Here is a 56,490-nt window from a genome sequence, read left to right on the forward strand (position 1 = left end):
CTGTTATAAACAAATCGCTCTCTAATATCTTGCGTAAATACTGGAATATGCCGGTTTTTCGCCTTACATATGTATGCTCTTTTTTTACGTTAAGCACGACCTCACATAATCAACCGGCAAATCCATACGAGTTGCCGTGCTCCTCTATAGATACCTTTTCTTCCTAACATTATGAGCACTCAATAGAAAAGCTATTCCATAATCCAATAAATATAGGCATTATAAATTCAGATAATTAAGGAAGGGAGCACTTCTTCAATCAGCCATTTCATTGCTGGATTTATTTCTTCGATTACACCGATACGTTTAAGTACCAATGTCACGCCGAGTGTAGGTATTTTCACGATCCTAGGAGGATTTTCAGAATAAATGCGGAAGTATTAAAGCTTATTCATCTGGATATACCCTATTATAAAAATATCATATTCCGTCAAACAAATTGAGGATTGGGGATATTTAATTGCTGAATCGACTGATGAAGGCTTTAAGTGGAAAATCTCAAAGTCGGGGAATTGTTTATGCTGTTTTGTCTTATCTGTTATGGGGAATTCTCCCTTTATATTGGAAAGCCTTAAAGCAAATTAATGCGGACGAAATACTTGCTTCTCGAATTACCTGGTCCTTTGTATTTCTCCTGCTCATTATGATAATTATTGGAGGCTTAAAGGACCTTAAACAGGTTATTTCAACTCCGAAAACCTTAATTGGGGTTTTTTTGGGCTCGCTCTTAATCAGTGCTAACTGGTTTATCTATATCTGGGCGGTGAATTGTAATCATGTCATTGAAACAAGTTTAGGTTATTATATTAATCCGCTGTTTACGGTGCTATTAGGGGTTACCGTCTTACATGAGAGAATTGACCGCTGGCAGATTACCTCATTAGGATTAGCCTTGTTAGGTGTGCTGATCATCACGTTTCAATATGGACAAATCCCTTGGATTGCTCTGTCCCTGGCAATTTCTTTTGGCCTCTATGGATTAGTTAAGAAGCTGTCGAACCTCTCCTCCATCATTGGCCTTACCATGGAAACAATGATGATTACGCCCTTAGCTTTAGGGTACATGGTTTATAAACAAGTCGAAGGCACAAGTTCTTTAAGCGCTCTGCCGCTGAATATCTGGATCTTAGTGGTTATGACCGGAGTTATCACAGCCACACCTCTTTTATTATTTGCTCAGGCTGCCAAATGTGTCCCCTTATCAACCCTGGGATTCATCCAATATCTGTCTCCCAGCATTGGCCTTTTACTGGGGATTTTCTTGTTTAAAGAATCCTTCACGAGGGTGGACCTTATAAGCTTTGGTTTAATTTGGCTGGCTTTAGGGACATACTCTTTTTCTAGGAAGGAATTTATAAACTCCCTGCATAAGAAGCGTTTAATTAGGTTTTCATGAATGTCTTCTATGCGCCTTATGAACCGGGTTATGAATAAATAGCGTTAAATTGTGTTGTATAACTGTATTTTAAATCATTATTCTGATATTGACACCGGCTAAGATCCTTGGTATACTGACCAAACAAAAGCAAATTGCAATGCGATGATTAGGAGAAGTACATACTCCCGATATTTAAGAGAGAAGATGGTTGGTGCGAATCTTCATGGAGGAAGTATGGAAGTAGCCTTTGAGCAGTGAACCGAACGAGAGAAATCTTTAGTAGACTTCAACGGAGTTTCCGCCGTTACAAGGAAAGCGGTATCGATTACAGTAGTCGTGCTGATTTTATTCAGAACCATACATGTTTTCCGTACTGACAGAGTGCAGAGGTTTTTCCTCTGAATTTAGGTGGTAACACGGAAGTAGATTCGCCCTAAGCTAAAGTAAAATTTAGCTTAGGGTTTTTTATTTCCTTTTATAAATTTTTAAGGAGGAGACAAGACTATGGAACAAATCAGAGGCACCAGTTTATTGGTAAAAGCGTTACAGGAAGAAGGAGTAGATACAATCTTTGGTTATCCGGGCGGGCTGGTAACGGATATTTTCGACGAACTTTATCACCAGGACGATATTAAAGTTGTCTTGCCGCGCCATGAGCAGGCCCTGGTTCATGAGGCAGACGGTTATGCACGTTCGACAGGTAAAGTGGGAGTCTGCCTGGTGACCGGCGGTCCCGGCGCGGCAAATATGGTCACCGGAATTGCAACCGCTTACTATGACAGTGTGCCGCTGGTTTGCTTATCAGGGCAGGTTGCCTCCAGCCTGATTGGAGACGATGCCTTTCAGGAGGCCGATATCGTCGGGATCACCAGAAATATTTGTAAACATGGAGTTATTGTTAACGATCGCAAGAATCTAGGCAGAATACTCAAAGAAGCTTTCTATATTGCCAGAACCGGGAAACCCGGTCCGGTCTTAGTTGATTTGCCTAAGAATGTTATGGTGGAGCTAGGCAGTGATGAATATCCGGACAAGGTGAATATCCGGGGGTACAAGCCAAGTACAAAAGTCCACATCGGACAGCTTAAAAAGGCGATAGATTTATTAAATACTTCCAAAAAACCGATTTTCCTGATTGGCGGAGGCGTCAATATCGCCGGAGCCCAGGCTGAACTGACCAAGCTGGTGGAACTGACCAAGATTCCTGTGGTCACCACCATGATGGGCAAAGGCAGTATTGATACGAAACATCCCTACTATCTCGGCAACGTAGGCATGCATGGCAGTTATGCCGCCAATATGGCCGTTACGGAATGTGATCTGCTCTTTTCCATCGGAACAAGATTCAGTGATCGGGTTACGAGTAAAATCAGTGAATTTGCCCGCAAGGCTAAAATCGTGCATATCGATATTGATTCAGCTGCCATCTCCAAGAATATCAAGGTGGATATACCCATTGTCGCCGACGCCAAAGAAGCCATTACAGCTATGCTTAACTATGTAAACGAGCATGAGACAGCGGAATGGCTGCAGCAGCTTTTAAGCTGGCAAGCGGCACACCCCCTTACTATGCAGAGTAACAACGGGCTGACAGCTAAAAAAGTCATTGACCATATCAATGAAACCTGCCAAGACGCCATCGTCGTGACGGACGTGGGCCAACACCAAATGTGGACCATTCAGTTTTTAGAGTTAAATAGGAATATGCAGCTCTTAACTTCAGGGGGTATGGGAACAATGGGCTATGGTTTCCCTGCTGCCCTAGGTGCCAAACTGGGTAATGAGGATAAAACGGTGATTTGCATTTCCGGTGACGGGGGAATGCAGATGAACATTCAAGAGCTGGCTACTGCTGTGGCTGAGGAGCTTCCTGTGATTATCTGCCTGTTTAACAACAGTTCTTTAGGCATGGTAAGACAGGTGCAAACCCTCTTTTTCGAGAAGAATTATTCAAGTATCTGTACCAGACGGAGGAAATCATGCCCCAGAAAATGCAGCGGTACAAGTGATCAATGTCCTCCCTATTCACCGGATTTTGTAGCCTTGGCTAAAGCTTACGGAGCGGAAGGTATCCGGGTGACCACAGAAGAGGAAATTGCGTCTGCCTTCCAACAGGCCTTAGAAAACACCCATGGTCCTACGATCATCGAATTTATCATTGACAAAGACGATCTTGTTCTGCCTATGGTCCAAGGCGGCAAACCATTGTATGAGATGATTTTAGAACATTAAGTATTAGAGTACTAAGGAGGAAAAAAACATGGAAAAGCGCTGGCTTTCACTTTTTGTGGAAAATGATATCGGAGTATTGGCCAAGATTTCAGGCCTGTTTTCCGGCAAAGCCTATAATTTAGAAAGTCTGACGGTGGGCATGACAGAGGATGAAACTGTTTCCAGAATGACCATAAGATTAATCAGTGACGATGAGACCTTTGAACAAATTAAGAAGCAATTAAATCGCTGTGTAGAAGTCATCAAGGTCGTCGATTTTACTGATACTCCCATTCATATGAAGGAATTACTCTTTGTTAAAGTCAGAAAATGCTCTAAAGGGGATCTGGATGAATTGTTCAGAATTGCCGAGGTCTTTGGGGTTTCAATCACAGATTATGATAAAGAAAGTGTTTTAATGGAATGCGTGCAAACGGAAAGCAAGAACAACGCTCTGATTTCACTCTTGAGCAGTGATTTCCAAAGCATTGAAGTGGTTAGAGGCGGAAGTGTGGCCATAGAATCTATTACTATCACTGAGCGGTGATTAGAGGGTTGTTCATTCTCGTAAAAAGGCAGATGCATAATTTATTGTATGAGAAGTGGGTTGGGATATCTGACAAGGCCTAGAAAACAAGGGTTAGCCGCCTCATAACACGAGGCGGCCTGCTTTGTTCCTCACCCCAACATTACCAAGTCCTCACCTGCAGCCACCTAAACTTCTTCCAAAAATTTCACCTGGATCTTACCCTCCAAAAGTTCTTCAAACTTTTGGGCTGCCGCCTGAAAATAAGCTGAACGCCCATGGACTTTGAAGGCCTCCTTATCCTTGTATTTTTCAAAGAAAACAATTTCAGTCGGGTCATTTTTTACCACATGAGGTATGTACATCAAACAGTCCTTTTCCTTAGCCAGAACTTCTTTGGCCAATTGCGCACAAATTTCGGCCACTTCAGCCTCTTTGCCGGTTTTTACCTTCAAGGTTGCCATTAAGGTCAACAATTCCATCACTCCTTTGTTTTTCACTCGGAACGCAGTAACTATATTCAACATTCAGGCAATTTCCCCCTGCAAAGTAGCGCTGCACTTTGCTTACTCCACTTTAAACAAAAGTATCCAATGGAACTTCCGTCAAGACTCTCAATTAATTTCTGATCCTAGCCACATGCGACTAGGATATTATAAAAAGCCTATTGGTCATAAACCATAGGCAAATTATTCTTATCTCGAGTTAATATGCTTGATCCGAATTCGGTTCAATATTCTTAAAGATCTCTCCCACAGAAAATACTGGAACTGGAAGTTATTATAGTAGTTGATGGATCGTTAATTAGTGGAGATGGAAGCCTTGCTGCTTCAAAGTGCATACCTAGTGGAACATCCGTGAGAAAACCGTTAGTGGAACTTGCAGCAGAGACATTCACTGCATCTCCTGCAGTTAATTGGAGGATTGCAGAAACACTTGTCACATTTCGAAACGTGATTTCACCAAAAAAATCGTTATCAACAACGACAGGATTTCCATTTATCTGGATACTTATTAACACTCTATGATTAACTTGAATAATATCCGGATAAAAATCCACACTGGCAATAACTGAATAAATTCCATCTTGTTTTGGAGTAAAGGTCGAGCTAACAGGGTCATATTCATTGTTTAAATCAAATATTTGATTTGGATACATCACTGGGACGACGGGAGTGTCTGCAGCAACACTTTGTTGAGTAGAGTTATTGACAGCCCTGAAAGCGGATGGTCTAAGCCACTTTATTCTCTTATGACAACAGGTTGAATTTAGGTTCAAATTCTGAAATCGTTTTATAATATTACGCAGTGTATCATGTTTCTCTGTAAACATAATAACGTACTCCTTTCATCATTTGCATCAGTATATGCCGGACATGATGAGTTGGACCATTCTATGGTTACAGATTACGGAAGGGCATTAGCGAAAAAAACTTGCAAATGTTCACCATGAAGAGTTAGTTAAATCTTAACGCTTAATCCTACTTATTCACTGAATGATATCTTTCATCAGGTTCTTGCCATTTATGATTTACATATTCAACAGTTACACATCCAGTACCCTTGCCTTTTATCTGGAAATTCGCAATAACCATGGGTACATTATCTCCATTCATTTGGCTCTCATTCTGTGGAACAAATAGAGCAGATTTAGTTGAATAATATATGTTATCTACATTCTCATAATTCTTATTAATATAAGTTTTTAGTTTATCTTCAAGACTTTTATGCCCCTCGACTCCTCCAAAAACATATATTTCTTCATAAGTTTGGTAGCCAGTTATGATACCATTATAGGCTAAATTAAATAATACCCAGGATAAAGTAAAGAAAACTACAATTCTGCCTTTATGTACGGCCTTCTTTATCTTTAAGTGAAAGTAAATATTCCCTACCGGTACTATTATTCCCCAGATAATTATTAATGGGAATATAAAAATACTCACAAGCAAAATTCCACAGGCTGCCTCAGCAATTCTTGTTACTCCCCCAAGTAAAAGGATTATTAGATACACCCAAACAAAGATTGATGAACCTATAAATAATTTAAATTCCCTTAAAAGCATATTCATTTAATTTACCTCTTACCTGATTTATATATTAACTTCCATTCCACATCTTACTCATTATTACTCCAGCTATGGTAAAGTATCATGATCACGTCCATCATTTCCATATTGTTCCATTTAGCCTCCGTATTACATATTATGTATTATCTTATAACAAAGGAGGAATACCAATGGCATTTGGTGGAGCCGGTGTTGATGGTGGATGTGGTCCTAATTTTTTACCTGGTATAGCAGTAGTAGTAGTAATTATTCTTCTCTTAATTGCAATGGGAATCGTATTCTAAATTCAAAGGAGGAAAATTGATGTACGGAATGGGTTATGGTGGTTTTGCTGGCACAGGTTTCGGTATGGGTGGAGCATGTGGCGGTGCAGGCTACGGTGGAGGAAATTACGTCGGTGCAGGAATTATTGCAATCGCAATTTTAATTCTTATCGCATTAGGTGTTATTTTCTAAAAAACTCACAATAACTGGCTATTGTCTAAAAAAGATAGTAGCCAGTTATTATTAATTATGCTTAAGGATAAATATAGTCCTCCGTGAGTTTATCAATAGATTTACTATTATGAAGTCCACCTGTCACAAAGACGGCCGTATGTTTTGGTAAAATATTTATATAATTATTTCATTGATTTTTAATAACCCTAGGAAAACGCACAAAGAATGTTGTCCCGTTGGCACTACTCTCAATGTCGATCCTAGCATTATGTCGATCTGCAATGTTATAACAAGTACTTAACCCAAGTCCTGTGCCACTCTCCTTTGTCGTAAAAAACGGTGTTCCGAGCTTATCCAAGTACTCTGAATGGATCCCGCCTCCTTCATCCGCAACTGAGAATACCACATGTGCATCCTCAACATATGTTCGAATCGTTATAGTTCCACCTACCTCCATTGCCTCTACGCCGTTACGGCATAAATTTAGAATTAATTGTGATATCTCTTCTGGATTTATTAGAATATCAGGAATTTCACCTTCTTCAAACACAATTTTTTTATTTTGAGAATACGTGTCTGCCTCAAGCAAAGGATACAAGTGTCGCATAACTTGATTAATATTTTGGTTATAGCGCTCTCCAGTTGAATTCTTCGCAATTGATAGGAAATCTGTAATAATCATATTTGCCCGATCAAGTTCTTCAATCATGAGTTCAAACGTACTTCTCTGTTCTTGGTACTCCAGTCTGTTCCCCAATAACTGGAGATATCCTCGTACAGTTGTCATTGGATTTCTGATTTCATGTGCAATCCCAGCAGCCATTTGTCCGACTAAGTTTAGACGTTCTAGATGTGTCATTTTAATTTGTAGTCGTGATACTTCTTGCTCAGCCTTTTTTCGCTCTGTGATATCATAAAGTGTTTTTATTACAAGCCTCGATCCATCAATATCATTAAACGGTTGAAATTTCACCTCATAGATTTTGTTGTTCTGAAATATTTCCTCATTTTTAATAGGTAGGCCGTTTAAGAATATCTCTTCAATCCTACAGTTTTCACAGGGCCTCTCTTTCCCAAACATATCGAAACAATACTTGCCTTCGCGCTCTCCGAATTCTGCAATATAATTAGTGTTCGCAAATCGCACATTATAATTTTCTCCCACTACTATCACAATTCCAGGAAGACTATTAAACAATTCGTGCAAGCGCTTATGTTCCGCTACTATAACTTGTTCTCTTTTCCGCTGCGCGGTAAATATCTTATTTAGGAGATTACCTATAACCCACCCGGTGATCATAAAGGAAATGATAACAATTGACCAAGGGTATATTAATGGGTAGTTAAGAGAATCCAGCAATACGTCAAACCTGTATAGGGACAACCCAAGGATAAAACCGATGACTACGTATACAATTCCCAAGTGTTTTCTTTCTTTCACAATTTGTCCTACCAATCATATTCACTTCTCATAAAGAGGGTTTGATGAGATATTATCAAACATACCCGTTTTCTTCAATCATATTTCATCATTACTTCGAACTCCTACACTATGTTCATTGGTAACACCTCAATCTTATTAATAAGAAATTTTCTTACCAACAACTATATTCCACTTTGCCGGCGAAACATGCCGAAAAAGTGAATAATAGACAAGAATACCCCTACATTCAATATAATGTAGATTGACGTTTTTAACAGGTAGCTTAACAAATAACCCGAAGCAGTGTACCTCATCTAAAAATCACCTTCAAAGGCCCGGCCACATATTCTATCCATATATGGATAAAGGATGGAAAACCGAGATGAATAATGTGGTCAACGAACGTACGCCCCTTGTGATTGCTGCTGAGATTAACATGCTTAAAGATCACACCCATAAAACCGTGCTTATCAACTCCGTCGAGATCGGCCGGCGTCTGACAGAAGCCAAGGCAATGCTTAAGCATGGGGAATGGGGCCAGTGGCTGAAAGAATCAGTCAGTTACTCCCAAAGCACCGCCACCAGACTCATGCAAATCTATAAGGAGTACGGCCCCAAACTCCTCGACGTTTCCGAAGGAAACAACAGCTCAAATTATGCAACGCTGCACAATTTGACTTACACCCAAGCCCTTATCCTCTTAGGTCTCCCGGAAGAAGAGCGGGAGAAATTCGTTGAAGACAATGCAATTGATAATATGTCCACCCGGGAGCTGCAGCAAACAGTCAACGAAAAGAACCAGGCGATTGAGGACAGAGATCAGGCCCAAGCAGAAAAAGCTCAGGCCATTGAGGAGAAAGAAAGCCTTAAAAAAGAGCTGGACGGCAAAGACAGGGAAATTGCCCGCTTAAGCAACCAGACCCAAGATCTGGCGAAACAGGTGGATGGCTTTAAACTAAAGTATCAAAAGGAGCTTGATAAAGTCGCTGAAAAGCAGCCGGAACTGAAGGAAGTTACAGAAGCGGCTCCCTCAGCCGAGAAAATCAGCGAGCTGGAAGAACAGCTCAAAACGGCACAGGCCAAAAACTCCAGCATACCCTACGACGCCCAATTTTCCATTCACCGCGAAAACATCCGTAAGACCTTTGAAGAGCTGCTGAGAAGTCTTACCGCCTTAGCCAAAATGGACCCGAAACAAAAAGAAATAAACCGGGCGGCTGCCCAGGAAATGCTGCAAAACATGGCTAATATGCTAAAAGAATGGCCTCCCGCTATCAAGACAAATTTACGGATTAATAATTAAGATCTTGCAATGTTCAGGGTAAGACCTTCACCGTCATCTTCAGCACAAACCCCAGGAGCGGCTCCCTCATTTTCCACACAATACTGATGGGGGCCGATTCCACCATTATAGAAGCGAACTTATCCAGATCACTCAGCCCCTTGCCCCGTAAGAAAGGCTGTCAAAAAGAACTGATTTCATTTTTCTCTCTTCATTGTTACCCTGTGACCCGGTTGCATATTTTACAGTCCGTGGGTATAATATTATAAAAGGACTGACGTGTTGCAATCACGCCAGCCCGGCAGCTTGTCTAACCGTACGGTTAGCCTGAATTAGGGGTTATAAGAAATAACCGCCGTCCTTAGCTAGGGGCGGTTATTTCTTCTTCATGATCATAACAACGAGTGTAGCAAATGCAATCATTAAATACATCGCCTCAACCATTGAGATCATCCTACCACCCCCTTTCTAAAAGGGTGTGGCTAACCGTCCCTCGACAACCTGCTGCAACAATTATAGCATAATCTTCCAGACGAAATAATGAAACTTATCCCTGGCTATTCACAGGGTTCAGGCCGCCTCATAACAAGAGGCGGCTTATTGTTCTTCTAAGACCCGCCACAAAAATCCATTGATTACCTTCTTTTCTCCAACAACGTTTGACTTCTTGATATCGATGGAAAGTGTCTAATAAATCCAGGCCAATCTCCTCTTGCCCTAATTTCCGGTAAGTGATTGACTTCATCATCCCTCTACTTTCTCCTTTTTTGACGTTCTATCATCATGCTATAGTTTAAATCCATCTCTCTCAGCTTATTACGGATGAAGGCTCTCTTATCCGGGTTATTGCTGCCGGCCAACTGTTCTCGTAATTCAGCTATGTCCTTTAACATGTACACTTCTTCCGGAGCATAGCCTGCATTCTGTAACAACATATATCCGGCCCGTATATCCTGGGGAAAGGGAATAAGTCTACAAAAAGTCGATGAATCCTATACAACACAAACGTGTCCCGTTTGTGGGAACGAACACACTGTGTTCGCCGAAGGCAGAAAGAAACCATCCTCTAGGATTTACAATTGTACTTGCGGTTATCAGGAACATCGGGATATCCACGGAGCGAAGAACATCTTGAGTAACTACAAATATGGGAAGTTCCGGGAAATATTATTGGATCAACAAAAGTATCTACGGATCGCCTAAAGCGGGAAGTAGTAGATGCCATGAACCTGTACCGTATGCAAGAATTGCATATAGTTGCCGGCCTTACCGAATGTACTCGCTGCCTCGGGTGAGGTATCTCTAAGCGAGATGCCATTGAGACATGCATTTTGGGCTTGCCGGAAGCCCCTACCTCTAATGTAGTGTAGGTGGGGAGGTTCACTAACGGGATTAGTGTACTCGATAATGACCCCTTGGGGATTTTTTAAGTTCCATTGGCTTACTGTAAAATGGATTGCTACGGGTCGTACTAATGTTGTTTGGAACCTTTTTTCTAGGACCATGGCTTAATGGGATGGCGCAAATTTCTGCGAACGAGCATGCACTAGCTTTGATAAACCCACATTATTTATACGACGAAAAAATGCAATTGACCTGGGGAAGTATTCCGTTGGGGATAAATATTTTTTTAGTAAGCATCTCTGTTTTGAAACCTTGGAAACGACAAAAACTCAAAAAGAATAACCTAGAATAACAGCTATGGTTGCTTTTTCCATTTAGTTTTCCCTAAAACCCTTTATCCGTTAAAAGAACTCAAGAGCACAAAAAGCACCGCTCAAAACGATGCTAATCCCCCCAGCAAGCCGAAAAGCCCAGCATTGCTGGACTTTAATATGTGTTTTAATCGTTTAAAATGTTGAGTTATGTTTTGGTGGAAGCGAGGAGATTTGCACTCCTGTATCGAAGAACTGACACAAAAGCGTCTACGCGTGTATCCTTTAATTTAAAGTTCGCCGGTTGTGACTCCTAAAGGCAAGGAATCAGTTCAGGCTAGCTCGATGATCTTAGCTAATGTCTCCGAGCATTGACATTAGAGCATCCTACTAAATTGACACTCCGACCCTTCATCGTAGGTTCTGAAGGCAGAATGCTAGCGGCACTTAGGCAGCTAGAGCGTAATTATTTTCGTTAACTATTTTTGTCCACCGTTTAACGAGACCAGGTGGAATCTCGACGCGCAACTTTTGTCACCGTTTCCCCGAGCGAATCTAAAACGCCCCCGTTAAATATTACTTTCACAGTATAACATATCTAAGTTTAAAACCAAGTAAATCTATATGGTTTTGCTACATTATTATGGTAAATCATTTTGCTGTCAAAATCTCATACTTCTATCTATGTAGTTCCATAAACATACCTTCAACCAATTATCCAGCTCCACTCTTGAAGGATAGTCTACGATCATTACTGGTGCCTCCTTTAGCTTCCCTCCCAGATCATTAGCCCCGATTTCCGGCATAGCATCCCAAGTCTTCCCCAACAATAATCGAACCATTTTTCTTCTTGTTTATCCCACCCCATTGTTTGAAATAAAAGCTAACGCCTTGATAGTCGCAGTCATTCTTGATGGATAACACCCACTCAGGATTCATCCTTCAAGACTTAACCCCACTTTCTCCGCCAACAGTTGCCCAGTTGATACCTGCTAAATCAAAGATTCTTAACCTCATCGATAAGCGGTTCAAAGGAAATAAAACGGACCTTCGTATTTCAAGTTACCTATTCCTTTATACTCTGTCTCACGTTTCTCTAGCAAGTAGGTACAACTACTATTCATGTGTAAGGTACACCTTCTTGGTTGGTCTATTAACGTTCATCCAAACCATAAATAAGTTCCCCCTTCTCCCGTCGACTGTGTTAAGTCTAAGTTCACCATGAAGAGTTAGTTAAATCTTACCGCTTAATTCTGAACGCCTTTTGCGCATTAGACAAACCCAGGCTCTAGGCGGGCTTGGGTGGTTAGAATCAAAACGGCCTGAAACCAGGGAAAGGATCTCGAAGTAGGGCTCAACAGTGTTGACAATATCTCTGGCTGTACGCTGCGGTGGACCTGGAAAATCACGTTTTTCATCAGCGTTGCCAACTAGACTAAGCCACAGACCATCATCTTCTAAAAGAGAAGCAACTTTTTCAGTAAAAATCTTCCGTTCCTCATCCGAATTAAATGAATGAAAACAGCCCCTGTCAAAAGCAAAGTCAAATGGAGCCCCATCGATCTTGTTTGAAAGGATATCATTTACAATAAAGGTACATTTGACATTATCAATTGAAGCCTTCTCTACGGCCTTCTGTATTGCAATCTCTGAAGTATCAATACCTATAACATCAAAGTTGTTTTTGGAAAGCCATATGGAGTTATTACCAGTACCGCAGCCGATTTCCAGTGTTTTACAAGGTATTATGTCCATCGTGGTTACTGTCTGAATAAGGTTAAAATCAGGTCTGCCAAGATCCCAAGGAGTTTCTCCTGCTTTATATCTTTTCTTGTAACCTTCCTCTATCATGGTCATATTTTTGCCTCCTCATATAAAACCTGCAATTTATTATATGTATTCTATTTTGCACACCATAAAATATATATTTCACCTAAGAATTAGCCACCTTTTGCAGGTTCTTGTTTTTTGGGCTTTCTCTGATTATATCTGGAATTATTGGAGTCATCTACCTTAAAATAAAAGCCTACAGGGATTATTTTGCCAAAAGGAAATAACATTCGATAAAACGAATTAACTCCTGTCATAAATAAGCTGCTGTAGAAAGGAAGAGTGACTACTTGATAAAGAATAAAGGATTCTTTGCACTCATGATAATTGTTTTTATGTTGTCTTCACTATTTGCCGAGCAACCAGTCTATGGGGTTACCAATAATTTCATCGCGGCATCAGGTGGCTCACAGTCTATGTTGGCTCTTAACTCAGACGGAACCGTCTGGGGTTGGGGAATCAATCAAAATGGACAAATCGGAGACGGCACTACGAATACAAAACCCTATCGGGTGAAAGTTACAGGACTGGCAGATGTTAAAGCCATTGCTTCCGGTACCACACATTCTGTTGCTCTTCAAAAGGACGGTGACGTTTTTACCTGGGGCTCGAACTTTAGTGGTGAATTAGGAAACGGAACCCTTAAAGAAAGCTTTCTTCCTGTCCAAGTAACCGGCTTGTCAGACGTAAAAGCTGTTTCTGCCGGTACTTTATTTACTGTGGCATTAAAAAATGACGGAACCGTCTGGGCCTGGGGAGATAACAGCAGCGGAGAGCTTGGCAATAGTACCGGCAAATCGTCAATAACACCCGTACAAATTCCCGGTCTGGTGAATATTAGCGCTGTATCTGCCCAAGGAACTCATACTCTTGCCCTCACTGATGACGGAACCGTTTGGAAATGGGGAGGCACTATTTCTTCTCCTGAAAAACTTGAGAGTCTCTCAAACATTGTTGCAGTATCCGCAGGCTATGATCATTTCACTGCCCTTAAAGCTGACGGGACCGTCTGGGCTTGGGGAGAAAACGGTTGCGGTCAACTAGGGGATGGAACGATAACTTCTCGTACCAGTCCGATTCAAGTTGCAGGGCTGACTGAGGTCAAAGCGATTTCTGCTGGTGTTCGTAACACAATCGCCTTACGCCAAGACGGTACGGTTTGGGTTTGGGGGATCGATTTTACTAAACCCATGGATCAACCGACAGATCTAGGTTATCATCTTAATTTAAGCCCTGTAACCGTTCCCAACCTAACCAATGTCCAAGGGATTGCCGCCGGTCCAAGCAGTTATCTCATCATAACCGCTGAAGGCTCAATGCTAACCTGGGGTTTTAACCAGGGGATTTTGGGAGATGGCACAGCCGATAACCGCACAACTCCCGGTCCTGTAGTGGACTCCCTTCTTCCTGACAATATGCGGCTTGCCGGTTATGACTTAATTGATACTTCTATAGCTATTTCTCAAAAAACCTTTCCTGTTAATCACAGCGCTGATGCCGTACTGTTAGCCACCGGTTATAATTTTCCGGATGCTTTAGCCGGAGCAAGCCTAGGGGTGGTGGAAAATGCTCCGCTCTTACTGGTCAATCCTTATACTGATAATCAGAAAACAATCGCCGAGATAAGACGAGTTCTAAAACCCGGGAGCACAATCTATATCCTTGGTGGAACAGCAGTGGTATCTTCGACTCTTGAAGCCAGGCTAAACGATAATTCTTATCATCCCTATAATATTAAGCGTCTGGCAGGTGTTACCCACTACGGGACAGCTGCAGAGGTTGCTAAACAAGTCAAGCCTTCCGGAGGCGGGGAAGTCATCATCGCCACCGGCGAAAATTTTCCGGATGCTCTGTCAATCTCCCCTTATGCTTCTGCACACGGTATTCCAATGGTTCTTGTTGAGAAAAACACCCTCCCCGCTGAAAGTCTATCCTATCTTAAAGACGTCGAGCCGACGGATGTCACCATTGTTGGCGGCGTAGGTGCGGTGAGTGCTGCGGTGGAGGCACAAATTCAAGACCTTTTCCCAGAGGCAAATATCCGCCGTTTTGGAGGTTATGACCAGTATGAAACCTCGGCATTGATTGCCAAGGCACTGTTCGGTGACTCTAGTCCTAATCTTTTTGTGGCAACCGGAACAAATTTTCCGGATGCCCTCTCCGGCTCAGTTATTGCCGGTTCGACACAATCCCCTATCGTTTTAGTAAAACCCAACGAGATTCCTGAGAAAGTAAGCTTGATCTACCTCAACTCCCTTTCAAACAAGACCGTCGTTGTCCTAGGCGGTACAAGCGTCGTTTCTGAGTCTGTCTTCAATACGCTTAAATCCAGGCGCGCCCTCGATCCCGGTAATATACAGAGCAACCTTCATAACTCCGGACTAGCTGCTGCAAGTAATGGATGGATATATTATGGCAGCGGTCAAAATAATTCTCTATTATATAAAATGAAACCCGATGGATCAGCAGCGACTAAAGTTCTGGACGATAGTGCGGAACATCTGAGTGCCATAGGCGATTCCATTTACTTCTCAAATGTTGTTGGATCATATCAAAAGATCCTAAATGAGGATTCCCCTAAACCTTCTCTTGTTTCGTCTGCAGCTATGCCTTATGTCTTCGAGGATGCTAAACAAGTATACTATGCCAATGACGGGGGCCTCTACATTGACGGCGATGGTTTTGTGGCTTCAAAGCAAATTTTAAATAATTCCAGAAACGTCTTTATAAACTCCGGTTATATCTATTATCAGAAGGCATCAGCAATGGGTCCTAATCCAATTTACAGAGCAACTATGGATGGGACAGAGGAAACCTTGATTGTTGATGATGATGTAAAATCCTTTAGCATCAGTGACAATAAGCTTTTCTATATCAGTTATAACAATGGAAAAATATACACCACGAATATCGACGGTACGGGAAAAAGGGAAGTTACCAGTGATGCTGCCGGAGCTTTAAATGTGCACAATAGCTGGATCTATTACAGCAATAAAGCAGATGGATACAAACTTTACAAAGTTAAACTTGATGGTACCAGCCGGACAAAACTCACGGATAAGGATGAAGTATCGGCTATAACTATTGTAGGTGATTGGGTCTTTTTCACAAGAGGATTATCTGTCATGTCGATGGATCCATCGGTATATATGATGAAACAAGATGGGTCTAAGCTTCAAAAGATATAGTAGGTATGGGTGTCTGCCATTTAATAGCCACTTAAACTTTTCAAGCCACCGTCTATGAACGGTGGCTTGTTGTTTAAAAACAGGTGCTTGTTTACACGGTAGAAATTAATAAAAAATAAGAATGCCGCCCAAAAGTTTCTTTGCGGTCTTGGGGAAGGCGCGTTCCCCTCCAAAAAGACCGCGACCCTCGAAGCCATGGAAGAAGAGCGGCGGCTTGCCTTTGTCGCTTCGGGATGTATAAGCCCTAACACTCAAAACCAACGCCTTTCGGCACTTAAGTCATTCATGCGCTATGCCATTTTGGAATATCCGGCCTTTCTCCAAGATGATCAACGGATACTTAATTGGAAAATAGTCAAAAGAATCCTTTCTCCATCATAGAGGAAGGATTCTTCCTGTTAATTAAGAAGACGAAGTTTCGGAAACAATTGTTATTTGGTTGAAATTCAAAGTTTTTGATAACCCAATTTATTATTTATAACATTAAGAAAAAGGGGTTCAAGAATCTTTGTTGAATATTTTGAATATTAAGTTAGTACATCTTGTGATATTACTTCTATCCCTGCTTCATTAAAAAAGGAGGTTCATTATGAAAACAGCAACTGAATACCTTGAGAGTATGAAGGCTTATAACCCAAGGATCTTTCTCGGCGGTAAGCAGGTCAACCTTCATGAAAATTCCACTACCTTGACCGTTCTTCGTGCTAACGCCAGGGTTTACGAACTGGCTGAAGATCCGAAATACGCTGACATTATGACTGCCGTTTCAGCATATTCAGGTGAAAAGGTAAGCCGAAACCTGCACATTTCCTCCAGCACCGCCGATTTAGAAAAAAGGTCAGAAATGGCCACCCTAACCAGCCAAATGCTGGGAACTTGTAATTATCGCTGCGTTGGGGCGGATGTATTGAACGCCTTAGCCGGTATCACTTGGGAAATGGACAAGGAGTTAGGCACAAATTATCACAGTCGCCTGCTCGATCATGTTAAATACCTCCAGGAAAACGACCTGGCAGTAAGCGGAGGGGTTACCGACGCTAAAGGTGACCGAACTAAACGGCCTGTGGAACAGGAGGATCCCGACGTCTACGTTCACGTCGTGGAAAAAAGAGAAGACGGCATCGTGGTACGGGGAGCAAAGGTTAGCCAGAGTGGAGCTATCGGCTCTCACGAGACCTTAGTAATCCCCACTATGGGCATGCGGCAAGGAGAAGAGGACTTCGCCGTTGCCTTTGCCGTACCCAACGGAACCGAAGGATTAACGTACATTTGTCAGTACACTCCCTTCACCGCTGAAAGAGAACTTTCCCCTGACGTGAAATATCTGGGCAATCCCCTTTACGGGCAAAGGGAGACTTGCATCATGGTATTCGACAACGTATTTATACCTTGGGAACATGTTTTCATGTGCGGTGAAACAAAGTATTCCGGACGATTAGTCGCTCGGTTTGCCAAGACACATCGCATGAACTGCGGCGGTGCCTGTAAAGTAGGTTTTGCGGACCTGATCATCGGTGCCACCCAACTTGCCGCAGAGTACTCCGGGGTTCAAAAAGCACCTCATATTGTGGAAAAGATGACCGACATGATTCGAATCAATGAAACCGCTCGGGCCTGTACTATCGCCGCAGCGCTGAAAGGACATGAGGAACCCGCCGGCTCCGGCTTTTTTCAGCCGGATGACATCTTTGGCAACGCAGCCAAACTTACCATTGCCGACGGTTTTTGGGATATCTTGAAATGGGCCGGAGACATTGGCGGCGGGATGGCAGTAACCATGCCTTCCGAGCTGGAATTGGAAAATCCGGAAACAGCCCATTATGTCCGCAAGTTCATGAAAGCCTCAGCGCCGGCGGAACAACGCCTCCGAATCGCCAAGTTTATTCAAAACTGGTGTGCCGGCCTGCATGGTGCAGGTACTTGGCATGGCGCCGGTTCCCCCATGGCGCAAAAAATGGCCTTATATGCCCTTACTAACTTCGAAGAGAAAAAGAACCTTGCCAGAAGTCTAGCAGGTTTAAAAGAAGAATAAAGGCAAAATAAGAGCTCCCCATGTCTAATTTGGTCCTCATTGGAAACTAAGGAATTATCATTTGTATGGACTACTCATAATCGTAGTGAACTCGTTCAGCTCCCTTTGATTAGCCCGAATCAGAGGTTAAAAGAAATAACCGCAGTCCTTGTAAACTGTACCCTGTAGAGTAGACGCTTAAAAGAGACTACTCTACAGGGTCTTTTTGTGTACAATTAAGTTAGGAGGTACGAAACATAATGTCACCTTACACAAGAACATCAAGATCTTGAATAATGCTGGCACAATAGTCCTTAAGTTTCGGAATATCATCTGTAATCGTTTCCCACAAGCTTTCATCGTCAATTTTACCATAGTTATTAGCAACTACATTACGTAAGGCCTTGATTTGTGTCCAGGGAATTCCAGTATAGGTATTCTTAAAATCATCAGAAAGATGAGTGGTCAGTTCTCCAATTTGTAACACACAAAGAGCCGTTTAGTATATTAGAACAGTTAAATTCTTAAGGTATATGCAAATGAATAAGGTATATCTTCATTTTCTGGTGTTTCGAGCCAAGCCTTTTCTTTATGTGAGAAGTCAGTGATTTGACCAGATCCAAAATCATTAAAGAAGTTATTTACGTGCTTTATAATTTGGATTTCAATACCATCAAATATTTTTTTATCAAATTCTTTTTGTGCTTCAATAATTATTCTCGTATAACCATTGGAGCTTTCTTCTTCAGTAATTCTTATAGCATTGATACTTTGCATTGTTCCAAGTAATAAATCATGTGATTTTGGAACGGGTCCATATGGTAATCTCACATATGAAATTCCACTTATTGATTTTCCCTCATTTTTAAACATTAAAAAGTCAGCATACCATAATAACTTCATTAATTTTGTTTTTAAAACATATTTATTCGAAAAGAAAATAATCAGATTCAATAATTTAATCGGATTAAATTTTGTATTCCCATTAAAAATAGTCTGTTCTTTCGAAAAGTAGATACTTCTTAATAAATCAAATATTATATTTTGCTCATTATTGGATATCAGATATTCTTTAATATTTTTTTCGATCTCTTCTTGCTCTTGAAAAGTTAAATTCTCCTTGTTTTCTTGATAAAAGTTAATTATAGAAGCAGGATTACTTTTTAATATTTTATAGATAGAAATGTGTGAAGAGTCAGGAAGTGATACTCCTGATTCATATCTTTTTACCGTTGAACTTCCCCAATTAAGTATTTTCGAAAAAAGTATCTGGTTTAATCCGTAATTATTTCGTACTCTTTTAAAATCATATAACCCCATACCATGTTTTATCTCATAATATTTTACACTTAAATTTTTAAGAGTATCATTTGCACAATCTTCATCATATACTTCATTCCCACAGTTTTTACACACAAAAAATTTCTCATTAACTTTAATTGATTCATCTTTAAAATCAATAATTGAATCTTTTTCTTTTAATTCTGTTTCATAATAATCATTGCATTCATCACAGAATTTTTTCTTTAGTTCGTTCATTTGAACTTCCTCCGTAATAATTTATAATTTTATATTTATTTATATCGGGGTCCACATAGAGCATTATTTTGCTCTATGTGGTTCATCCTCGTGAAATGAAATGCAAACGCACCCCCGTCTAAAATCATCCTTGAGCTTGATGTAGGCAACTTTGGTATTAACTTTAGACTTAAATTCCCATACAACAGGGTCTTCTGATGGCGGTTTTGAAGTAACATCAATCAATGGTCCATCTACATAATTGCTTTCATTTAATTGCATTATGTAATCCCAAGCTTCATCAATGCTCTCAATACCTAACCGTGCAAGATGTTCAATATACCTTGTGCCATCTGGATAAGTCCGGGGTAAAAAATGACGTTTTCCCTGTACTATCAAGCTTCGCATTTTTGAAAGAAATAATTTTGAAAACTCAGCATTCATACTCATTAACCGCCCCCTCTCTTTAAATGTAGTACCAATTGATACTACATTTATATTATATGCAAAAATTGCAAAAGTATCAATTGGTACCGCAATTTTTGCAAAAAAAATATTTAAATATTTTTTATAACAATAAGCTGTCGACTAATTACGTAATTGTCAAAAACTCTGCACATACCCATAAACGTTAGGAATTGAGATAATCACCTCAAGACTATTTGAGGAGGAATTATCCATGACTCACGAAGAACAGTCCATCTTTAGACGCCAGCAGGTAAACGATTATCGTGCTTCTGGCCAGAGCGCTGCCGTATGGTGCTCAGAAAACAACCTAAGTATCAATACACTCCGGTCCTGGCTTACAAAATGTAACCGCGAAGACAAAGCTGCCTCTCATCAGGATAGCTTTATCGAATTGAAGCAGACATCCTGAGTTAGAAGTTGTCATGAACCTCCGAGATATTCTTCAAAATACCTCAACGCCAACAACAAGGGTCTGTTCCTTTTCTAAGAACAGACCCTTAATCATGTCGATTTCTTTGGTAATAATGTCAGGATTGATCCTTACTGCAACATTGGATCTCTTAGGGCTATAGCCGCCTAACAAATTTTCATCCAGATAGTCTTCATTTCTGTATACTGCCGGCTGGCCCACAAAGACTTATCTCTGCCGATAAATCCAGATTGTTTAAACCCGCCGAAGGGGGTTCCCATATCTCCTTCAGAAAAGCAGTTAACGGAGATGGTGCCTGCTTGGATTCCTCTGGATAGTCTATGAACTTCATTAACATCCTTTGACCAGATTGAAGCGTGCAGACCATATTCCGTATCATTAGCCATCTCAATGGCTTCTTCTTCGTTACTGAAAGTCATCACTGCTAATACAGGACCGAAGACCTCTTCTTTAGCAATGGTCATGCCTGCAGTGACATTGTCAAAAATAGTGGGTTCGATAAAGTATCCTCCCGTTTCCTGCAAAATTTGGCGTCCTCCATAGACCAGATCCGCACCTTCAGCTTTGGAGGTTTCAATATACTCCAGAACCTTTTCCATATGAGATTTTTCAATCATAGAACCTAAACGAAATTGTGGGTCCAAGGGGTCCCCCACAGTCCAAGCCTTCGTTTTCTCGATAACAGCCTTTAGTAACTCATCCTTAATGTCTTTATGCACAATCAGTCTGGAGTTGGCGCTGCAGTTTTCACCCATATTCCAAAAAGCAGCCTGGGCAATTTCCTCAGCGGCAGCCTCCAGATCAGTAATATTAGGCATGACAATACAAGGGTTTTTGCCGCCTAACTCCAGAAGCACCCGCTTTAGATTTGATTTTCCTGAGTACTCCAGCAAGGTGCGGCCAACCGCTGTCGAGCCGGTGAAGGTTATCAGGTTAACATCCGGATGGAGAGCGATAGCTTCCCCTACCAAAGCCCCGGAACCGGTCACCACGTTCAAAACTCCTGCAGGTATCCCTGCTTCCTGGGCCAATTCAGCAATTCTCAGCATAGTCATCGTGGTCAGCTTTGAGGGTTTCACTACCACACTGTTGCCGGCAGCCAGAATCGGTCCCAGTTTCCAGGCAGCCATCAGCATAGGGAAATTCCAGGGCAGTACTGCTCCCACCACACCAATGGGCTCTCTTACAATCATACTCACAATATCCGGAGGGGATGCTGTTACCTGATCCTCAAGCTTATCTGCAGCCTCCCCATGCCAGGCAAAACACTCCGCAGTTTCATAGACATCGCTGGGAGCAATATCAGAAATAGGCCTGCCGCTGTCCAGGGATTCCAAGACTGCCAGTTCGTCTTTGTGTTCCAGAATCAGTTCACTCAGTGTTTGCAGTACCTTTTTCCGCTGGACTGGGGCCAGACCGGACCAGCTTTTGTCGTTAAAGGCCCTGCGGGCAGCCCTAACAGCCAAATCAACATCTTCTTCATTACAAGCAGTAATCTCCGTCAGTTTTTCTCCGGTAGCAGGATTTTCTGTGCTGAAGATTTTGCCTGATACGGATTCTACCTTCTCCCCGTCAATGAATGCCTTGGTAGGATATTGAATGCCTTGGGCAATTTTTTGATACTCCTCTTTACTTAATAATTCCATAGCTGTCTCCCCTTTTCTCATTAGTTATAATTTCAGGTCTGATTTCCCCTCCTTAGACGCTGAGAAAACGCAAGGCTGATCTTACCTGCAGTTCAGCACCGTATTTCAACATGGCTTCATCAATATCAAAGGAAGAGTTATGGTGGGGGTAGTTCGACTTGGTTTGGGGATTGTTAATCCCCACAAAGGTCATGACGGAAGGAACTCGCTGGCTGAATTCAGCAAAATCCTCTCCTGCCAGACTGCGAAACACTTCTACATTGCCGAGGGAGGAATAGGTGTCTGCGGCAGCGCTCTTTACCAAAGCAACCATAGCCGGGTCATTAACCAGGGATGGATTGCTGGGAATAAAGTTCAGTTCATAGTCTAAATTCAAGGCTGCACAGGTTCCCTTAATCACTCTCTCAAAGCTTTCTAAAATCATGGGCTTAGCTACGGATTCATTGTTAAATAGGAAGCGAATGGTTCCCCCCAGTTCCACAAAATCGGGAATAGCATTTCGGACACTGCCGCTATGAATTTTTCCGAACATGATGACAATAGGCAGCAAGGGGTCAAATTCCCGAGTGGCCAGTGACTGAACGGCATCAATGACTTTTGCCGCCCCTAAAATGGGGTCCAGGGCTGTATGGGGAGCCGATGTGTGGCCGGACTTACCGATAATTTTCAGTTCGAATTCTTCAGTAGTTCCTAAGACCGGCCCGTCACTCAGACCAATTTTCCCGCTGGGAATGGCACTCCAAAGATGCAGGGCTAAGGCAGCGTCGACCTTGGGATTTTCCAGAACTCCGGCCTGAATCATGTCCAGAGCCCCTGCCTCCTCTTCATTGGGCTGGAAAACAAATTTCACACACCCTTTAATTTCATCTTTATGATTAGCTAGGACCTTGGCGACAATCAGTTGAATTGCACAGTGCCCATCGTGACCGCAGGCATGCATCACTCCCGGTATTTCGGATTTAAAGGTTAAATCCGTCTGCTCTTCGATGGGGAGGGCATCCATATCCGCACGAAGCAGCAAGGTTTTACCTGCTCCCCCCTCACCCTTTAACAAGCCAACCACACCTGTCTTCTCCAGCCTGGTAACTTCTAAGCCCAAGCTGCTCAGGTATTCTGCAATCATGCCTGAGGTACGGAATTCCTGATATCCCAATTCCGGATACTTGTGAAAATCTCGTCTTAAGGCAATAAGCTCATCCTCTAAGGAAGCGATTTCGTCTTTAATCTTCTCCATAGTCCTTTACTCCCTACATAAGGTTTTATATCCCTACCTGCCTTAATGGGGTATGCTTGATAAATAATTGACGAGAAAAATCAGCGAATAATTCGCAGCCTTTTTCCGTAACCCGAAAGGGTTCACTGATCTCTACTCCGTAATCGTCCTGCCAGATTCCCGGGATGAGATGAAAAGTCATATTGGGCTGCAGGATTGTCTTTTCCCCCGGGCGAAGACTGGCTGTGTGTTCGCCCCAGTCCGGAGGATAATTCAGCCCCATGGAGTATCCTATCCGTGAGTCCTTGATAAAGCCGCTTTTTTCGATGGTCTTTTTCCACACTTCTTCAATCTCTTCCCCGCATACTCCCGGTTTGACGAAATCAAGAGCAGCCTGAATTCCCTCAATAACCACACTGGACAAGTCCTTGACCTTTTGAGGAGGCTCTCCCAGAATCATGGTTCTGGCCAAAGGGGCATGGTAACGTTTATAGCACCCGGCCAGTTCCAATATCACTAAATCACCCTCTTCATATCTGCGGTCACTCCAGGTTAAATGGGGTGTTGATGTTCTCTCCCCGGAAGGCATCAACGGTACAATTGCCGGGTAATCCCCCCCGAATTCTTCCGTACCTGTCATCTGCGCGTAATAAACCTTTGCCGCAACATCACATTCCCTGACCCCGACTTGAACGGCATCCATAGCTGTCTGCATCACATTTTCCACGATCCGGGCAGCTCTTTTCATATAGGTGATTTCCCTGTCGGATTTTATGATCCTGACCCAATTGACAAGAAGATTGGCATCCCTAAAAGCTGCCTTAGGCAGACCTTTTTTCAAACTCTCGAAGCATTTTGCCGTAAAGTAATAGGTATCCATCTCCACCCCCACAGAACCTTCACCATACCCCATTTCCATTAAAACATTTGCTGCATAATCCATAGGATGTTTTACCGTCGAATGCACATAATCATCGGTATAGGCTCGAATGTTATCTGAGTCTAACCAAGTGGTAACTTTAGCCCCATTGGCATCCTGACCTCTCCCTATCCAGACAGGCTGTTCCCGGTCAATTAAAACAATCACTAATTGGTGAACATAGAAGGACCATCCGTCATAACCGGTCAGATAATTCATATTGGCGGGGTCCGTTACCAGCAAAACGCTGATGCCTTGGTCATTCATTCTCTTTTTCACATTTTCCAGGCGAGTTTGGTACTCAGATACTTCGAAATTTAACAATGCCCTCATCCTTTCAGCAACAAACTAGTTTTAATCATTGACCCTTATTCTTGTTTAACACCATGAGAATTTGTCGATTGTCGACAAAAGGTGAACGGGCAATAATCTCTCTCCAAACAAAAAGCAATGGCGCTTTAAACTACTCTTCAAGAGTCTCTAAGCGCCATTGCTTCCGTATATTATGAGGGACTTTTCTCCTGGTTCATCTTCTGATGAAATCTATGCATCTTGTCTATTAAGCCTGATTTTCTTCAACTGTTTCTTCCATTTTATAGGTCATAATATGGTTTCTCAGTGCCTTTTTACAGTTTTCTAAATCAGCCAACTGCAAATGGCGGATAATCTCATAATGATCTTTAGCCGTGACATCCAGATTACCAGTCAGCTGAGTGTCGATAACCATGGCCATCTGGAGCTGAACATTCAGATCATGTAAAACCTTTTCTCTTCTTTTACTGCCGGATTTTTCCCATAAGTAGCTGTGAAACTCCATGTCTTTTTGGTTCATCGCAACGATTTTATCGGTCTCTTCCCCCGAGCCTTCGGCAATCAGCTCCATATCCCTGACAATATTATTTAATTTGCCAAAGTCCGTCTCTGAGAGTTTGTTTTCTTTGACGATGATCTCCAGGACGCTGTTTTCCAAAAGAATTCGTATATCAAAAATTTCCCTGACATCCTCCAGCCCCATCCTGGCTACATAGTTACCTTTGCGAGGTATGGATTTCATCAGGCCCTGATTCTGTAATTCCCGAATTCCCTCTCTAACCGGAGCCCGGCTGATCCCCAGCTCTGCGGCCACATTAACCTCTGTGACATGGTCCCCCTCTTTATAATGTCCGGCAAGAATCTTGTTTTTTAAATAATCCACAACTAAAGAACTTAAATTGCCGGGCACGGTTCTTTTTTCCTCTCTCATAACAACCCCCTTCCGCTTTCCTGCTTATCAATCCTTTTATACCGTCTTAAAGCAGGTCTGGTAAGAGCTTCACATGTTAAACTTCTCCCCTCAGTCTAAAAAACCTTCTAATTATAATCTACCTTGATTATATCGAGGATTGATTAACATCTCTGCTCTATTACTTCAATGCATACAGGCAATCACGATAATGCTCTGTAAAACCCCTGATGTCTTCAGCCACTTGTCCTGGTTCTTCTTTTTCAATAATGATTCTCCGGAAGCAGTCGGCAATAAATTTCATGTCACCTTCCCTCATGCCATTCCTGGTTACCTCAGCAGTCCCAATGCGCAGTTCCCGGTCAAGCTGGCCAAAATCATCGGAGCACAAGATGTTAGCCTTCTCCAATTGCTTGGAGATTTCCAGACCGCTGCCGAAGTCACTGACATCGACAAGAATTAAATGAGTTTGGGAATAGCCCCTGGCGGAACCAATCACCCGGAAACCATCTTCCTCCATATACCTGCCTAAGGCTTGGGAATTCTTGATAACTTGAGTTCCGTACTCCTTTCCAAAGGCCTTCATTTCCAGCATGGCTACCGCCAAAGCGGGAAGCCGCTGCAAATGATGGCTGGTAACCAAGGAAGCCCCTAAGGTATTGCCGATTTTTTTATAGATTTCCCCGTCATTCGTGAGGATAAAGCCTCCCTGAGGTCCGGGAAAGGACTTATGAGTGCTGCCGATCATAACGTCAACTCCCTGCTGCAGGGGATTAGGAAATACCCCTCCGGCAATGAGACCGTTAACATGGGAAGAATCGTGAACCAGGATGATCCCTTCCCGAGAGGCAATTTCTTTTATCTCAGCAATGGGTTCCGGCCAAAGCATCCCTGATCCCCCAAAAATGATCATTTTGGGTTTTAAGTCATGAATCATCCGGAGCAATCCAGGCAGATCCACAGCTCGGTCTTCATCAAAAGGTATAAATTCCAGGCGGATGCTTTCCTGTAAATGGGAGGCCTCCCGCATCAGGGTCACCAATCCATGTCCCCAGTCCCTGAGATGTATCTCCAAAACCAGGTCATGGGGGGAAAGCAGACCCAGTACGGATGCTACCCCGGCAATATGTCCGCCTATGGGCCTCAGGTCCGCATAGGCGGCGCCAAAAACATCCTTGACTAAATCCTGGGTTTTCATTTCAAATTCATGAATATATTTGTTGCCCCGGTATTCCCGATTGGCGGGATCAGCCGTGGAATAACAGCCATAACGATTTCCGAAATCAGAGGTTAAATGATTGCGTACAGCGAGACTGGAACAGTTTTCTGAAGCAATTAAGTTTAAGCAGTTCTGCCGGTATAAGACATGGCGATTCACTAATTCATCAATTTCTGTGATGTTGCTAAACATTCCGCATTCTCCTTTATTCTCAAACCCCTGACCAGTTATAGTTTCCAACCCTTAAACCCTCACTTGCGGAACCTGCTTAAGAAGGAAATGGTCCGGGGATTTTGGGGGTTCTCGAAGAGTTGTTCAGGGGGGCCTTGTTCAATGATTTTACCATCCATAAAGATAACCCGGTCCGCAACTTCACGGGCGAAAGCCATTTCATGGGTGATTAAGAGCATGGTTGTGTTCCCTTCTGCAGCGATCTCTTTCAGAACCGTCAGGACTTCTCCCACCATTTCCGGATCAAGGGCTGATGTGACCTCATCGAAGACAATAACCTTGGGGCGCATGACTAAGGCACGAGCAATAGCAACACGTTGCTGCTGACCTCCGGAAAGCTGACGGGGATAATTGTCCAGCTTTTGACCTAACCCCACCTTCTCCAGCATTGCTATAGCTTGTTCCTTAGCTTCTTTTTTAGGAACGCCTAATACTTGCACGGGAGCCTCCATGACATTTCTTAGGATGGTCATATGGGGGAAGAGATTAAACTGCTGAAAGACCATACCCACATGACCGCGCACCTTATATAAATGTTTGGCATCAGCAGGCATTAAAGAGCCGTTGACGTTTTTATGCCATAGCTGATCGCCATTCACTTCGATAGTCCCGGCGGTGGGCTTTTCCAGGGTCACTAGCATGCGCCCCAAGGTGGTCTTCCCCGAACCGCTGGGGCCAATCACAGCTACTTTTTCACCGGGGGCAATGTCCAAATCGATTTTATCTAAGACATGAAGGTCGCCAAAGGACTTGGAGATACCGCGGTAACGAACCATGGGCTCAGATTTATTGACTTCAGCTTGAAGTTTCATCGCTTCATCCCTCCCTTTATCTGTTTCAGCGTTAAACGCTGAGATTTTCCATCATCATTTATAAGAGTTTAATTATAAGTTTTGGTTAAATTGTGCGTTCATTTGTTGAACAAGCAAGGACAGCAAATAACTCATAACTAAAAAAATTACACCTGCCATCGTAATGGGTTCCAAGTAGCGAAAGGAGTCGGCCCCAATAATCTTAGCCTTGCCTAATAATTCGATTAGAGTGATCGCTGAAAGTAAAGGAGTGTCCTTTAGTAAAGCAATTAAATAGTTGCCGAAAACGGGAATCATAGGTGGGATTGCCTGAGGAATAATGATTTTCAACCAAACATGACTGCGGGAAAAATTCAGGACACTGGCTGCCTCCCACTGACCCTTGGGAATGGAGTCAATGCCTGCCCGGTAGACCTCAGAAAGATAAGTGCTGTAATGAACTCCTAAGGTTAAAACCCCTGCTAAAAAGGGGGATAAAGCTAAGCCGAATTTCGGCAGCACATAAAAGACGAAAAATACTTGTGCCAGCAAAGGTGTGCTCCTGATAAATTCCACTCCGCCGCTGACCAGCCAAACAATGGGTTTTATTTTTGATCTTTTCAGGACTGCGATGAGCAAGCCTAAAAGGCAGCTTAAGAGAAAGGCCACAAAGGTAGCGCTGAGGGTAATCTGCAAGGACTTAAGTAATTTCGGCAAAAATGAAACTGTAAAATTCCAATCCCACATCTTTAAGCCCTCCCAACTGACATTTTTCGCTCTGCATACCGGACTCCCAGAGTAAGAGGATAGGCCAGGCAGAAATAGATGAGCAGTACCATTCCAAAAGTTTCTGTGGTTCGCAAGGTTGTGTTCTGCAGCATACTGGCCTGGAACATTAAATCATTTAAGGTAATTAAGGAAACTACCGCCGTTGCTTTTAACAGTTCAATCAGATAATTGCCAAAGGTAGGAATCATGATCAGAAAAGCCTGGGGCAGAATAATCCGCCACATAATTTGTCGGGGCTTCATATTTAAGACAATTCCCGTCTCTGTCTGCCCTTTGGGTATGGCCAGAATGGAACTGCGCACGACTTCCGAGCCATAAGCACCGAAGTGTAAGCCAAGAATCAGGATTCCTGCCTGCATGGCTGTTAAATTTACGTGAAAAAGGGGTAAGACAAAATACACCCAGAACAGCTGGACAAGAAGTGAAGTCCCCCGAAAGAACTCAGTATAGACCCCTGAGCAAATTCTGATCAGCTTCGATTGGGCTAACCGTCCAAAGCCCACAAGAAAGGAAACAAGGAAGGCTAAGACAGCAGATACTATGGTGAGTTCAATGGTTACTCCTGCCCCTCGCAAGAGAATAGGCAAAATATCAAATGGCGGGCTCATACCTGGGCTCCTCCTTTCATAGTCCTATGATGATGGGGCCTTGGGGCCGGCAGCCTCCATCCAGGTCTTTGGGCTTTGCGCCTGGGGGCCAGTGATTTCTTTCCCCTCCGGGGGAGGCTACCAGCCTTCGGGCCATGAATTAATCTCCCTTTACTTGGCCAAAACTTGTTCTACCGTTATACCTCCCGGCAAATTCTCTTCTGTGAAGCCAAAAGGTTTGATAATCTCCAGGAGTTCCCCGGATTTCTCCATAGCGGCCAGTTCTTTGTTATAGGCTTCCAGGAAATCTACGTCGGCTTTTCTGAGTACTGCTGCACCGTAGCCCACAACACTCTTGCCGTCAATAACAGGCTGAGTAAACTCTTTAACCCGTTCAATACCGGAGTCCTTAGCCGTATCTAAGACGGATTGCAGGGCCGGTCCCGACATTGTGATGACATTAACCCGGCCGGACTGTAAAGCCGCCAGAGCTGAGGGCTGATCCGGAACCGAAACAATCTGGGAATCTTTCACACCGATAGCCGTCAGTTCTTTAATCTCCGCTGATCCGGACATTGCCCCAACCTTAACCTGGGCATTAGCGGCGATATCCTCATAACTGTGTAAGTTCAAAGGATTTCCTGCCTTCACGGCAATACCTTCCCCAATTTGATAATCCGGATTTGCAAAGTTAACTTGCTTAGCCCGGTCGGCATTAATCCACATGCCGGCAGTTATCATATCGAAGCGATTAGCATTTAAGCCTGGAATAAGAGAACCAAACTCCGTCAACACACCATTCATCTCATTAATCCCTAATTTTTTGAGTATTGCCCGAGAGACTTCAACGGCTTCACCCGTTAGTTTTCCATCTGGAGTGGCGTATGCATAAGGAGCTTCATTGGCAAATCCTACGGTAATATACCCTTGCTGTTTTGCTTTTTCTAAGGTCGATGCCTCTTTAGGAGCAGGATTGTCTGACTTTGCTGCGGAACCGCACCCAACCAAGCTTACTGCCAAAATGAACACACTGAGAGTCGTCAAAATTACCGATCGTTTCTTCATTTTTTTTCTCCTCCTCTGTTAATTTAGTTTGTCCCTTTTTAATGATTGTCGATTGTCGACAATGTCCGGGTAAAAAATTTGGCCTGAGCCTTGTGATCCATGCAAAACAAAATGGTGCTTCGAGCTACTCTTATGAGTATCCTCAAAGCACCATTGCTTGCATAATTAATTTTGCTGAATGTTTTAGGTTGTGCACACCTTATGTTTGACATTTTAATCGATTATAAGTCAGAATGCAACACTTTTATTTAACTGAATCTTGTATACCTAAGGAGTTATATAACACCTTCCTCAAGACCGCTCTCGTAAATATTTCGAATCATTACTCCGGGTCCTGAATGGATAAGTTCTTGACTTCAGGGCATTAGAGAAAAAAAATGCAAATCATCTCATCGATACAATGGCCGCAGGCCCCCTTGCTTCTTTGCTTGACGCCCCCAATATTTCTTATACTAACAGCCTCATAGTCAAAATCGAAACCCCATAGCTCCTTATTGACTGATAAAGGGCAAGACGCACAGAGCACTGCGATACTGCTTTCCGAAAGAACTTTGCATGCCTCATCAAATCAACGTTTTTTGACGGGTACCTTACAAATAACCCGAAGCAGTGTACCTCATCTAAAAATCACCTTCAAAGGCCCGACCACATATTCTATCCATATATGGATAAAGGATGGAAAACCGAGATGAATAATGTGGTCAACGAACGTACGCCCCTCGTGATTGCAGCTGAGATTAACATGCTTAAAGATCACACCCATAAAACCGTGCTTATCAACTCCGTCGAGATCGGCCGGCGTCTGACAGAAGCCAAGGCTTTACTCAATCATGGGGAATGGGGCCAGTGGCTGAAAGAATCGGTCAATTACTCCCAAAGCACCGCCACCAGACTCATGCAAATCTATAAGGAGTACGGCCCCAAACTCCTCGACGTTTCCGAAGGAAACAACAGCTCAAATTATGCAGCGCTGCACAATTTGACTTACACCCAAGCCCTTATTCTCTTAGGTCTCCCGGAAGAAGAGCGGGAGAAATTCGTAGAAGACAATGCCATTGAAAATATGTCCACCCGGGAGCTGCAGCAAACAGTCAGCGAAAAGAACCAGGCGATTGAGGACAGAAATCAGGCCCAAGCAGAAAAATCTCAGGCCATTGAGGAGAAAGAAAGCCTTAAAAAAGAGCTGGACGGCAAAGACAGGGAAATTGCCCGATTAAGCAACCAGACCCAAGATCTGGAGAAACAGGTGGATGACTTTAAACTAAAGTATCAAAAGGAGCTTGATAAAGTCGCTGAAAAGCAGCCGGCACTGAAAGAAATTACAGAAGCGGCTCCCTCAGCCGAGAAAATCAGCGAGCTGGAAGAACAACTCAAAACGGCACAGGCCAAAAACTCCAGCATACCCTACGACGCCCAATTTTCCATTCACCGCGAAAACATCCGCAAGACTTTTGAAGAGCTGCTAAGAAGTCTTACCGCCTTAGACAAAATAGACCCGAAACAAAAAGAAATAAACCGGGCAGCTGCCCAGGAAATGCTGCAAAACATGGTTAATATGCTAAAAGAATGGCCTCCCGCTATCAAATTTACGAATTAATAATTAAGATCTTGCACCGTTCATGCTAAGACCTTCATCGTCTTCTTCAGCACAAACGATGGCAGAGGCTCCCTCAGTTTCCACAGAATACTGATGGGTGCCGATTCCACCGTCGTCCGGCTTTGAGACTGTCAATGAATGAGTTCCTGGTAAAGCCGCTGATCCTTAATAGCCCAATATATCCCCTCTCCTTATACAAATACAATTAAAAAAGAAGAGGCATATAACCCCTCCTTGTCTAGTTTTTATTAAATTATATATAGAATGTGAAAAGATCCCCGACTTGTAGAGGTCTTAGAATGCATCAAGTCTCATACTTAAACTTTTCGCTCTTTTTTTGTTTTGTTTTTCATTATACTCAAAACCATTTTTTAAATAAAAATCAGGTGTATCTGTTCGTTCAGTAATATCAGCATCAACAGCAATAAATCTACACCCTACACCAGATTCATTTATTTTCTCTAATAATCCCATACTTAGCCATAACATAAATGAACCATAAGGCAAATCTTTATAGTTTATATCAACTGCAAGTTTACCGATTTTCATAGATGGCACAGAATTAAAGGGAATATCCAATTTCTCTTTCTCTTTTTCTTCTGGATCTAACAAAAAAGAGTCGGTATTCAAAGCCATGTAGGCAATGATATCACCATTTTGTTTATTAATTAATAATTTAACTTGACATATGTTTTCTTGTATATAATATTTTGCATCATTAGTAAGAAATGAATTATAATCCTCTGAACCACAATTAAAATCCCCGAGTCTATAACCCGGGGAATAATTGACAAGCTCCACCATAGGTAAAATATTTTCAAATTCTTCTTCTTTGTAAAACATTATTTTGAAATACTCAACAAAGCTTTTAAAGCTTTCTGTCTCATATCTTTATTATTATCTGGTTTTTTAAGATCAGTCACCAATTTAACCAGATCCTGACCTTTTAAAATTGGTGTAGGAGCTATTGCTGTAGCCATAAATTTTTCCTCCTCTACAAACCCAGATAGATGCTTGTCCTTATACATATCTTATCACCTTCCAATTGGATATACAATAATTAGTATGCCCAAATTCACCAAAAAAGAAGGGAATAATTATGGTTATATGTTGTATTCAAATAAGCTTACTGTAGCATTTAATTTATTTGAATTAATAGCTCAACTTTCGCACCGCGGTTATAAAATAAGATATCATGCCCACCATTACAAGACGAATAGAAAATTGGTTTCCTGCCTGTTTGGGTGTTTTTTATGAAGATCGGATTGTGGGTTTTATCTTAATTACGAATCAACCCAATAGTATTAACTCCATATAAACGAACTGCGACTTCATTCTTCTGGGGCAATCCAAATTTTGCGGTTCGATCATGAAGTAGTCTTGATCATGTCCCAACTGTCGATATGCTCGGCAGTTGGGCTTTTTACGTACAAAACTTCCGATTGCGCCCTTTGAGAACCGTCCCCTGTACCCTCGGTTCTCACTGCCAATCTTCCCTGACTTGGAGGTATAACGCAAACAGATAATTTTCAACCTCATCGAAATGCTCATAGGCTAAGTCCACACCTAGCAAAGGGAAGAGGATGCCGGCCACTTGTCTGGCAATATTCTCTCGATCAGCTTGGGACAAGGAAGCTCGCCTAATCATATAGGTATTTAATAATTCCCACTCACGTATCCCAATCTTTTGTTTGGACCATTCATTGAGATCCAGGGCAATCTGCTGGGTATTCAGTCTGCGTTCAATCACCTTCTCCAGGGGATTGTTTTTCTTTTTTCGCTTAGATTTAGGTTGATAGATTACCAATGTTCCGGCTGCAAGATCACCAATGCGTTTGTGTCGGGAGTGCAAGAAGATCATGATTATTCCCAAGAGAAAAAGGACCGGCAGAAAATCGATGATTCGGAAAAGGTTGCGGACGGCTGACGCCAGAAAGGTGATCGACTGGCCATTATCTTGAATAACCTTAATCCCTACTATCATCTTTCCCGGAGTTCGGCCGGAACTGAAAAACTCGAAGAAAACGAAGTAACCCCACAATAATAGAAACAGCAGAACAATCATAATCGCCGTGAGATAGCTGGAGGCGGCCTCAGACAAGGGATCTGTATTAGGATAAGCCTCGCTAAATTTGATTAAACTGAAGGTTATACCAACATTGATCAAGATCAGAATAACCCAATCAATAATATTGGCGCTGGCCCGGCTACCGAGCCCCGCAATCTTAAAATTGATGGAAACCTGTTCTGGCGTCGTGATATGTACTTGATTAAGGCTCATGGTGAATGGCTCCTTTGTCCAATTTGTCGAGTCAACGAGTCAAGTGAGCTTTTAATTTCTACTTGGTTCTGGGAGTGGTATACTTATTTTAGAAGAGAATCAAGAAGTTGGTGTTCAAATGGATTTGAAAGCATTTATGAAACAACATGCTCAAGATTGGGACCTCTTGGAACAGTCCTTAAAAGAGCTTTCCAAAGGAAAACGAGCGCTGACTGCAGAGCGTGTGGATTATTTCCAAATGTCATATCAAAAAGCTGTCAACCATCTTTCCTTTAGTCAAACCTATTTTCCCGAGGAAGAAGTAACCATTTACCTCAATGACTTAGTGGCTAAAGCCCATAATCTTCTCTACCGTGATCAAGGGACAACCAGCTTATCTCAGCTGAAACATTTCTTTGGTAGTACTTTTATCCATCTAATGATAGAACAACGGAGATTTGTCTGGACTGCCTTCATCTTATTCTTAATCGGAGGGCTGGGAGGATTCCTGGCGGTGATCACTGATCCATTGCATCTTTATTCAGTGTTGCCGGGGGAGATTGCGAAACATGTGGATCCTGATCAATTAGGTCAGCATGGGATCGTCGATTCAGCCGGAATATCTGCCCAGATTATGACCAATAACATTCAGGTGGCCCTTCTCGCCTTTGTCGGGGGTATTACTCTCGGAGCTTTTACAGTATATTTATTGATTAAGAACGGTATTATGATTGGAGCCTTGGCCGCAGTGTTCTGGCAGCACGGCAAGTTCTATGATTTCTGGGCCTACATTGTTCCCCACGGCATGATTGAATTAACCGCGATTTTTATAGCGGGGGGGGCTGGATTATTGATGGGTTATCGCATTTTGGTGCCGGGTCAATATTCACGAACCTTCCAATTAAAACGGCAGGCCTTACGTTCAGTTCAGCTTTTTTTGGGTACAATTCCCCTGTTTATTGTCGCGGGCATTATAGAAGGGTATATCACTCCCGCCCAAATTTCCCTGGAGGCTAAGTATGCTTTTTCTTTGTTCACAGTAATTGGGCTCGTTGTGTATGTATGGCTGGGGGGACGAGGGAGAAAACAGTCTCCGTCCCCTACAGGATTCCACGATTAATAATATCGATATAATGGGACACGGCTTGTGCAGCAAGTTGTTCCTCAGGAACGTCTAACATCTGAATGCCCATCCGTCCCCAGCGTCGAAGGGACCGTTTTTTGTAGAGCACTTCTTTTTGGGCGATGCTTTTAATCATTGCCCGTTGCGTAGTGTGGGGCTCAGTCCGGAGCCATTTGGCAACCATTGGATCATGAATACCCAACAACAAAAAATGGTGTTTGCGGCGTACCCTTTGCAGGTAGAAGGGCGGGGTTTCTTCCAGCAAAAATGGGTCCAGATCACTAAACAAGAGCAGGAAACCCTGTCTTTTCTGGACAGTTTCTAAATGTTGAAAAGCCTGAGCATAATTCGATTCGACTGGATCAACTTGCAGGGTGTAAACCTCTTGCAGGATGGTACGTAAATAGGCAATGCCTTTGCCTGGTGGTACATAAGCTTTTATGACATTAGAAAAAGCGAGGACGGAAACATAGTCCCCCTGCTTAAGGGCCACTGCCGCTACGCTGAGGGCGGCTTCGAAGGCGCGTTCCAATTTATTTCCTTGGCTTAATTCCACACCCATGGTTCGCCCGCAGTCCAGGAGAATGGTAATGTATTTTCCATGTTCCGGCTCATAAATATTGGTCATCAGTTCTGAGAGTTTGGCGGTTTGACGCCAGTTAATTTTTCGCGGGTCATCACCGGGCATATAAGTTCGGATCTGGGTAAATTCTCCGCTCCCTATCCGGTTTCGTTTGGCCTTGGATCCATGATCAACGAGAGATTTTTGAGCCGTTGCTAAACCCCCCCGAACCTGTGATAGATCAGGAATGACTCGAACCTTAGTGATGGCAGGAAAAACGACCTGCTTCTCCCAAAGCGCAAGGTTGGCCGTCAAGCGAAAAAAGACTTTATCCAGCACATAATCCCCTCGAATCAACGCTTGGGAAGCGTAGCTCAACTCCAGGGTTTGACCGCTGGGTATTTCGCCTATCAGGGGAAAAGGATTCAGAAACGACGGCGGCAGATTGTCAATCAAGCGAAACTTAATAGCTGATTTGGAGTTATTTGCGAGCTGTAGAGCCACCGCAAACTCTTGCCCGCGCTCAAGGTCCGCCTTGGCGATGCGAACACATACGAGTTGACTCCTACGGGGGAGTAACCATAGGTCCAGGAGGCTTGCTAAAACAAGAAGACTATTGAGTCCCAAAAAGGCAATCCATCCTAATCCCCTATACGCTGCCAGAGAGATAGGCAGTGCACAAACAAGTACTAAACCGATTAATTTTCGCGTCGGCAAAATCCCTTTATCGCGGAACAGGTGTCGAGTCCACAACGTCTTGGATAATTTGATCACTCGTTCCACCCTCCAATTCCATATGGGGTGCCAGAATTATCCGATGTCTTAAGGCTGGACGAACAACTAGTTTGACATCGTCGGGGGTTACATAATCTCGTCCCTGAATAAATGCCCATGCCTTACAGGACTCTGCCAGGGAGATTCCCGCTCTAGGACTGGCACCCAAACGGATCAAGTCATATTCCCGGGTTTTTCGGACAATCTGCGCAATATAATCGATAATTGAGTCGTCAATATTGACCAGGCGGACATCATCCCGCAGTTGTTTAAAATCGGCCAGTTCTAAGATCGGAGGTATTTCCTCCGAGACTCTATGATCGACTAAGGAGCTTTTCAGTAAGTGTTTTTCTGCAGTAAGGTTGGGATAGTCAATCAGTAGTTTAAAGGAAAACCGGTCTTGTTGGGCCTCGGGTAGAGGATAGGTCCCTTCAAACTCTATCGGGTTTTGAGTGGCCACGACAAAGAAAGGGTCTGGCAGAAGAAGTGTCTCACCGTGAATCGTGACCTGCTTCTCCTCCATGGCTTCCAAGAGCGCAGCTTGGGCTTTAGGAGGGGTACGGTTGATCTCATCCCCCAATAAAAGGTTCGTGAAAACGGGTCCTCGCATAATCTCGAATTGTCCAGTCTTGAGGTTGAAAATTGTACTGCCGGTGATATCACTGGGCAGTAAATCGGGGGTAAACTGAACACGCCGGAAATCTCCGCCGATCATTTGGGCAAGCACACGAACCATTTTTGTCTTCCCGGTTCCGGGAGCCCCTTCCAGCAGAACGTGCCCACTGGCCAAGAAAGCAGTTAACAGGAGGGCTAGATTATGGGTTTGGCCGAATAGTTGTTGTTCATAGCTAGCTAATAGTTTCTGTATTGATCCATTCACCGACGTTCAACCTCTTTCTGCATATCGTCTAGGAACTTTGACCATTTAAGAAAAAGCTTAAGAGAAATTTTATCAGGATTGGCCTTTTTCAGTTCACTCCAAGTTTGGAGCCCCTGTTGTTGTTTAGCCATCGGCAGTCGCTGTAAGGTGGCTTCAATAAACTCTGACCCACTCAGGTTTGCCTGGATACCCCATCGTTCCTGGACAGCATGACGGAGGAATTCATCTTGAATCTCTAAGGACTCTTTGTAAAACTTTCCTCTCTCATACCAAGCTGCCAGGGCCCGAATTCGTTCGTCCCCAAAGCGAACCACCCATTCCCGAGGGGTTCGGATAGATCCGAATCGCTTTCCTTTATACCAGAGCCACAATAAAAAACTAATAAGGCCCTGAGTTAATAAGAGCACAAACCACTCAGGATAGACCCCCAGACCACTTGGGGAATTACTATGGACGAATTCATTAACCCAGATCACTTGGGGATCAGCCCGAACTATAAAAGGCAGCACTAACTGCAAATGGTCTTCTTGAAGGATCAGGCTGTTGGTTAACCATTCAGGGGCTAGCAGAACCATTAACTCCCCTTGCCCGTAGACGCGGGATAAGGCAATGATCCCCTGCTGGTCTTTAAGTAAAACATGATCTTCCGATTCTGCCTCCAGTCGCACAGTGGTTTCAAGTGTGGCGAGATGGGTACCCTTCCATTCCTCGAAGCCTTCTACTGAGGAGTGTAGGTTCGCTTCTTGGTTGATATCTACGTTTGTATCCGGATTTGCAGCAGGGTCTATGAGTGACGTCTCTAAATGGAATAACCCTTTTGGATTGCGGTCAAGGAGCCAGAGCTGATTTCCTGCTTCCATCCATTTAATCCACTGTTCAAGCTGGCTACTATTAAAGGGAGTAGAAGGCTCCACGATAATCATCAATTGGCGGGAGGTCAAGAAAGGCAGGGTCTGGGCAGGCTTTTGCCATGTTTCTACTTGAGGAAATTCTTTTTCAAGCAGAGTATAGAAGGCTTTTATCCCGGAGGGAGAAGGGGACTCTGTCACATACTTGGGATATTGGGTTGGGCCTTGGGGCAAGAAGGCTATCCCCAGACCAATAAACAGACCAATCCCCAGAAAAACGCCGACCCAAATCCGTGAGGTTTGATTCTGATAGAACTGCTTGGCGCTCACTTGCTATCCCCCTCGTGGATCCACTTATCGACTTGATTGTGGGAAAGCCAATAATCGTCCTTGGTGATAGGCCGACCGCCGTACATCGCTTCCTCAAATTTTATGGCCAGGGAGTAAAAGGAATCGGCTTGTTGGGCAGAGCGATCCTTCAATTCAACGTAGTACTCCCAATTCGTTTTCCAGGTCTTAGCAACAATTCTCTGATTTTGATCTAAATAGATAATCAACCCCAAGAAAAGATTGCGCAGGGCTGAATGATAGTTCCCCTCTTGGGCAAGTCTGTGGGCCTCCCTCAGATGATCATGGGCAGTGAAAGCCTGTCCCTGGAACATGCTTATCTGATCTAAATGAATCCGACCCTGGCGGACGAATCTAGAGATGAAGAGAAACAGAAGCACTAGAAGAAGGACAGTCCCTAAGGTAGCAATCCCATAAGAAAGCCACGCCGAGGTGCTTTTCGCAACATCGGTATGAGGGAAAAGATTCTGGAGCATCTGGTGAAGCCAATTTTTCAGTTCATCAAATAAGCCCTGAAAGAGACTTTTACTTTCCTGGGTATAAACTTGGTACTCCTGAGTGACTAAGATTTTATGTAATTCTTCTCGAAAGGTGTCTAGGGGCTTCAAGCGATCCCATCCTTCTTTGGCAAGTTCGATATTCGGTTTATGATTAGTTATTGGTTATTGGTTGTAGTTGTTAGTTATTTGAATATCGGATTTAGCTTTCTGGCTTAGTTTCAACTAACTCAATGGAACTGCCGGATTTCGTTGTCTTTGAATAGGTTTCGATCATCCCTTGCAGATCCATCGCCTCATTGCGCACACGTAAATCAAAATAGATTACGGCATAGGCGATGTAGCTCACCATCGAAATTATTAACGTGACAAGGCTAAACAGGACAGAGGCAAGGACGCTGTTTCCTAAAAAGAAATGAACAGCCAATTGAATGACTGCCGATAGGATTGCCACCAAGATCATGAGGACAATATATAAACCGACTAAACGCCAAACATTACCCCGTGTCAGGCTCCAGCTTTTCCTTAAACCAGGGGATACCTTCTCAAAGACTATGGCAGCGAAAAAGAAGCTCCAGCGGGTCAGAAGAAAGAGACAAATACAAAAGGCGCAAATACTGAGCAGGATAATCACTACTAAATGACTCCCGAAACCTGCGAATAATCCACCAAAACCAAGTATGAGGGCAAACATAATAAGTCCATATACAATACACCCGCCGAGCAGCGCCCAGCACCTTGAAAATGCGCGTTTAAGGATGGAGGAGATATTCAAGGGCTCTTTCTTTCTAATCTGATCTGTGGCAATGATTAACGAGGCATAGGTTATTGGGGCAACTATAAATGCCCATAAGATACTATAGATTACGTCAAACATCCCGCCTGTGGTACCCGTTTGCTGAAGGCTCTCCAGGAAAGAGGCCATTCCTTGGCCACTTCTTGGCGCTCGTAGAAAGGGAGTACCAGCCAAGCTTTGGCCAACACTTTGCAGTAGTTCAAGGGGGCCTGAAAAAATGAACAATAACAAAAATAGCCTGGAGAAATTATCCTTAATAATCCGAAAAGTCACATCCAAGATTTCTCCGAAGGAAAGCGGTTTTTCAACCCTTTGGTGTTCCATGTCTTTTCCTCATTTCATAAGTATTTCTGGCTAAGGCAATGCACAATAATTTGTCCAAGTATATTGTACATCCCTTTGGTATTTTGTGCCAGTATTAGGAGCATACAAGGGGGCTTTCGAGGTTAATGAAGTCATATCGTACACACAGCGGGACAGATCCATTGTTCTACATTATTGATCAACTCTACAAGCACATAATTACTTTGTTTGACCATGTATTATCATTAAGGACTTTCTGAGTGCTGAGTTAGTCATCCAGTAAAACTAATTATTACCATTTTTCATGATTCAACATCCTTTCAATCTCACCTTCTAAATGGATATAAATGGGCATACTATTATTGAATAACCCTTTGGCAGGTGATATGATATGGACAAAGATAAGAAAAATAGTATTACTGAGGAGGGGAAAGCCATGGCTACTCCTTTAAGCAAAAAGGAAGAAACAATTAAAGAAAAGTTAGATAGAATTAGTACTAAAGCTTCTGTCCTTACTGGAAAAGACGGTATGATCGAACTTGATCCTAATAATCCCCAACATAAAGAGTGGTTTGAAGATGATAAATGTAAAGGGAATTAACGTCCTATGCCTGATTCAAAAGATATTTATTTAGTTCGAATTTACTACAAAGGGCAATTAGGAGCTTTCAAATCCAGACCTGTGCTAGTCATAAATAATCTTGGCAATGGATTGGTTACTATTGTAGAAATTACGTCAGTTCCTCCAAAAAAGCCTCCCTCTCACTATGATAAATTTAAAGAGCCCATAATAAGATGGGCTGTTTACGGTTTGGCTAATCCTTCATTTATTAAATGTAAAAATATCCACAACATCGAAACATCAAGACTTTTTCAGAAAATCGGCATTATTGATGATGACGAGTTTATGCATATAATTGAACAAATAGATTTATATAACTAGACCTCAAAGGAGGTCTTTTTTTTATCTCCATAGCCTACTCGTAGAACTTGTCGTTTTGGAGATCTTTTTTCTTCTGAATAGCCTGGTCTCTGTCCTTGACGGCCTGCTGCAATTCCAAGTTGGTCATGCTCTCGACATCATGCTCCGAGATAAACTCCTCCCGCTCCTCTTCCGGGATCCCAAGGAGGATGAGCGCCTGGGTGTAAGTTAGATTCGTCACCAGTGACGAATCTGAATGGCCGTCACTGTCAGAGGAGACAAGCAGTTTCGTCCCGTACTCTTCGTTCAAATCAGGCACACTTTATAGGTACTGGAGTCAATCAGAATCACAATCTTTCCCAGGGTGCGAGCAATAGAAAGGAGTTTCCCCGAGCTGCCGGGTTTGCCGTTCCATACTACAAGCACATAATTACTTTGTTTGACCATGTATTCCTTTTTCTTTCTGATGCAATCCTTACTGTAATGATGCTGCAGTAGAGTCTCCTTATCGCATCGTTCAACAATAGAGAAGTACCTGTCACGTTGCGCTATCGTCCAATTTGCCGCCTGATCCTCACAGGGAATAACGCACTCTAGGGTGACTTCGGGATAGTCCCTTTTAAGGTCAAGGACGATTTCTGCGAAAAACTGACCTACACATAAATCAACACCGCTAATGAAATGAGTAACTCTCATAGCTTGAATCAAATAGACCGCCTGTTCCATCAGTACCTGCTTCAATCGCAGGCTCCCTGCGATATTTTCGTCAAACCCTATATGAAAACTTTTAATGCTAAGTCCCGAAAGACAGCAGGCAGTCCTTATCTTGGCACCTTCAAGAATCATTGCTATTTTAGGCAACCACCTTTCTCATAATAATATGGAATTGAGGCATATATCCTCTTGTATTATATGGAATGTGCTTCCATATGTCAACGAAAACATATGCTGTAATTCCGTATAAAGAACCGATGTATTGTCTATAATTATATACAAGGTGGTGAATTGTAATGTATGAGGATTTATTTTACGAAAGATTAACCACGCTCCGCACACAAAAAGGAGTTTCCGCAAGGGATATGAGCCTGTCTTTGGGACAAAGTGAAAGTTATATCAATAAAATTGAAAACAAAAAATCGCTGCCATCTATGACAGGATTTTTTTATATCTGCGAATACCTAAATGTCCCTCCTAAGGATTTCTTTAATGACGAAGTAAGCTTTCCGACAAAATTTAATGATTTAATTAACGAGTCAAAGAAGCTAAACGATGGCCAATTGGAGCATCTTCTGGCTATCATTAAGGACTTAAAGACAACCTAGAAAAGCAGGAAAAAAAAGGACTGACGTGTTGCAAGTACGCCAGTCCAGCCGATTGTCTAACCGAAGGTTAGCCTGAATTAGAAGTTACAAGAAATAACCGCCTCCTGACAAGGGGCGGTTATTTCTTGCAGAGGCATTTGAATGAGCGTGTCAAGGAGACGATCGGCCGCAGGTGTCTACTTTAAAGGGAGCTTATCAAACACGAGACGGTCTATTTGTTCAACACCCAGGCAATTTCTCCTTCAATGATTAATTCTCCCTGCCCACACGGAAAAGGAGAGTTCCATGCCTCATCAAATCAACGTTTTTTAACAGGTACCTTTCAAATAACCCGAAGCAGTGTACCTCATCTAAAAATCACCTTCAAAGGCCCGACCACATATTCTATCTATATATGGATAAAGGATGGAAAACCGAGATGAATAATGTGGTCAACGAACGTACGCCCCTCGTGATTGCAGCTGAGATTAACATGCTTAAAGATCACACCCATAAAACCGTGCTTATCAACTCCGTCGAGATCGGCCGGCGTCTGACAGAAGCCAAGGCTTTACTCAATCATGGGTAATGGGGTCAGTGGCTGAAAGAATCAGTTAGTTACTCCCAAAGCACCGCCACCAGACTCATGCAAATCTATAAGGAGTACGGCCCCAAACTCCTCGACGTTTCCGAAGGAAACAACAGTTCAAATTATGCAGCGCTGCACAATTTGACTTACACCCAAGCCTTTATCCTCTTAGGTGTCCCGGAAGAAGAGCGGGAGAAATTCGTTGAAGACAATGCCATTGATAATATGTCCACCCGAGAGCTGCAGCAAACAGTCAACGAAAAGAACCAGGCGATTGAAGACAGAGATCAGGCCCAAGCGGAAAAAACTCAGGCCATCGAGGAGAAAGAAGGCCTTAAAAAGGAACTGGACGGCAAAGACAGGGAAATTGCCCGCTTAAGCAACCAGACCCAAGATCTGGAGAAACAGGTGGAGGACTTTAAACTAAGTATCAAAAGGAGCTTGATAAAGTCGCTGAAAAGCAGCTGGAACTGAAGGAAGTTACAGAAACGGCTCCCTCAGCCGAGAAAATCAGCGAGCTGGAAGAACAGCTCAAAACGGCACAGGCCAAAAACTCCAGCCTACCCTACGACGCCCAATTTTCCATTCACCGCGAAAACATCCGCAAGACTTTTGAAGCGCTGCTAAGAAGTCTTACCGCCTTAGACAAAATAGACCCGAAGCAAAAAGAAATAAACCGGGCAGCTGCCCAGGAAATGCTGCAAAACATGGTTAATATGCTAAAAGAATGGCCTCCCGCTATCAAGACAAATTTACGGATTAATAATTAAGATCTTGCAACGTTCATGCTAAGACCTTCACCGTCTTCTTCAGCACAAACGGCGGAACTTGTCGTTTCGCGCAGGTTCCTGGACCCGACGCGGAACGACAAAAAGTGACTGCCCGTAAGCATGTTCCGCCGAGTAATCAGAGTGGTCTTGCCGGCACCATTTGGCCCCAGCAGACCATAGACACTGGGGTTCACAGAATTCGTTGACACGTTTGTCGATGTGCAGGTCGGCTATGTGGAGAAGTTTCATTGGGCTAGGCTCCTTTAACTAAATAGGCATTCTAACAATATCGAATATTTTGTCTAACCTTCAAATATATACAAACGACTGCGGTGCAAAGCTGATCCCAAAATCCGAAAGTTTTAACGGTTCTCGGTATTTTTTCACTTCACCTAACCTGTACGCGATAGCTTTTTCTTTATGCTCGAAATATTGATCGTAAAACCTTTTCGTGATTCCTGAATACTCTGCCGTTATATCCCAAACCTTATCAGGGATATCTTCGATTACTCCAAGTAAATCTACTTCGCCAACTACACGCATGACCGGTGAGGTTGAATAAATAACAATCTTATCCACATCAGATTTACACTTGATTTTCCGGAACTCGAACTGTTTACTGCCGTTAAAAATATTTTCCACATGCTCAGGGTTAATCGATAATAACATTTTGCGCATCTACGTCACCCATCTCCATTATTTTAGTAAATTGATCCTTACTGAAATCCAATTGATAAGGATGGGAATTAAACAAGCCTTGTCTCTTTAAATCCTTGTGAATAACATTATGTCCTTTGCCAAAATAACCGTTATATACTAATTCCAGAAGCGTCGGGACTTACCCGTGAATCATTGGATAGAGCAACCATTTGCTTAATATCACCTTTTTGAGTAGCCAGCAAATATGAAGATAATACACTATTGGCTTCTTTAGTGCCACTATTGACTTCGGCAGTACCATTAGCTAAGGCATTCATTGGCAATAAAGACATTAACAGCATAACGATTACCAATACGACACTTGCTTTTATTTTCATAAAAATTCCCTCCACTTTTCTTTTTTGTGTATCAGATTTTTGTTGTGCTATTCTCCTCCTTTCCACAGATTTTATAATTCCCTTACCTGACACGTAAATTATGTCTAGTAAGTGACTTATTAATTGTCACTCTCTGTAAATTATGCTATTTGTTCTTTAGAATTTTTTGACGATATGAAAGCTGACATCAATATTTGAGGACCCAAGCACATAATAAAAATAATTGCTAAGGCTTTAGGAACATTCTCAAACCCACCATAGCTGCCATTCACTCCGTGGTTGTACATGTAACAATTAATTTGGGTGCCTACCACGAATAGAAAAAGTCCAGCAAAACTCGTTATAGTAGACACTAGACCAGTTTTAACACTTCTACTGATTCGGTATACGACAAGGAAGCTAATGATATTGACAACAACCAAGAGCAGAGCAAACCTAATACGAGGGAATACCTCCATAAAGTAAATAGCTGTCAGGATAAAACCTTGACACCAAATTATGACTTTACTTATATTCCTTGGAGCAAAAATAGCTGCAAGTGAAGATATGATTACCAACACTCCGACTAAGTAAATTAGTTCTGCTAGAATTGGGATATTTACCCCAAGCACTATTTGGTCTCCCACCCCAATAATTCGTAATAGACTGTTGCCCATATCCGCTGTTCCCAAAATACCTAGAACTAAAAGTATTCCTATACCCATGCCAACAAGCCTAGGTCTATGAACACGGTCAAGCTGCTCCCCGACAACAATGGGATCGCCCATCTCAGCAATTGCCTTGTCTGTTGCCTCTTCATCATTAAGTCCATCATTAATGAAGGCGTTCTTTTGATCGATTATATGGTTTTCAATTTCCTCTAAAACAGAAGACTGAGCCTTTTTCCAACGTATCTGTCGGCACACGGCTTCCAAATAATCGGTAATTTTGCTAGGTTGTTGCAAAACCTGCACCTCCCAAAACAGCATTTACAGCAGCAGTAAATGTTTCCCATTCTTCTTTTTTCTCGTTCAAATGCTTGCGACCTTTTTTTGTGATACTGTAATACTTTCGTACCCTCGCATTATCAACGGTCTCTTCGTAAGAAGTGAGCATATCCTTTTGCTCTAAGGTGTGGAGCAATGGATATAATGTTCCTGCTTTTAACTCAAAAGTATTGTTTGACTTTTTTCTGAGTTCTTCAATCATCTGGTAGCCGTACATATTTTTTTCGTCAAGTAGCTTTAAGATAAGTATGGTGGTACTTCCAGTTAAAAGACTTTTATTGATTGCCATATTCGGGCCTCCATATGTAGATAAATCTATATAACTATAATATATAGAACATCTACCTATGTCAATACAAAAAATACAGAAATGGGAAACACTTCCTCCAACCGTAACCCCTTGTCGTCCAGAAGGACTGTTGTTAACCCAACGTATCTCTTTCCGTTTACTGTGTTTGTAGCACAGTAGATAATACCATTGAACTCTTTCAAAATATAAACCCACACACGCTTTCGTTCTGAAAGTCATGTAGGAATAGGAAGTCAGGCCGTTTTGTCACATAAAAAAAAGAGCATAGACTTCGCTAGTCCCGCTCCCTGTGTTAAATACGAATTACTCTTCAATTATCTGGATGTCGCCAAGAAATGATTGGTCAGAGTATCTCTCGATTGTACCTACTGTGCCTGTGACTTTCCGTGTCACCACTGGCAGACCGTCAATCCTAAGTTCAAGCAATCCCTTTACCGCAGTATTCACAGTGTTCAAGACTACCCCTGTGACCTCTGAGATATATCGCATGGAGGGGAAAGCTACTCCGTCATCATCAATATGGCTGGCAATCGCCAAGAGGACTTTCAATTGGGCAGGAGTTAGCTTGGCAAGGATACCCTTTCTGATCAACTCAGTATCTAGGGAAAGCATTACGGTAACATCACCATTGGAGTCGAATTTTTTGTCTAAGGATAAAAACATTTTAATCATCAATCCCATCCTCACTTTGTTTTTGTTTTACAGTAATTATGTAGGTGAGGATTTTGTTCTGTGACTTTCCCTTGTATCAATTTTTGCAACAACTATCAAAAATCGACGGAACTTGTCGTTCCGTGCAGGTTCCTGGACCCGAAGCGGAACGACAAAAAAAGGCCGCTCCCAATATATTCCGCTGATTACAAGCATGGGGAATGGGGCCAGTGGCTGAAAGAATCGGTCAGTTACTCCCAAAGCACCGCCACCAGACTCATGCAAATGTATAAGGAGTACGGCCCTAAACTCCTCGACGTTTCCGAAGGAAACAACAGTTCAAATTATGCAACGCTGCACAATTTGACATACTCCCAAGCCCTTATCCTCTTAGGTGTCCCGGAAGAAGAGCGGGAGAAATTCGTTGAAGACAATGCAATTGAAAATATGTCCACCCGGGAGCTGCAGCAAACAGTCAACGAAAAGAACCAGGCGATTGAGGACAGAAATCTGGCCCAAGCAGAAAAAGCTCAGGCCATTGAGGAGAAAGAAAGCCTTAAAAAAGAGCTGGACGGCAAAGACAGGGAAATTACCCGCTTAAGCAGCCAGACCCAAGATCTGGAGAAACAGGTGGATGACTTTAAACTAAAGTATCAAAAGGAGCTTACTAAAGTCACTGAAAAGCAGCCGGAACTGAAGGAAGTTACAGAAGCGGCTCCCTCAGCCGAGAAAATCAGCGAGCTGGAAGAACAGCTCAAAACGGCATAGACCAAAAACTCTAGCATACCCTACGACGCCCAATTTTCCATTCACCGCGAAAACATCCGCAAGACCTTTGAAGAGCTGCTAAGAAGTCTTACCGCCTTAGCCAAAATAGACCCGAAACAAAAAGAAATAAACCGGGCGGCTGCCCAGGTAATGCTGCAAAACATGGCTAATATGCTAAAAGAATGGCCTCCCGCTATCAAATTTATGGATTAATAATTAAGATCTTGCAATGTTCATGGTAAGACCTTCACCGTCATCTTCAGCACAAACGGCGGAACTTGTCGTTTCGCGCAGATTCCTGAAACCTACGCGGAACGACAAAAAGTGACTGCCCGTAAGCATGTTCCACCGAGTACCTGAAAGAGTAAGGTAACATAATCCATAACCTAAAACTGAGAAACAAATGGATGTTACCAAAAAATCCAGCCCTTCCCATATGGACTCCTCCCCCCAAATTTAATTTCCACCCCGAAAAACACCTTGCAATGTTAAGACCTTGTTATACAATTTCGTTTTCGTAAACGAGGATTCCCAGCGGACGCATACTCTTTTCGTCCTTGGGTATGTAAGGCCTCCTTACAGGTTGAGGCCTATAACCTTTCCTTTTCATCCGCTCAACCAGATTGTTGATGTTCTCCTCTAGGTTGCGTTCGTATTGCTCTTTTGTAACCTAATCAATTCCTGTTGCCTTGTTTGCATCTAGCTCTGCATGGCACTTTAATAGCATTTCTTTTGGCCTGCACACTCATAACAGTGGTAAATATAATGACGAACATGATCAGTATTGCCACTGCCACTTAAAGCTTCAACATCTGTTTGTCTTGTAACATAAGTTTTTGACCTTTTTAACCGAGTATCCAGTTGCCAGATATATTTTTTAAATTGCCTCTTTTGAAAGAGCAAATTCGGGATCATTTTTGAGTTTTTCCCTTTCCTTCAGGAAAAGCTTTCCTTCCTTTTCGGCAGCATCGTATATAGCCAACTTAATCAAACTGTCATCATATTCTTCAAACTATTGGTGAAAATGTATATGCAAAATCGATAACAGACGCTTTGTCTAGGTTGGGAAAGTAACTAAATTTACGACATTGCCGAAAATCTTTAATCGGCTTAATCTGGGATTGAATAATTTAAATACATTCTAAATTGGCTGATTATAGTTTTGCCATCTGATTCATACAAGGGAATTGATATATACCCCCCAGTAGCTTTAACAGACTCTTGGTACGCAATAGCCTCTTCCGGTGAGGAAACCGATGGACTCATATCGGTAGCTTTTATATATCCTATAACCCCATTTTCTCCTTCCATTCTAATCAAGTCCGGTTCTTTTACCTGTTCGTTTTCAAAGTAAGGCAAAGGTCCATACGTCTGTCCTTGCTCGTTAATTGAATAATTAGGGACTTTTTTTGCTACTACAGTTGCATTATTCGTTAAAGAATTTTCTTCATCCGCAGAAACTGTGGAAAAAGAAGCTAAGGTTGCAGCTATAACAATAAATGCCATCAACACAGTCAAAACAGTATTCTTTTTGGTTTTCATAATAGATACTATCCTTTCTTCAATAGGATTTCTGCTAAAATAATTTCCAATTGGATTGACTTTGAGTTTATGTTCTTCAAGGCTTATAAGAGTCATCGCATATGAGGTTTTTGAAAATTCTCCACCTGTTGTCCGAAGAACTGTTTCATCACAACATAACTCTATATCACGGTTCGCCAACACATACATGATCCATACAAAGGGATTAAACCAATGTACACTTACTACTACAAAAAAAATCCATTTCAATAAAACATCAAAATGCTTGATATGAATCATCTCATGAACAAGTACAAATCGCAGTTGTTCTTCATCTAAGTGTTTCATCGACTTAGGAAGTAAAATGATCGGCATTAATATTCCATATGTAACAGGAATATTAATATTTTCGCTCTGTTTTACCTGCACCTGCCGCTTGATATGGTGTTCTGCAATCCATGTGCTTATTTTTTCATCCTTTAGGGGTATTGCCATTTTATTGTCATGACAAAAGCGGATATGAGGAATTAAAAATGCAAAAGCAGATATCATAGCACCCACAAACCAAATAATTTCAATCCAGTTAAAAGACGCTACTGATAAAATTGGAAAATTTGAAATAACAGAGTTGATGTTCGCTTCAGCAAAAGAACCAGGCTTCGAAATTATCAATTGTTCCTGCATTGCATTTGTTTGTCCTACATATAAAGCAACATAATTCATGAGCGCATAAATACTATATTCAGAGTGAATTGAAAATGGCAGAAACAGTCGGCAGAGTACAATACCCCATAGAATGAGAAATATTTTTTTGGGCAATTTATGCAGAAACAGCGCACGAATCACTATCACTGTCAAAACAATCGCAATAGAAGATAAACTCATTTCAAACAGAGTCATATCAACCACCTCACTCCAAACTTTTTACAAGTTGCTTCAGGCGCTCAATTTCTTTCTGTGCTAGATTTTTTCTTCCAAGGACAGAAGCAACAAGCTGATCGGCAGCTCCATCATACATTTTGTTTATTAGCTCGGTAGTTTCGTATTCCTGTGCCTCTTCTCTTGTTATAAGGGGATGGCAAATAAATTCCCTTGGCTGTCTTTCTATTGCGCCCTTATCGAGACATCTTTTAATTACTGTATAGGTAGTGGTTTTGCTCCATCCAATCTGCTCTTTGATAATTTCGGCAATCCGCTTTGCGGTAGTGTCGCCTTCCCGCCAAAGGATCTCCATAATTTTCAACTCACTGTCAAAAAGTTTCATACCCATTAATATCACCTCTGCGCAAAAAAATATTCTATTACAGTAGAATATTATGCTTTTATTCTATCGCACTAGAACAGCAAAAGCAAATCAATTTTATCATTTTATACAGAAGTTTTTTATTAAACAATTTTCTCGGATTACTCTGATTTTGATTCAGGTTGACAAATTATCTCCCATATATACTTTAAAAAGCCTTGAATCATTCATCCAAGGCTTTTAGTGTACAGTATTATTGTTCTTACTATAATTAAAATGGTTCCATTGAATTCAGCATCTACACCAGCTTTATATCGTTTAAAAGTTATTTCTGTTTGTTAATTAGCATCGGCCACTAATTCATAGCTCGTTAATAACTCGAATTCACCAAGTACGGTTGTTCCATCTGCATCATAAAGAGGAATTGTACGAATATCACCACTCTCGCCATTTTGCTCAAGTGCCTCTTTGATTGAAGAAACCTCTGGTGTTAGATCATCAGCACTAACATACCCTTCGACCCCATTGGTGCCAATTGCAGAAATCAAATCCGGTTCTACGCCTATTGTATATTCAGATAATGCAGAGCCATAGGTTTCCCCTTTGTCATTAACGGAATATTCCGTCTTAAGCATTAGGTCATTAATAACCTCCAAGGTTTCAGTTGTACTCACGGATTTTGAGCTTGATAACGTCTGAATCGGAGATTGATATCCAGTATATCTTGTGTATCCACTCCCATTATAGAACTCAGCTTGATTATAAGCATAATATTGTCCCGCAGTGCTTATTCGGGAAGAATATACGAAGAATGCAGAGGTTGATGATGGATTATATGTCCAGGAACTTGAAGCCTTTAAAGAACCAGATGAATTATACAATCGAGCTTGGCCGCCCATATATCCTGTCGGCACATTCACATCTGCTTTTATGGGGGCAACTGCTTCGACAGTGTAACCAACGTTTGGAACATATCGAGTCCATACCTCAGATGTAAAGGAATACTCATGACCAGATATTTTGGGAGTTTTATATGTTGGAGACGCAGTATCAGCAAATGCTGTTGTTGAAATCGTAGATATTAACACAACACAGGTCATTATGACACCAAAAATTTTTGATTTACACGAAAAAAGCTTCTTCATATTTATCATCCTTTCTGTGCATTACTAATTAACTAAGCAGATGAGAATTGATTTTCGAAGTAGACTGTGATTTCTATCCACTTCAATTAAAATAATAGCTTTTCCTACTAAAAATAGCCCCTTTGGCATCACCTCTTTTCATCAATTGTAAAAATAGCCTACCCTTCATCTATTTTTGTCCATCACCTCCTTTCCGAATATTTATAGATTACATTAAACTCTTAAGAGTAACATCCTTAAGCAATTAGTTAAATTATAAGCAAGCAAACTCTACCTCATCTTTACCTCAATAAGCGAAATAGGAACGACTCTATTCTCTTTGTCCAATAAAATCCATTTTTAAATTCCTTGATCTAATACTCCATTGTCTCCCTTTTTTGTAAGTAAAGATGATATCTTTTGGAGGAAGCGACTTCGAGGTTCGTTCCAAAATTAAATGTCAAAAGAATAGCTGCCCGCATCATTTTAGTGAGAAGATTCATTTTTAAAACTCTGAGATATTGCACCTGTTAAACTAATTTCTAGAAAAATAGAACAAGCAAGCGATCAATATGTCACCATAGGGGAGTATAGTGATTGGGTCTCCAAAAGTTTGCCCGATGCATCATAGATTTTAGCGGTGGCACAAACCCGGTAAGTCCCATGAACAACGTAATACTCCCCTTCTACTGAGGCAATCGCAGCCCCGGTTGCCGATGCCGTCCATGTCTTAATTTTACTCCAGCCGCTGCCGGAGGATTTTTGCAATTCAGCAGTTACCACCGTTGTGTAGGAGTCAAAATAGCCGGCGGAAGCTCCTACACAGGTTGCCAAGCCCGATGAGCTTATAGCTAATCCCGGATTTAAATAGGAAATGTACGTAAATTGAGGAGAAATAATTCCTTGTGGATTTTCTTTTGTTGCCCCAATATCCGCGTAAACCGGAACTGCTGAGACAATGGTCATAAGGAGCACAAGAATCATACAGAAAAATTGTTTCATAAACTAAAAACCTCCCTTAATGTCTTTCATTATATAAAGACAAGCAAGGAGGTTTTTTGCAACACATTTTTTAAATTTTAATTAATATATTTTACTCCTTCAGAGATTTTCATTGCCACATCCTGGTCTATCTGAGCCCGAATCATAAATATACGGCTATTCATTTCCCATATGATTGTCACCACTGAGTTCTTTTCCACCAGTGTTCCCTCATGACCGTTTATATCGACGGTTTTAGTGACTGAAGCATTCTCCGTATCCAGCGCAGGCCTGTTGCCCTCAGTTAACTCCGTATAAGTAATAAACTCTCCCCGTTCGTTCTTAAATTGGATTTCGTTATAAATTTTACTTCTGGATATATCAGTGGCTTTATAGCCATCCGGTATATAAGTCGGAACATAGTCTTTGGTCCAGTTTACAACTGGATTTCCTCCGTTCAAACTATTCTCGTTCTCTTTTAGTGATTCTGGCGGACGAACCCACCGGCTCCCTGGGCTCCCAGGCCGCTGAGGGCTTGCCCCGCCTGTTTAAAGAAATTAATCAGGAGGGGCAGACCCTGTTAATGGTGACCCACAGCGTGAAAGCGACCAGCCATGCCAAACGGGTACTGTTTATTAAGGATGGGGAGGTCTTTCACCAGCTTTATAAAGCCGGAATATCGGATGAAAGCCATGTACTAGAAAATCTCCGATACACTGACCACCATGGCAACAGGCGGTGGGCGCCATGAGTAGATTCTTTTATGCCAAGTGGCTGCCACCAATCTGAAAAGAATGCCCAAACCTATCTGCCCTACATCCTGACCTGCATCGGCACGGTGATGATGTATTACATCATGATTTTTCTGTCTGAAAACGAGGGCTTGGGGAAAATGGCCGGCGGATCCTAAGTGCAATCGATTCTGTCCCTGGGCACCTATGTGATTGCTATTTTCGCGGCGATTTTTCTCTTCTATACCCATAGCTTTCTGATCAAACGGCGCAAAAAGGAATTTGGCCTTTTTAATATCCTGGGCATGGAGAAGAAGCATATCGCCAGAGTATTGGTGTTCGATACCCTGTATGTGGCGGTGATCAGCCTGGGGGCAGGCCTACTGAGCGGGATACTTCTCTCCAAGCTGATCTTCATGGTCCTGCTGAAAACCCTCAACTTTGAGGTGCCACTGGGCTTAGAAATAGCTAAGTGTTTATTAGTTTATGATCATATAGACAAGAATATATAATGTGGAATTTCCTTTCGGTGTAGATTCTGGTAGTTCCATTTCAACATTTCAAGGTACCGTGGTATATGCAATATGACTATAAGATATATTGCTCTATCAGGGTGACAAGGCAAGTGGAGACCATAAGCCTGTTGCAACACCAGAATGCCTGATGTAAGCGGGTTCACGGGATTGTAGTTGAAACATGCTTTGACGTGAAAGGATGATGCTTTCACGTCTTTCTTTTGCAAAATATTACAGCCGGTTTATCCTATAGTAAGAACTAACCAGCTATTACTTGCTCCTGGCATGGGTGTTTTATAACGGGTACAAGTTACTTTTATACGGGCAAATTACAGTATCAACTTACGGATAATCATCACTGCTTCTTTGTTTTAGCAATAAATCATACTCCCAAGGTAAAAAAGTATTACGATATGAACAGGATAAAATATATAGAAAAAGTATTTTATCTTTATCCCTCTTTTCTTATTATAGGCAAGCATAAAGGGTAAAGCCATGATCATCATCCATTGGTAATTTTGGAAAAACATTGACCCTCCCACAGCCATGGGGCTTATGCCAACGATCGTGTCTAGTATATATTCAATCGGATCAAATAAAAAAGAAAGACCCCAACAATACAGTTTGCTAAGAAAAAGAGGCAGATAGGATGTTACTGTGACTGCGAAATAAGCAATGCAAAAACATGTATATCCTATAGATAATGCTACTTTTTTGTCTTTTGCCAGGTTTATTAAAATACCTAAACATACAAAAACCAGCCCGCCCTCTAGAAAAAATATGTTGCCAAACATTGCTGAAAAAAAATAAGCGATGGTATAATCCGACAGCCATCTCGTACTTATTAAAAAAATACAAATGGCTATACTGAAAATTTGCCATGTCAAATAGAAACATAAGTATTTCTTGAATTTTTCATCTTTATTCCTATAGGAGTCTATTAAAAATATAATAATACACATAGAAAAAAGAGATCTAAAAAAATTCATATCTATATCAATGCAAACTTGTATTATAGCCATTAACAAACTGGCAACGTAAAGCCTTATAAGATAATTTTTTTTACTGCTTGTATATGTAAAACCCCAGGCAGAACAAAATATAAAAATCGGTGCGGAGATTCTTCCTATCCAACGAAGATATACTGGCATATCGGGAATATAAACTCCGATATGATCTATTAACATGAAAAGTAATGCTAATATTTTCAACATACCACTTGACATAAATAACTCCTTCCAAAAAGAACCTATCACAAATGGGAAAAGCCCCAAAAGCCATGATATAGGATTTCGGGGCTTTGAGCAACCTATAGTATTACCATATAGAACCATAAAATCTAATATATAAAACCATCAAAGCTAATACTTGAGCCCCCTCCATCAAAAAGAAGATAAAATTGTGTAGTAGATGACGGCACATCAACCCTAAACCCATAACTATGCCCTGGTTCCAGTGTTTCAGTTAAATATGTCGACAATATGTTTTTGGCCTTCAAAATTAAATTACTGCTCCCAGTATTTGTAATGCGTACAGTATAGCTAGTTTTGCCGGTAAACTTATAATTAGTATACAAAACTTGATAATTGGAATATCCGGAAAAATCATACTGTCCATTATCTACGATATTCCATACTGATGTTGGAATGCCTGTTCCTTGTGGCGTAATATCTTTTGTTTGGTCTGTTGGTTCTGTTGGCGAAACTCCATTATAGATTTCTTTTACAGAAACGTCATCTCTTGCTTTAACCTCAGAATGGTTAGAAAACTTAGCATTATCAGATGCCGCCACTGCAGGAATCGTTACTGACAAAAGTAACATAGCAGAAATTATCATTGTTAAAACTTTTTTCATAAGAAATAACCTCCTTAAAATTCTATCATACAGACTAACCAGATGATAACAATATTCTCTATAGGGCAGGGTGAAAAACAAGTAAAAACCCATTTAAGATAATATTCTGTAACAATAAACCTTATTTTTGGGACATTTAAATTAAATTGCTTCCCACCTTTTCTATAATCTCCCTTCACAAATATCCCCAGTAGGAGTATTATAAAAAACAACCTACATTTGTGTAGGGGCAACCTTCAGATCAAACGCTACTTTGCAGGTATAGTTGATCTGAAGGCTTCTTTATTAAATGGCAAAACCACTTAATAATTTCATTTATTCGTGATTATATAGGCCGAATCTGAACCATATGTTTGCATGTTATCATCCCCCTTGTGGATTTTCTTTTGTTGCCCCAATATCCGCGTAAACCGGAACTGCTGAGACAATGGTCATAAGGAGCACAAGAATCATACAGAAAAATTGTTTCATAAACTAAAAACCTCCTTTAATGTCTTTCATTATATAAAGACAAGCAAGGAGGTTTTTTGCAACACATTTTTTAAATTTTAATTTATATATTTTACTCCTTCAGAGATTTTCATTGCCACATCCTGGTTTATCTGAGCCCGAATCATAAATATACGGCTATTCATTTCCCATATGATTGTCACCACTGAGTTCTTTTCCACCAGTGTTCCCTCATGACCGTTTATATTGACGGTTTTAGTGACTGAAGCATTCTCCGTATCCAGCGCAGGCCTGTTGCCCTCAGTTAACTCCGTATAAGTAATAAACTCTCCCTGTTCGTTCTTAAATTGGATTTCGTTATAAATTTTACTTCTGGATATATCAGTGGCTTTATAGCCATCCGGTATATAAGTCGGAACATAGTCTTTGGTCCAGTTTACAACTGGATTTCCTCCGTTCAAACTATTATCGTTCTCTTTTAGTTCAAAAGACGTATATTGCTGCTGGATATCCTTTAAGTAATTGAGTACCTTTACTCTCAAGGCCTGCACACTCGTAACAGTGGTAAACATAATGACAAGCATGATCAGTATTGCTACTGCCGCTTTGTTTAAAATCTTCAACATCTGTTGTCTTGTA

The 56,490-nt window shown here is 42.0% G+C and carries 62 protein-coding genes, 1 other RNA gene, 3 pseudogenes and 1 other annotated feature (1 of these 67 cut by a window edge); of the genes and pseudogenes, 19 read left to right on the forward strand and 47 right to left on the reverse strand.

What is annotated here, in order from left to right; all coding sequences use genetic code 11:
• Positions 1-460: 460 nt before the first annotated feature.
• From rarD to ilvN, 3 genes are all read left to right on the forward strand, one after another.
• The gene (gene rarD / locus DESMER_RS16015; RefSeq protein ID WP_014904113.1) at positions 461-1,396 is read left to right on the forward strand and encodes an EamA family transporter RarD; all 936 of its coding nucleotides are present in this window, start codon (positions 461-463) and stop codon (positions 1,394-1,396) included.
• A gap of 135 nt (positions 1,397-1,531) precedes the next feature.
• Positions 1,532-1,817 (forward strand) — a binding site (T-box leader).
• 65 nt (positions 1,818-1,882) lie between these two features.
• Positions 1,883-3,610 (forward strand): biosynthetic-type acetolactate synthase large subunit, encoded by a 1,728-nt coding sequence (gene ilvB, locus DESMER_RS16020; protein ID WP_014904114.1) that lies wholly within the window; start codon positions 1,883-1,885, stop codon positions 3,608-3,610.
• A 28-nt stretch (positions 3,611-3,638) separates the two neighbouring features.
• Entirely contained in the window at positions 3,639-4,136 is a 498-nt protein-coding gene (gene ilvN / locus DESMER_RS16025) for an acetolactate synthase small subunit (RefSeq protein WP_014904115.1), read from the forward strand.
• Between the two features lie 167 nt (positions 4,137-4,303).
• On the opposite strand, the gene DESMER_RS16030 is transcribed toward ilvN, so the two are convergent.
• The 3 genes from DESMER_RS16030 to DESMER_RS16040 form a co-directional block, all read right to left on the reverse strand.
• Entirely contained in the window at positions 4,304-4,642 is a 339-nt protein-coding gene (locus DESMER_RS16030) for a putative quinol monooxygenase (protein WP_014904116.1), read from the reverse strand.
• Positions 4,643-4,854: 212 nt separating this feature from the next.
• The gene (locus DESMER_RS16035; protein WP_014904117.1) at positions 4,855-5,448 is read right to left on the reverse strand and encodes a C1q-like domain-containing protein; all 594 of its coding nucleotides are present in this window, start codon (positions 5,446-5,448) and stop codon (positions 4,855-4,857) included.
• A gap of 148 nt (positions 5,449-5,596) precedes the next feature.
• Positions 5,597-6,187, reverse strand: a complete 591-nt coding sequence (locus tag DESMER_RS16040) for a hypothetical protein (protein WP_014904118.1) — start codon at positions 6,185-6,187, stop codon at positions 5,597-5,599.
• Positions 6,188-6,487: 300 nt separating this feature from the next.
• On the opposite strand from DESMER_RS16040, the gene DESMER_RS24035 reads away from it, so the two are divergent.
• Positions 6,488-6,640, forward strand: coding sequence for a hypothetical protein (locus DESMER_RS24035; RefSeq protein WP_014904120.1), 153 nt, complete (start codon positions 6,488-6,490; stop codon positions 6,638-6,640).
• A 169-nt stretch (positions 6,641-6,809) separates the two neighbouring features.
• Here the strand turns inward: DESMER_RS24035 and DESMER_RS16050 are convergent, their stop codons facing one another.
• Entirely contained in the window at positions 6,810-8,063 is a 1,254-nt protein-coding gene (locus tag DESMER_RS16050; RefSeq protein ID WP_014904121.1) for a two-component system sensor histidine kinase NtrB, read from the reverse strand.
• A gap of 364 nt (positions 8,064-8,427) precedes the next feature.
• Between DESMER_RS16050 and DESMER_RS16055 the strand changes: the two genes are divergently transcribed.
• Positions 8,428-9,348, forward strand: coding sequence for a DUF3102 domain-containing protein (locus DESMER_RS16055; protein WP_014904122.1), 921 nt, complete (start codon positions 8,428-8,430; stop codon positions 9,346-9,348).
• 559 nt (positions 9,349-9,907) lie between these two features.
• On the opposite strand, the gene DESMER_RS23155 is transcribed toward DESMER_RS16055, so the two are convergent.
• The gene (locus DESMER_RS23155) at positions 9,908-10,075 is read right to left on the reverse strand and encodes a hypothetical protein (protein ID WP_014904123.1); all 168 of its coding nucleotides are present in this window, start codon (positions 10,073-10,075) and stop codon (positions 9,908-9,910) included.
• 4 nt (positions 10,076-10,079) lie between these two features.
• Positions 10,080-10,262, reverse strand: a complete 183-nt coding sequence (locus DESMER_RS16060) for a hypothetical protein (RefSeq protein ID WP_148275297.1) — start codon at positions 10,260-10,262, stop codon at positions 10,080-10,082.
• A 31-nt stretch (positions 10,263-10,293) separates the two neighbouring features.
• Between DESMER_RS16060 and DESMER_RS23160 the strand changes: the two genes are divergently transcribed.
• The gene (locus tag DESMER_RS23160; RefSeq protein ID WP_242831116.1) at positions 10,294-10,530 is read left to right on the forward strand and encodes a transposase; all 237 of its coding nucleotides are present in this window, start codon (positions 10,294-10,296) and stop codon (positions 10,528-10,530) included.
• A gap of 668 nt (positions 10,531-11,198) precedes the next feature.
• Here DESMER_RS23160 and ssrA read toward each other — a convergent pair.
• The 3 genes from ssrA to DESMER_RS16075 all read right to left on the reverse strand — a co-directional run bounded on the left by ssrA (position 11,199) and on the right by DESMER_RS16075 (position 12,833).
• Positions 11,199-11,550: a transfer-messenger RNA gene (gene ssrA / locus DESMER_RS23165) on the reverse strand.
• 218 nt (positions 11,551-11,768) lie between these two features.
• Positions 11,769-11,921: a DUF5131 family protein gene (locus tag DESMER_RS24510; RefSeq protein WP_242830995.1), complete on the reverse strand. Its 153-nt coding sequence runs from the start codon at positions 11,919-11,921 to the stop codon at positions 11,769-11,771.
• A 294-nt stretch (positions 11,922-12,215) separates the two neighbouring features.
• Positions 12,216-12,833 carry a class I SAM-dependent methyltransferase gene (locus DESMER_RS16075; protein WP_042334656.1) on the reverse strand — a complete coding sequence of 206 codons (618 nt, stop codon included), beginning with the start codon at positions 12,831-12,833 and terminating at the stop codon, positions 12,216-12,218.
• Positions 12,834-13,102: 269 nt separating this feature from the next.
• Here DESMER_RS16075 and DESMER_RS22640 point away from each other — a divergent pair, with 269 nt between their 5' ends.
• A complete protein-coding gene (locus DESMER_RS22640) occupies positions 13,103-16,000 on the forward strand; it encodes a cell wall-binding repeat-containing protein (RefSeq protein ID WP_052314851.1) in 2,898 nt (965 codons plus the stop codon).
• A 589-nt stretch (positions 16,001-16,589) separates the two neighbouring features.
• Complete coding sequence (locus tag DESMER_RS16085) at positions 16,590-18,032, forward strand: 4-hydroxyphenylacetate 3-hydroxylase N-terminal domain-containing protein (RefSeq protein WP_014904126.1); 1,443 nt, start codon at positions 16,590-16,592, stop codon at positions 18,030-18,032.
• 247 nt (positions 18,033-18,279) lie between these two features.
• On the opposite strand, the gene DESMER_RS16090 is transcribed toward DESMER_RS16085, so the two are convergent.
• The 3 genes from DESMER_RS16090 to DESMER_RS16100 all read right to left on the reverse strand — a co-directional run bounded on the left by DESMER_RS16090 (position 18,280) and on the right by DESMER_RS16100 (position 19,979).
• Positions 18,280-18,498 (reverse strand): HepT-like ribonuclease domain-containing protein, encoded by a 219-nt coding sequence (locus DESMER_RS16090; protein ID WP_083856501.1) that lies wholly within the window; start codon positions 18,496-18,498, stop codon positions 18,280-18,282.
• Between the two features lie 29 nt (positions 18,499-18,527).
• Positions 18,528-19,550, reverse strand: coding sequence for a type II TA system antitoxin MqsA family protein (locus DESMER_RS16095; protein WP_014904127.1), 1,023 nt, complete (start codon positions 19,548-19,550; stop codon positions 18,528-18,530).
• Between the two features lie 63 nt (positions 19,551-19,613).
• Positions 19,614-19,979: a hypothetical protein gene (locus tag DESMER_RS16100; protein ID WP_014904129.1), complete on the reverse strand. Its 366-nt coding sequence runs from the start codon at positions 19,977-19,979 to the stop codon at positions 19,614-19,616.
• Positions 19,980-20,208: 229 nt separating this feature from the next.
• On the opposite strand from DESMER_RS16100, the gene tnpA reads away from it, so the two are divergent.
• On the forward strand, positions 20,209-20,406 hold the full coding sequence (gene tnpA, locus DESMER_RS16105; RefSeq protein WP_014904130.1) for an IS66 family insertion sequence element accessory protein TnpA: 198 nt from the start codon (positions 20,209-20,211) through the stop codon (positions 20,404-20,406).
• A gap of 33 nt (positions 20,407-20,439) precedes the next feature.
• Here tnpA and DESMER_RS23660 read toward each other — a convergent pair whose 3' ends face one another.
• The 10 genes from DESMER_RS23660 to ehuB all read right to left on the reverse strand — a co-directional run bounded on the left by DESMER_RS23660 (position 20,440) and on the right by ehuB (position 30,109).
• Positions 20,440-20,580, reverse strand: coding sequence for a hypothetical protein (locus DESMER_RS23660; RefSeq protein WP_158405973.1), 141 nt, complete (start codon positions 20,578-20,580; stop codon positions 20,440-20,442).
• Positions 20,574-22,073 carry an aldehyde dehydrogenase gene (locus DESMER_RS16110; protein ID WP_014904132.1) on the reverse strand — a complete coding sequence of 500 codons (1,500 nt, stop codon included), beginning with the start codon at positions 22,071-22,073 and terminating at the stop codon, positions 20,574-20,576. Before DESMER_RS16110 ends, DESMER_RS23660 begins: the two co-directional genes overlap by 7 nt.
• Positions 22,074-22,125: 52 nt before the next feature.
• Positions 22,126-23,307 carry a M20 metallopeptidase family protein gene (locus tag DESMER_RS16115; RefSeq protein ID WP_014904133.1) on the reverse strand — a complete coding sequence of 394 codons (1,182 nt, stop codon included), beginning with the start codon at positions 23,305-23,307 and terminating at the stop codon, positions 22,126-22,128.
• A 25-nt stretch (positions 23,308-23,332) separates the two neighbouring features.
• Positions 23,333-24,529 carry a M24 family metallopeptidase gene (locus DESMER_RS16120; RefSeq protein WP_014904134.1) on the reverse strand — a complete coding sequence of 399 codons (1,197 nt, stop codon included), beginning with the start codon at positions 24,527-24,529 and terminating at the stop codon, positions 23,333-23,335.
• A 235-nt stretch (positions 24,530-24,764) separates the two neighbouring features.
• On the reverse strand, positions 24,765-25,448 hold the full coding sequence (locus tag DESMER_RS16125) for a GntR family transcriptional regulator (RefSeq protein WP_014904135.1): 684 nt from the start codon (positions 25,446-25,448) through the stop codon (positions 24,765-24,767).
• A gap of 160 nt (positions 25,449-25,608) precedes the next feature.
• Complete coding sequence (locus DESMER_RS16130) at positions 25,609-26,838, reverse strand: aminotransferase class I/II-fold pyridoxal phosphate-dependent enzyme (RefSeq protein WP_014904136.1); 1,230 nt, start codon at positions 26,836-26,838, stop codon at positions 25,609-25,611.
• A gap of 59 nt (positions 26,839-26,897) precedes the next feature.
• Complete coding sequence (gene ehuA, locus DESMER_RS16135; protein WP_014904137.1) at positions 26,898-27,689, reverse strand: ectoine/hydroxyectoine ABC transporter ATP-binding protein EhuA; 792 nt, start codon at positions 27,687-27,689, stop codon at positions 26,898-26,900.
• Positions 27,690-27,761: 72 nt separating this feature from the next.
• Positions 27,762-28,415 (reverse strand): ectoine/hydroxyectoine ABC transporter permease subunit EhuD, encoded by a 654-nt coding sequence (gene ehuD, locus DESMER_RS16140; protein WP_014904138.1) that lies wholly within the window; start codon positions 28,413-28,415, stop codon positions 27,762-27,764.
• A gap of 2 nt (positions 28,416-28,417) precedes the next feature.
• The gene (gene ehuC / locus DESMER_RS16145; RefSeq protein WP_014904139.1) at positions 28,418-29,065 is read right to left on the reverse strand and encodes an ectoine/hydroxyectoine ABC transporter permease subunit EhuC; all 648 of its coding nucleotides are present in this window, start codon (positions 29,063-29,065) and stop codon (positions 28,418-28,420) included.
• A gap of 150 nt (positions 29,066-29,215) precedes the next feature.
• A complete protein-coding gene (gene ehuB, locus DESMER_RS16150) occupies positions 29,216-30,109 on the reverse strand; it encodes an ectoine/hydroxyectoine ABC transporter substrate-binding protein EhuB (protein WP_014904140.1) in 894 nt (297 codons plus the stop codon).
• Positions 30,110-30,797: 688 nt separating this feature from the next.
• On the opposite strand from ehuB, the gene DESMER_RS16155 reads away from it, so the two are divergent.
• On the forward strand, positions 30,798-31,706 hold the full coding sequence (locus DESMER_RS16155) for a DUF3102 domain-containing protein (RefSeq protein WP_014904141.1): 909 nt from the start codon (positions 30,798-30,800) through the stop codon (positions 31,704-31,706).
• Positions 31,707-31,709: 3 nt separating this feature from the next.
• Here DESMER_RS16155 and DESMER_RS24765 read toward each other — a convergent pair whose 3' ends face one another.
• The 4 genes from DESMER_RS24765 to DESMER_RS16170 form a co-directional block, all read right to left on the reverse strand.
• Positions 31,710-31,841 (reverse strand): hypothetical protein, encoded by a 132-nt coding sequence (locus DESMER_RS24765; RefSeq protein ID WP_282433026.1) that lies wholly within the window; start codon positions 31,839-31,841, stop codon positions 31,710-31,712.
• A 159-nt stretch (positions 31,842-32,000) separates the two neighbouring features.
• Entirely contained in the window at positions 32,001-32,549 is a 549-nt protein-coding gene (locus DESMER_RS16160) for a hypothetical protein (RefSeq protein ID WP_014904142.1), read from the reverse strand.
• Positions 32,549-32,686: a hypothetical protein gene (locus tag DESMER_RS24040; RefSeq protein WP_169315539.1), complete on the reverse strand. Its 138-nt coding sequence runs from the start codon at positions 32,684-32,686 to the stop codon at positions 32,549-32,551. Before DESMER_RS24040 ends, DESMER_RS16160 begins: the two co-directional genes overlap by 1 nt.
• A 500-nt stretch (positions 32,687-33,186) precedes the next feature.
• The gene (locus DESMER_RS16170; protein ID WP_014904144.1) at positions 33,187-33,987 is read right to left on the reverse strand and encodes an RDD family protein; all 801 of its coding nucleotides are present in this window, start codon (positions 33,985-33,987) and stop codon (positions 33,187-33,189) included.
• Between the two features lie 118 nt (positions 33,988-34,105).
• Here DESMER_RS16170 and DESMER_RS16175 point away from each other — a divergent pair, with 118 nt between their 5' ends.
• The gene (locus DESMER_RS16175; protein ID WP_014904145.1) at positions 34,106-35,086 is read left to right on the forward strand and encodes a stage II sporulation protein M; all 981 of its coding nucleotides are present in this window, start codon (positions 34,106-34,108) and stop codon (positions 35,084-35,086) included.
• Here the strand turns inward: DESMER_RS16175 and DESMER_RS16180 are convergent.
• From DESMER_RS16180 to DESMER_RS16200, 5 genes are all read right to left on the reverse strand, one after another.
• The gene (locus tag DESMER_RS16180; RefSeq protein ID WP_014904146.1) at positions 35,067-36,425 is read right to left on the reverse strand and encodes a DUF58 domain-containing protein; all 1,359 of its coding nucleotides are present in this window, start codon (positions 36,423-36,425) and stop codon (positions 35,067-35,069) included. The two genes, DESMER_RS16175 and DESMER_RS16180, sit on opposite strands and share 20 nt — an antisense overlap.
• On the reverse strand, positions 36,376-37,305 hold the full coding sequence (locus DESMER_RS16185; protein WP_014904147.1) for an AAA family ATPase: 930 nt from the start codon (positions 37,303-37,305) through the stop codon (positions 36,376-36,378). The genes DESMER_RS16180 and DESMER_RS16185 overlap by 50 nt, the downstream gene beginning before the upstream one ends.
• The gene (locus tag DESMER_RS16190) at positions 37,302-38,483 is read right to left on the reverse strand and encodes a DUF4350 domain-containing protein (RefSeq protein ID WP_014904148.1); all 1,182 of its coding nucleotides are present in this window, start codon (positions 38,481-38,483) and stop codon (positions 37,302-37,304) included. Before DESMER_RS16190 ends, DESMER_RS16185 begins: the two co-directional genes overlap by 4 nt.
• Positions 38,480-39,109: a DUF4129 domain-containing protein gene (locus tag DESMER_RS16195; protein WP_014904149.1), complete on the reverse strand. Its 630-nt coding sequence runs from the start codon at positions 39,107-39,109 to the stop codon at positions 38,480-38,482. Before DESMER_RS16195 ends, DESMER_RS16190 begins: the two co-directional genes overlap by 4 nt.
• 91 nt (positions 39,110-39,200) lie before the next feature.
• The gene (locus tag DESMER_RS16200) at positions 39,201-40,118 is read right to left on the reverse strand and encodes a DUF7847 domain-containing protein (RefSeq protein ID WP_014904150.1); all 918 of its coding nucleotides are present in this window, start codon (positions 40,116-40,118) and stop codon (positions 39,201-39,203) included.
• A gap of 370 nt (positions 40,119-40,488) precedes the next feature.
• Here DESMER_RS16200 and DESMER_RS16205 point away from each other — a divergent pair, with 370 nt between their 5' ends.
• Positions 40,489-40,698, forward strand: a complete 210-nt coding sequence (locus DESMER_RS16205; protein WP_014904151.1) for a hypothetical protein — start codon at positions 40,489-40,491, stop codon at positions 40,696-40,698.
• A gap of 6 nt (positions 40,699-40,704) precedes the next feature.
• Positions 40,705-41,040, forward strand: coding sequence for a type II toxin-antitoxin system PemK/MazF family toxin (locus DESMER_RS16210; protein WP_014904152.1), 336 nt, complete (start codon positions 40,705-40,707; stop codon positions 41,038-41,040).
• 34 nt (positions 41,041-41,074) lie between these two features.
• Here the strand turns inward: DESMER_RS16210 and DESMER_RS16215 are convergent, their stop codons facing one another.
• Positions 41,075-41,329 (reverse strand): DUF3102 domain-containing protein, encoded by a 255-nt coding sequence (locus tag DESMER_RS16215; protein WP_042333882.1) that lies wholly within the window; start codon positions 41,327-41,329, stop codon positions 41,075-41,077.
• A complete protein-coding gene (locus DESMER_RS16220; protein WP_052314852.1) occupies positions 41,326-41,880 on the reverse strand; it encodes an SLOG family protein in 555 nt (184 codons plus the stop codon). Before DESMER_RS16220 ends, DESMER_RS16215 begins: the two co-directional genes overlap by 4 nt.
• A gap of 149 nt (positions 41,881-42,029) precedes the next feature.
• On the opposite strand from DESMER_RS16220, the gene DESMER_RS16225 reads away from it, so the two are divergent.
• Both DESMER_RS16225 and DESMER_RS24860 read left to right on the forward strand, forming a co-directional pair.
• Positions 42,030-42,341 (forward strand): helix-turn-helix domain-containing protein, encoded by a 312-nt coding sequence (locus tag DESMER_RS16225; RefSeq protein WP_014904153.1) that lies wholly within the window; start codon positions 42,030-42,032, stop codon positions 42,339-42,341.
• 472 nt (positions 42,342-42,813) lie between these two features.
• Positions 42,814-43,383, forward strand: a pseudogene (locus tag DESMER_RS24860) (DUF3102 domain-containing protein).
• A 406-nt stretch (positions 43,384-43,789) separates the two neighbouring features.
• On the opposite strand, the pseudogene DESMER_RS24960 reads toward DESMER_RS24860, so the two are convergent.
• The 6 genes and pseudogenes from DESMER_RS24960 to DESMER_RS16260 all read right to left on the reverse strand — a co-directional run.
• Positions 43,790-43,891, reverse strand: a pseudogene (locus DESMER_RS24960) (lantibiotic ABC transporter ATP-binding protein); the annotation flags it as partial.
• A gap of 97 nt (positions 43,892-43,988) precedes the next feature.
• Positions 43,989-44,357 (reverse strand): ASCH domain-containing protein, encoded by a 369-nt coding sequence (locus DESMER_RS16240; protein ID WP_014904155.1) that lies wholly within the window; start codon positions 44,355-44,357, stop codon positions 43,989-43,991.
• A gap of 131 nt (positions 44,358-44,488) precedes the next feature.
• Complete coding sequence (locus DESMER_RS16245; protein ID WP_014904156.1) at positions 44,489-44,716, reverse strand: hypothetical protein; 228 nt, start codon at positions 44,714-44,716, stop codon at positions 44,489-44,491.
• Positions 44,717-44,856: 140 nt separating this feature from the next.
• Positions 44,857-45,660: a permease prefix domain 1-containing protein gene (locus DESMER_RS16250; RefSeq protein WP_014904157.1), complete on the reverse strand. Its 804-nt coding sequence runs from the start codon at positions 45,658-45,660 to the stop codon at positions 44,857-44,859.
• Complete coding sequence (locus DESMER_RS16255) at positions 45,647-45,991, reverse strand: PadR family transcriptional regulator (RefSeq protein ID WP_014904158.1); 345 nt, start codon at positions 45,989-45,991, stop codon at positions 45,647-45,649. The genes DESMER_RS16250 and DESMER_RS16255 overlap by 14 nt, the downstream gene beginning before the upstream one ends.
• Positions 45,992-46,315: 324 nt before the next feature.
• Positions 46,316-46,684, reverse strand: coding sequence for a helix-turn-helix domain-containing protein (locus tag DESMER_RS16260; RefSeq protein WP_014904159.1), 369 nt, complete (start codon positions 46,682-46,684; stop codon positions 46,316-46,318).
• A 60-nt stretch (positions 46,685-46,744) separates the two neighbouring features.
• Between DESMER_RS16260 and DESMER_RS16265 the strand changes: the two genes are divergently transcribed.
• Entirely contained in the window at positions 46,745-47,431 is a 687-nt protein-coding gene (locus DESMER_RS16265; protein ID WP_242830996.1) for a DUF3102 domain-containing protein, read from the forward strand.
• A gap of 1,110 nt (positions 47,432-48,541) precedes the next feature.
• Here the strand turns inward: DESMER_RS16265 and DESMER_RS16270 are convergent.
• The 5 genes from DESMER_RS16270 to DESMER_RS16290 all read right to left on the reverse strand — a co-directional run bounded on the left by DESMER_RS16270 (position 48,542) and on the right by DESMER_RS16290 (position 52,761).
• Positions 48,542-49,852 carry a M56 family metallopeptidase gene (locus DESMER_RS16270; RefSeq protein ID WP_014904160.1) on the reverse strand — a complete coding sequence of 437 codons (1,311 nt, stop codon included), beginning with the start codon at positions 49,850-49,852 and terminating at the stop codon, positions 48,542-48,544.
• Between the two features lie 10 nt (positions 49,853-49,862).
• Positions 49,863-50,222 (reverse strand): BlaI/MecI/CopY family transcriptional regulator, encoded by a 360-nt coding sequence (locus DESMER_RS16275; RefSeq protein WP_014904161.1) that lies wholly within the window; start codon positions 50,220-50,222, stop codon positions 49,863-49,865.
• A gap of 311 nt (positions 50,223-50,533) precedes the next feature.
• Positions 50,534-51,340, reverse strand: coding sequence for a hypothetical protein (locus tag DESMER_RS16280; protein ID WP_014904162.1), 807 nt, complete (start codon positions 51,338-51,340; stop codon positions 50,534-50,536).
• A gap of 546 nt (positions 51,341-51,886) precedes the next feature.
• Complete coding sequence (locus DESMER_RS16285) at positions 51,887-52,321, reverse strand: hypothetical protein (RefSeq protein WP_014904163.1); 435 nt, start codon at positions 52,319-52,321, stop codon at positions 51,887-51,889.
• A 77-nt stretch (positions 52,322-52,398) separates the two neighbouring features.
• On the reverse strand, positions 52,399-52,761 hold the full coding sequence (locus DESMER_RS16290; RefSeq protein ID WP_242830997.1) for a DUF4367 domain-containing protein: 363 nt from the start codon (positions 52,759-52,761) through the stop codon (positions 52,399-52,401).
• Between the two features lie 20 nt (positions 52,762-52,781).
• Here DESMER_RS16290 and DESMER_RS24515 point away from each other — a divergent pair.
• The 3 genes and pseudogenes from DESMER_RS24515 to DESMER_RS24525 all read left to right on the forward strand — a co-directional run.
• Positions 52,782-53,055: pseudogene (locus tag DESMER_RS24515) on the forward strand (ABC transporter ATP-binding protein); the annotation flags it as partial.
• 8 nt (positions 53,056-53,063) lie between these two features.
• Positions 53,064-53,210: a hypothetical protein gene (locus tag DESMER_RS24520; RefSeq protein WP_242830998.1), complete on the forward strand. Its 147-nt coding sequence runs from the start codon at positions 53,064-53,066 to the stop codon at positions 53,208-53,210.
• Complete coding sequence (locus DESMER_RS24525) at positions 53,211-53,543, forward strand: FtsX-like permease family protein (RefSeq protein WP_042333886.1); 333 nt, start codon at positions 53,211-53,213, stop codon at positions 53,541-53,543.
• A gap of 374 nt (positions 53,544-53,917) precedes the next feature.
• Here the strand turns inward: DESMER_RS24525 and DESMER_RS16305 are convergent, their stop codons facing one another.
• From DESMER_RS16305 to DESMER_RS16315, 3 genes are all read right to left on the reverse strand, one after another.
• The gene (locus tag DESMER_RS16305) at positions 53,918-54,772 is read right to left on the reverse strand and encodes a TraX family protein (protein WP_014904164.1); all 855 of its coding nucleotides are present in this window, start codon (positions 54,770-54,772) and stop codon (positions 53,918-53,920) included.
• Between the two features lie 113 nt (positions 54,773-54,885).
• Positions 54,886-55,401 (reverse strand): hypothetical protein, encoded by a 516-nt coding sequence (locus DESMER_RS22645; protein ID WP_014904165.1) that lies wholly within the window; start codon positions 55,399-55,401, stop codon positions 54,886-54,888.
• A gap of 548 nt (positions 55,402-55,949) precedes the next feature.
• On the reverse strand, positions 55,950-56,490 hold the 3' portion of the coding sequence (locus DESMER_RS16315) for a DUF4367 domain-containing protein (RefSeq protein WP_014904167.1). The gene runs 224 nt beyond the window's last position; only the last 541 of its 765 coding nucleotides appear in the window; its start codon lies beyond the right edge, outside the window; the stop codon is at positions 55,950-55,952.

The sequence above is a fragment of the Desulfosporosinus meridiei DSM 13257 genome, assembly GCF_000231385.2.
Lineage (GTDB): Bacteria > Bacillota > Desulfitobacteriia > Desulfitobacteriales > Desulfitobacteriaceae > Desulfosporosinus > Desulfosporosinus meridiei.

What these genes read in the sequence shown, in the direction of transcription:
- ilvB (WP_014904114.1), top strand. Translation starts at nt 1,883, where the DNA reads ATGGAACAAATCAGAGGCACCAGTTTATTGGTAAAAGCGTTACAGGAA.
- ilvN (WP_014904115.1), top strand. Translation starts at nt 3,639, where the DNA reads ATGGAAAAGCGCTGGCTTTCACTTTTTGTGGAAAATGATATCGGAGTA.
- DESMER_RS16030 (WP_014904116.1), bottom strand. Translation starts at nt 4,642, where the DNA reads ATGTTGAATATAGTTACTGCGTTCCGAGTGAAAAACAAAGGAGTGATG.
- DESMER_RS16035 (WP_014904117.1), bottom strand. Translation starts at nt 5,448, where the DNA reads ATGTTTACAGAGAAACATGATACACTGCGTAATATTATAAAACGATTT.
- DESMER_RS16040 (WP_014904118.1), bottom strand. Translation starts at nt 6,187, where the DNA reads ATGAATATGCTTTTAAGGGAATTTAAATTATTTATAGGTTCATCAATC.
- DESMER_RS24035 (WP_014904120.1), top strand. Translation starts at nt 6,488, where the DNA reads ATGTACGGAATGGGTTATGGTGGTTTTGCTGGCACAGGTTTCGGTATG.
- DESMER_RS16055 (WP_014904122.1), top strand. Translation starts at nt 8,428, where the DNA reads ATGAATAATGTGGTCAACGAACGTACGCCCCTTGTGATTGCTGCTGAG.
- DESMER_RS23155 (WP_014904123.1), bottom strand. Translation starts at nt 10,075, where the DNA reads ATGATGAAGTCAATCACTTACCGGAAATTAGGGCAAGAGGAGATTGGC.
- DESMER_RS16060 (WP_148275297.1), bottom strand. Translation starts at nt 10,262, where the DNA reads ATGTTGTTACAGAATGCAGGCTATGCTCCGGAAGAAGTGTACATGTTA.
- DESMER_RS24510 (WP_242830995.1), bottom strand. Translation starts at nt 11,921, where the DNA reads ATGAATCCTGAGTGGGTGTTATCCATCAAGAATGACTGCGACTATCAA.
- DESMER_RS16075 (WP_042334656.1), bottom strand. Translation starts at nt 12,833, where the DNA reads ATGATAGAGGAAGGTTACAAGAAAAGATATAAAGCAGGAGAAACTCCT.
- DESMER_RS16085 (WP_014904126.1), top strand. Translation starts at nt 16,590, where the DNA reads ATGAAAACAGCAACTGAATACCTTGAGAGTATGAAGGCTTATAACCCA.
- DESMER_RS16095 (WP_014904127.1), bottom strand. Translation starts at nt 19,550, where the DNA reads ATGAACGAACTAAAGAAAAAATTCTGTGATGAATGCAATGATTATTAT.
- DESMER_RS16100 (WP_014904129.1), bottom strand. Translation starts at nt 19,979, where the DNA reads ATGAGTATGAATGCTGAGTTTTCAAAATTATTTCTTTCAAAAATGCGA.
- tnpA (WP_014904130.1), top strand. Translation starts at nt 20,209, where the DNA reads ATGACTCACGAAGAACAGTCCATCTTTAGACGCCAGCAGGTAAACGAT.
- DESMER_RS16110 (WP_014904132.1), bottom strand. Translation starts at nt 22,073, where the DNA reads ATGGAATTATTAAGTAAAGAGGAGTATCAAAAAATTGCCCAAGGCATT.
- DESMER_RS16115 (WP_014904133.1), bottom strand. Translation starts at nt 23,307, where the DNA reads ATGGAGAAGATTAAAGACGAAATCGCTTCCTTAGAGGATGAGCTTATT.
- DESMER_RS16125 (WP_014904135.1), bottom strand. Translation starts at nt 25,448, where the DNA reads ATGAGAGAGGAAAAAAGAACCGTGCCCGGCAATTTAAGTTCTTTAGTT.
- DESMER_RS16130 (WP_014904136.1), bottom strand. Translation starts at nt 26,838, where the DNA reads ATGTTTAGCAACATCACAGAAATTGATGAATTAGTGAATCGCCATGTC.
- ehuA (WP_014904137.1), bottom strand. Translation starts at nt 27,689, where the DNA reads ATGAAACTTCAAGCTGAAGTCAATAAATCTGAGCCCATGGTTCGTTAC.
- ehuD (WP_014904138.1), bottom strand. Translation starts at nt 28,415, where the DNA reads ATGTGGGATTGGAATTTTACAGTTTCATTTTTGCCGAAATTACTTAAG.
- ehuC (WP_014904139.1), bottom strand. Translation starts at nt 29,065, where the DNA reads ATGAGCCCGCCATTTGATATTTTGCCTATTCTCTTGCGAGGGGCAGGA.
- ehuB (WP_014904140.1), bottom strand. Translation starts at nt 30,109, where the DNA reads ATGAAGAAACGATCGGTAATTTTGACGACTCTCAGTGTGTTCATTTTG.
- DESMER_RS16155 (WP_014904141.1), top strand. Translation starts at nt 30,798, where the DNA reads ATGAATAATGTGGTCAACGAACGTACGCCCCTCGTGATTGCAGCTGAG.
- DESMER_RS16160 (WP_014904142.1), bottom strand. Translation starts at nt 32,549, where the DNA reads ATGTTTTACAAAGAAGAAGAATTTGAAAATATTTTACCTATGGTGGAG.
- DESMER_RS24040 (WP_169315539.1), bottom strand. Translation starts at nt 32,686, where the DNA reads ATGGCTACAGCAATAGCTCCTACACCAATTTTAAAAGGTCAGGATCTG.
- DESMER_RS16170 (WP_014904144.1), bottom strand. Translation starts at nt 33,987, where the DNA reads ATGAGCCTTAATCAAGTACATATCACGACGCCAGAACAGGTTTCCATC.
- DESMER_RS16175 (WP_014904145.1), top strand. Translation starts at nt 34,106, where the DNA reads ATGGATTTGAAAGCATTTATGAAACAACATGCTCAAGATTGGGACCTC.
- DESMER_RS16200 (WP_014904150.1), bottom strand. Translation starts at nt 40,118, where the DNA reads ATGGAACACCAAAGGGTTGAAAAACCGCTTTCCTTCGGAGAAATCTTG.
- DESMER_RS16205 (WP_014904151.1), top strand. Translation starts at nt 40,489, where the DNA reads ATGGACAAAGATAAGAAAAATAGTATTACTGAGGAGGGGAAAGCCATG.
- DESMER_RS16210 (WP_014904152.1), top strand. Translation starts at nt 40,705, where the DNA reads ATGCCTGATTCAAAAGATATTTATTTAGTTCGAATTTACTACAAAGGG.
- DESMER_RS16225 (WP_014904153.1), top strand. Translation starts at nt 42,030, where the DNA reads ATGTATGAGGATTTATTTTACGAAAGATTAACCACGCTCCGCACACAA.
- DESMER_RS16240 (WP_014904155.1), bottom strand. Translation starts at nt 44,357, where the DNA reads ATGCGCAAAATGTTATTATCGATTAACCCTGAGCATGTGGAAAATATT.
- DESMER_RS16245 (WP_014904156.1), bottom strand. Translation starts at nt 44,716, where the DNA reads ATGAAAATAAAAGCAAGTGTCGTATTGGTAATCGTTATGCTGTTAATG.
- DESMER_RS16255 (WP_014904158.1), bottom strand. Translation starts at nt 45,991, where the DNA reads ATGGCAATCAATAAAAGTCTTTTAACTGGAAGTACCACCATACTTATC.
- DESMER_RS16260 (WP_014904159.1), bottom strand. Translation starts at nt 46,684, where the DNA reads ATGATTAAAATGTTTTTATCCTTAGACAAAAAATTCGACTCCAATGGT.
- DESMER_RS16270 (WP_014904160.1), bottom strand. Translation starts at nt 49,852, where the DNA reads ATGACTCTGTTTGAAATGAGTTTATCTTCTATTGCGATTGTTTTGACA.
- DESMER_RS16275 (WP_014904161.1), bottom strand. Translation starts at nt 50,222, where the DNA reads ATGGGTATGAAACTTTTTGACAGTGAGTTGAAAATTATGGAGATCCTT.
- DESMER_RS16280 (WP_014904162.1), bottom strand. Translation starts at nt 51,340, where the DNA reads ATGAAGAAGCTTTTTTCGTGTAAATCAAAAATTTTTGGTGTCATAATG.
- DESMER_RS16285 (WP_014904163.1), bottom strand. Translation starts at nt 52,321, where the DNA reads ATGAAACAATTTTTCTGTATGATTCTTGTGCTCCTTATGACCATTGTC.
- DESMER_RS24520 (WP_242830998.1), top strand. Translation starts at nt 53,064, where the DNA reads ATGCCAAGTGGCTGCCACCAATCTGAAAAGAATGCCCAAACCTATCTG.
- DESMER_RS16305 (WP_014904164.1), bottom strand. Translation starts at nt 54,772, where the DNA reads ATGTCAAGTGGTATGTTGAAAATATTAGCATTACTTTTCATGTTAATA.
- DESMER_RS22645 (WP_014904165.1), bottom strand. Translation starts at nt 55,401, where the DNA reads ATGAAAAAAGTTTTAACAATGATAATTTCTGCTATGTTACTTTTGTCA.